Source organism: Mesobacillus stamsii (assembly GCF_030814065.1).
Lineage (GTDB): Bacteria > Bacillota > Bacilli > Bacillales > Cytobacillaceae > Mesobacillus > Mesobacillus stamsii.
On the sequence record NZ_JAUSUN010000018.1, the window covers coordinates 1 to 57,671 of the forward strand.

Below are 57,671 nucleotides of genomic sequence, written 5' to 3' on the forward strand. Positions count from 1 at the left end.
GGGGTGTGCAGGACGATAGAATGGGATTACGAGCAGGAGCGTCCTTACAAAGGGGATGTCTTAAAGGAAAAGAGACGAGCCTACTTGTTGCTGTTCTACAATCCTGAAAAAGCGGCCAAGGATCAAGCAGACATGAATGAATATTTGACAGGGTTGTACAACGATCTTAAGGAAGGAAGGCATCGTGATTACTGCGCGAAGGACTACAGCAAGTATTTCGAGGTCACTGAAACGCCCAAGCGAGGACGCAAGATAGAGCCTAAGGAAGAAGCCATGCTTGCAGCAGCAAAAAATTACGGCTATTTTGCATTGCTTTCCAACGAAGTGAAAGACCCTTACACAGCCTTATCTATTTACCGAAGCAAGGATGTGGTGGAGAAAGCATTTGTCAACTTGAAAGACAGACTGAATTTCAGGAGAATACAAGTTTCATCTGAATTGTCCCTCAACGGGAAGCTTTTTGTAGAATTTGTTGCTCTTATTTATCTATCCTATGTTAAGAAGAAAATGCAAGAAGCGAACCTGTTTGAGAAGTGGACGTTACAGGGATTGTTGGATGAACTCGATACGATTGAGCTGTTTGAAGCGCCAGAGCATGGTCGTATCCTTGGAGAGGTCACAAAGAAACAGGTCGAAATCTATCAATCCCTGGAAGTACAACCTCCATCGTTATAAATTACGGGAATGCAGGATTCAAGGCGACAACTTTTTTTGCAAGAGTCAAGTTAACTCATGGAAAAGCGGTCCTCAGCGGAGTTCTTATATACCATTATTTAACTGAATTACCTGATTTTTAAGTAGGTTGGAAGTGTTTTTGGCTGTTTCATCCGGGTATATGTATAGTGCAAGGCCAATACAAAAACTAGAAGGGACTGGTTAAAGTGAAAGACTTTACGGCGACTTCGGAATACGTCATTGGCTATGCAAGCGGAGGAAGATTTGCGTTTCTGTCACAAGGCACGCTTGTCTTAAATCGATACATTTAAGATCGATTGGCCCAAGCCTTGTCAAAATGACTAGCAAAAGCGAAAGACTCCTCCCATTGTCCGGATATCGGGCGTAAAAAAGGTGCTGGCCAAATGGCCCGCACCTTTTTTACCGCTTGCAAATGTTTACTCGATTCGAACATCAGGGTAAACAATAACTATCTTAATGAGGAGGTTTTAGACATGGAAAAAGAGCATATCATTCATAAAGATGGCGAAGTGGATACGAGCAAGGTAGGCGAAACGCTAGAGCGGATAGATACGCAGCAGGCCGATGAAATCCTTGGTGATTTTAATGAGTTCAGGACTTATTTAAGCAAGCGGATCAATCTTGGAAAAACGGCTGGCTTAAATGAAGAACAATTGGCAAAAACGGCGGAAAAGATCGCCGGTTACCTCGCCGAAAACCTCGCTCCCCGCAATAAAGAAGAACAGCTATTGCAGGAACTGTGGAAGGTTGGCAATAAAGAACAGCAACATGCCCTTGCCCATATGCTTGTCAAACTAGCTGAATAACAAAAGTTCAGCCGACTCGATGAGATAGGCGCTACTTGAACAAAAAAAAATCGCCCGCGGGCGATTTTTTTTTCTAAAACTTACCCAAAGAAACGATTCTTCTTTTTTACATTCAGAATATCTCCCATCCAGCCTTTTATCTTCAAATAATAGTAGAGGGCTGTTGTCGAAGCGATGATCAATGTTACTGCGAATGCATACCCTAATTTCCACTCCAGTTCAGGCATGACTTTAAAGTTCATTCCCCACAAGGCTCCCCATGCTGTCACTGGAGTGAATAGGATTGTCATAACGGTCAGCGTCTTCATGATCTCATTCCCACGGTGAGTGGAGACGACTTCTTCGAGATTGATCATCGTATCGATTGCCTGCTGGTATTCGCTCAGCAGCATCCTTATCCGGCTGACCCGTGTCTCTACCCGCTTAAATTCCCTGTTTTCTTGAAGGTCTGTTCCATAGGCTTCCTCAGCAATGAGTTTTATCTCGACAATCGGAACAATTAGATTTTTCCAAATCAAGAGCTCATGCCTGTTTTCGTAGATTTTCTCGAGGATTTTGAGATTGTTTTGCTCCTTCATTTCCCATAATAAATTATTAAGACGTTCTTCATAGCCATCTATCTTTTGTAAATAGGTCGACAGTATTTCTCCAAGTAGAATAAAAAAGCCTTCTATTGCATTTTCTGCCTGATCCATTCTTTTTTGTACGCCAAATGAATTTGCGTCAAGAAACGAGAAATCAAAATTAATCGTTATGAAAAAGTCCCTTGAGATATAAAACTGAAAAATATTCTTTTCCCCCTTCTCCTCGATATTCTGCTGATAAATTAGTGAGCCCCAAAAGTATTCTTTCCCTCTTGTCTCAATATTAAGATTGAGGAGATTCTCATTCTGCTCTAGTAAATTTCCAAACCACTCGCCACTGTGCGAACTGCTTGCTACCAACTTTTTTACTTTTTCCTCGTCATCCTTATTGTAATCAAACCATTTCCATTTTTCTTGGTTAAATGTGTATTCCAATGGTCTCAGACCCTTTCCTATGGCATCAACTATTACTTTTCCCCTTATTAATCGGCTTGAAACGGATAAGCTAATAGTTGACAGACCTTCTATGTAAAAATGTTTTTCGAATCACTCAATCGGGTAACTAGTAATACAGAAGAAAAAGTCTGTACAGGAGGGATAAAACGATGCAAACCAAAAATGCTGTCATGTTAGGTGTTGGAGCTGCAGCCCTGTGGATGGCACTGAAACCGGAAAATAAAGCAAAGCTTTCCGAGGTGGCTACACAATTAAAAGACAAAGTGCTGCCAGCGAAGTCAGCTGTTTTACCGGTAGAAAAAGCCGGCAATCCGGATCCTCTTGATCTAGAAGATAATAAAATGGTTAGCGAAGGCGCGATGTATGGTGTGAATTACTACAACGAGAATCTTCAGCAGCAACGATAAAAATTTGTCCGGGGAATATTCCCCGGTCTATTTTTGTTTAGATTATACCTTTGCATTCCATACTAGATAATGCGAGGGGGATCGAGGGAATGGGCATTTTATTCATTTTCATATACCTATTCATCGTGTTTACCGTGATTGAAATTAACACTTCCATTTTTGTTGCTACTGGTTTGGAGCGAAAAGTAGCCAGGTTCCAGGTTATCTCCATGTTAACAGGAACTGGATTTACAACCGGGGAATCTGAGCTAATTATTGATCATCCTGTCAGAAGACGTCTTGGCGCATTTTTGATTTTGTTCGGGGCTTTCTCACTGGCTGTCATAATTTCAGCTATCAGCAAACTGTTAGAGAATGAATTTTTCACAATGGAAATCACCTATGTTGCCGGAGGGCTATTTATCTTGTTGTTACTATTGAGAATGTCACTCGTGCAGCGTTTCCTGTCAAGAAAATTGAAAAGCGAGTTAAAAGAGAACTATAAGCTGGCTGATTTGCCGATCAGTGATGTCCTTGTAATGGACAAGGAGGATGAGGTACGGGAAGTTACTATACATGAAGATTCTCGGTTTACTGATAGAAAATTTGATGAAATTGTTGATGTAGAAGATGATATAATTCTTTTATTCATAAAAAGAGGCGAAATCAATATCCGTAACAAAGCACATGAGACGAAATTAAAACCAGGTGACAAACTGATTCTATACGGCAATAACCCGAAAATGGAGGAAAAATTTAAAGATGCCTGAATTTCAGGCATCTTTTTCCTATTCCATTGAGTTACTTGCTCTGATTTTCTCTAAGCAGCTGCGCTATCCCTTCCTTGCAGACCCCAAATTGGAGCCAGGAGCAGTTTTTACAAAGTTCATCAAGGTCATCAGGCTTAACTTTTTCGGCGGTCCAGTTTACAAGTTCTGACTTTAAATAGCGCTGACCCGCCACCAGTCCTAAATGATTGATTACCTTTCCATCCATTGATAACACATGTTCATTGGAACCTTCACTTGCTTCGCAAATCTCAAGTCCTCGGTGCGGACAGGACATACAGGCGTCATCGAATGCAGCAACCACCTTTATGTAAAAGTCCTGTCCGGGATCACGGATATCCTTCACAATCGCTTCCATTTTGTTAATAAATTCCGCACTGTAGCCCATCCCTCTGAAACCATGCACACAGAGGAGATGATGTCCTCGCATTATTTTTTCCAAACCATCACTCCCCGTAAAAACTTCGGTTTAGTTATTAATTCTATAAAATCTTTTGAATTCCTTTTACAGATTTTCCGAACGGGAAAGCCCACTACGGTGCGATAGCACCCCCTTTAGGGGTGGAAGTCTCAAAACCGTGAATCTCTAACGATGTTCCTGGTTGGCCAAGTGATGCCAATCTTCTTGCAAATCGTCAAATAATGGAGCAGCAAGATGACCATACTTCCTGTATTCATGCCAATGATGACTCCCTCCATTCCCAGGCCTGGCCTAGTGCCGAGCAAATAAATCAGCGTGAAAGTAAGGATCGTTGCATAGACGGAATGAAGAAAGGCATCCTTCACTAGCCCAAGCCCGATTAGATAGGCCTGCATTGGGATCGTAAAATAATGGAACAGGAAGTAAGGTGCGAGCAGCTGCAAAAAGACTGCCGCTTGTTCTGAATGAAAAAAAGTCATCGTTAATGGTTCAGCCAAAAAGTAAAAGGCTGTTACTGCTGGCAATCCATAAAATAAGGTTAGCAGCATTACCTGCTGGAGCAATTTCTGCAGCTTTACGAATTCTTTTTCCCCATAAGCCTTGGAAACGGTCGGAATCAGGATGATCAGAAAGGACTGGGCAATGAATGCAGGAAAAAAACCAATCGTCATCGCAATTCCCGCCATCATCCCGAATTGTTCCGTTGCCCTTTCAGGTGTTAGTCCCGCGCTAACAATCGCAAATTTAATTAAGAAAGGCTGGACTGCATGGGTCAGGGAGTGAAAAATTCTCAGTCCTGTCGTCGGAACAGACACTTCCACTAAATTTTTTCTGACTTCTCGTCCACTTACAGTCTTACCAGGCACTCTTCTGATTTTTTGATAGGACATAATGAAGTGATGCAATAAATACAGGAATACGACGAATTCACTCCCGGCAAGCGTGCAAAAAGCCACGAGCAGTGCGGTTTCGCTGTTAAACTCGAAATACTGGAATAAAGCCGTTAACAATACAAGCTGAACAGCCCGACGCAGGAAATGAGAGACTGCGATCCTCGCCATCTCTTGTTTTCCCATGAAAAACCCTCTGGCAACCGCGGTAATCGTCATAACGGGGATGAGCGACAGAACAACCCATTTCAGCAAGGGATGATAGTCATGGAATACCGGAATGATCGGGAGTACGATAGCAGCCAAAACCAGCAGCACCGATGTAAACACCACAGCCAGCCTGAGGGCATGCTGCATCATGCTTCGATGGTATGATTCATCATGCTCGGCAATCATCTTGGATATTGACACTGGCAATTCAAAATTTGCCAGCAGCATAAACAAGAAAATGGTCGGCAAGATCGTCATATAGTGCCCCATCCCACTCTCCCCAAGCTCGCGAGCAAGAATCATATTGACGAGGAATTCCACTACTTCACCTAGAAAAGTAGCAATCACGAGGATCGACATCCCTTTTAAAAAAGTACTCATAGCCTCTCTCCCAATCCTGACTCATTTACTTCTATAAATATATGAGACAAGTTCGGACAATATTAATGAAAATGCAAATTGGCCAGCGATTGGAAGAAGCAAATCCCTTCGTTTGGCAGTTTGATAACGAATTGGAAGATAGAAAAGCGCAAGCGCCTTTCTGATTGTGGCAACTTCCTAGTGGCAAGCACCTTTCTACTCGCCGTTTCCTTCTCCTGCTTGAGACGGAACTTAATCAGAACGGAGATCGTATGCTAGGTGTATTTATGTGAAAAGGTATTTTTTATAGCGCTCATCGGTGTATGCCAGTTCAGAGGTATTTTTAGCACCAATACCGCTTATTGGTGTCCTCTTTCTCCAGTTTCTGGTTTTTTAGGACATCAATACAGCTCATTGGTGACCTCTTTCTCCAGTTTCTGGTTTTTTATGGCACCAATACAGCTCATTGGTGACCTCTTTCTCCAGTTTCTGGTTTTTCCGGGCACCAATACTGCTTATTGGTGTCCTCTTTCTCCAGTTTCTGGTTTTTTCGGGCACCAATACCGCTTATTGGTGACCTCTTTCTCCAGTTTCTGGTTTTTTCGGGCACCAATACAGCTCATTGGTGACCTTTTTCTCCAGTTTCTGGTTTTTTCGGACACCAATACCGCTTATTGGCAACCTCTTTCTCCAGTTTCTGGTTTTTTAGGGCACCAATACCGCTCATTGGTGTACTCTTTCTCCAGTTTCTGGTTTTTTAGGACACCAATACTGCTTATTGGTGACCTCTTTCTCCAGTTTCTGGTTTTTTAGGGCACCAATACCGCTTATTGGTGCCCTCTTTCTCCAGTTTCACAATTTTTAGGGCACCAATACGCTCATTGGGTTCGAAAGAGATTTCACATGAAGAAAATGCTGTATCAGACTGCCAGCAAATTGGATTAGACTATTTTTACAGCCGTCAAAAGGCAGTGGAGGCAACCTCTTTGTCCAAACTTGTATCCTTCTTGTTAACTATAAAACCAATTACGACTTTAAAAATAAAATATAAATTCTGATATTATAAAAAAGGACTGCTGACACTCAGCAGTTCTTTATCGGTCCTATGAAAGTTCCTCTAGCTTGTGATACAGCTGGCTACATTTGCTTTGCAGTTCTTCTTTTTGCGTGTGTAGCTCTTGTAAGACGGCTAAATCTGTAATCACAGTCATCTGATTTTCGATTGAGGCAAGGGCTGCTTCCTGTGCTTCGATAAGCTCGAGCAGTTCCTCTTCGTTGAGAGTAGCAGATGTTTTCTCAACAGACTTTTCCCTGATTACAGAATCTTTCATTTCTGAGTCTACAGCCGCCCTCTGCTTCCGCTTTTCTGCCATCTTGGTTCTCGCTCGGTCGTAGTTGCCGGTTATTTCATTTAAGTCTCCGCTTTCCAGCCAATATACCTTATCAAAAAGTTTATTCAGGAAATAGCGGTCATGGGAAACGGCCAAAAGAGTTCCTTCAAAACCTTCGAGCGCTTCCTCAAGCACCTCCCTGGAGTCAATATCCAGATGGTTGGTTGGTTCATCGAGTATTAGGAAATTGAGATCCTGATGCATCAGTTGGGCAAGCCGTAGCCTCATCCGTTCTCCACCGCTAAGCTGGGACACTTTTTTAAAAACAGCTGGTCCATAGAACAGAAATCCTGCCAGCACATTTCTCGCTTCCCCCTCATTCATGATGACTTCACTCCTGAACGCATCCAGTACGGATCCACCCTTGTTCGGCAGCTCCATATGCTGTGACAGGTAACCGATCTTGACATTGCTACCGAGGCGGATTTCTCCCTGATCAGGTGAAATTTCATTCTTAATTAATTTCAGTAGCGTTGTTTTTCCTGATCCATTCTCGCCGATAATCGCCGCCCGGTCCTGATATTTCAACTGCAGATGGATACCGTTAAAAAGCTCTCTGCTCCCAAAAGACTTTTTCACTTCCTTGAAAAACAGCACATCTTTTCCGCTGCGGACTCCGGAGTCCAGTTCAAAATTCATTTTCTTTCTGTTCAAGACCGGCCGCTCTACCTTTTCGATCCTGGCAAGTGCCCTCTCCATATTTGTTGCTCGCTTATGAAGCGCAGAGCTTGGAGGATTCGAACGGTTTGCCCAGTCCCTCAATCTTTTAATCGCTTCCTTCATTTTTTTGATTTTTCGCTGTTGCTCTTCGTATGCCTGGAACTCCCTCAGTAATTTTGCTTCCTTTTCCTGCACAAAACCCGAGTAATCTGTGTAATAAAGTTCTATTTTTCCATCCTCCATATCGAGGATTTTCGTTGCCGTTTCATCCAGAAAATAACGGTCATGAGAAATGATGACGACAGTTCCAGCATAGTTATTCAGAAATTCTGCCAGCCATTCGGAAGCGAAAATATCAAGGTGGTTGGTCGGTTCATCGAGAAGCAACAGTTCTGGATTCCGCAGCAGGCTCAGTCCCAGTCCAACTTTCGTTTTCTCACCGCCGCTCAAGCTGTTGAAATTAGCATTTAGCAAGCTTCCAATTCTCAAGCCGGTGGCTACCCTATCAATATTTGATTCCATTTCATAACCGCCACCAAGTGCAAATCTCTCCTGAAGAACGCCGTATTTTGCCAACAGCATTTCAAGCTGTTCCGAATCCTCGCCAGCATCCGTCATCTCCACTTCCATCTGCTTCATCTCATCCTGAACATCCAGCAAGTCATCGAAGGCTGTCATCAACACCTCTCTCGTCGTCATCCTTGCTTCATATTCTGGTATCTGGGCCAGATAGCCAATCTTCAAGCCTTTCTTCCAGTGAATCTCTCCGTTGTCAGGCTGTTCCATGCCGGAAACTAGACGCAGCAATGTCGTTTTGCCGCAGCCATTTGGTCCAACAAGGCCAACTCGATCCTTATCCTTTATTTCAAACGACATATCTTCAAAAATCTGATTGGCGCCGTACGTTTTGCTTATCTGGTTAACACTGCATGTGATCATTAAGATTTCCTCCTAAAAATCGATCCTCCTCTTTTCCTGAATCAGGTTTATCGGAAACAAAAAAAGCCAGGGGCAGACGGACTCTGCTCCTGGCTTTTGGATTGCATGAATGCAAAAGAGGGCCTGTGTGCCCTCCCCATGACCTAAGTGGGAAAAGAGGTGATCGTACCGTTTAGTTTTGAAATTGAGCTGGTAAAAAAGGGCATACGTATCCCGTCGACAGCTGCAACAGCAAATTTTGCACGACAAAAATAAAGGAATTTACTCCAAAATCCGCGTACAAAAACAGTCTTGATCATCTCTTCTCACCTCCGTTCAATATTAGTTAGGTTTATTCTACATTCTCATCATTATTTTAGCAAGTTTTTCCTAGCATTTTATCAATTTTTCCCAGTCTAATAATTCTGTGGATAAAGTGTTTATATAGACTTGGACACCGGGTAAGGATAACTAACGAAGGAGTGGGTGGCAATGCTTAGACAGGTGGAACTTTCAGATTACCAGCTCTGGATGTGCAAAAAAATTAAGGAAAAGTTAGCTGAAAGGCATAACTATATAAATAGTGCTTCCCATTATCCAAATGAATTTGAAGAACGGGAAGTCATATCCATTGCGTTAAGCGAAATGCTTATGAAGTTAGATATAATCGAAGAAAAAGTTAATTAGATTCATCAGGGGGCCACTGGCCTCTTTTTGTTATTCAATGGATGCCACTTGTATTTAAGAAAGCATCAAAACTTCATTATTTTACAAGTGAATGCCGGAACGCATAGATAACTGCCTGGGTACGGTCCTGAACTTGCAGTTTGCTTAAAATATTGCTTACATGTGTCTTGACGGTCTTCAAGGCGATGAATAGTTCATCGGCGATTTCCTGGTTTGTCTTGCCCTCGGCGATCAGCTTCAAAACTTCCATCTCGCGCTCGGTCAGCTCTTCATGCAATTCGACGTTGTTTTTCTGGCGCATCTTCCTCATCATTTTCCCGGTCACTTCTGGCTCAAGCATTGGCTGTCCAGAATAGGTAACCCGCACTGCTTTTGCGATCTCACTTGCCTTTGAAGTCTTCAGCATATAGCTTGTTGCACCAGCCTCAAGTGCGGGATAGACTTTTTCATCATCAAGAAAGCTGGTAACGATGATGATTTTCGCCTCTGGCCACTGTTCCATAATTTGCTTTGTTGCTTCAATTCCATCCATTTCCTTCATGACCAGATCCATGAGAATGATATCTGGCCGCAAATTAAGTGCCATTTCCACACCTGCCCGGCCGTTATCAGCTTCCCCGATCACCTCGATATCCGGCTGTGCCGATAAATAAGATGATACTCCAATCCGCACCATTTCATGGTCGTCCACAAACACTACTTTAATCATTTTTTCTCACCTGCCACCACTACTATTGGAACCTTGACCTCAAGCCTGGTTCCTTTATTTTCAACACTTACGATTTTCAATGTCCCGCCAATTTCGCCGGCACGCTCTTGCATGTTCTGAAGCCCGTATGAACCGGCTTTTGCTTCGTTTACATTAAAGCCCATTCCGTCGTCAACCACTCGCAAAATGACATTATCGTCACGATGGATCAGCAAAACTTCCAGTTGGTCCGCCTTCGCATGGCGCAACGTATTCGAAATCGACTCCTGCAAGATCCGAAATAAATGGTCCTCGATTCCCTTATCAAGCGGTATGGATTCGATCTTCCAGGTAATAGTCATCGTTACTTTTTCTCTTAATTCGAGCAGCAGTTCCTCCATTCCTTCCTGCAGGCTCTTCCCTTTGAGTGCGACCGGCCGGAGGTGCAGAAGCAACGCCCTCATTTCAAGCTGAGATTGATGGATCATTTCCTCTACCATCTTCAACTGTTTTGCTTCTCTCACTTCAGACGTTCCCTTCGTTTCATTGATTGCCGACATCAGCATGGAAGCCGCAAATAACTGTTGGCTCACCGAATCATGCAGTTCTCTTGCAAGTCTGTTTCGCTCCTGAGAAATAATGTCTTGAATCCGCGCTTCTTGTTCCTCCGCTTTTTCGGTTGCAAGCCTTTGTGAAAGCAGTGCCTTTTCTGAAATTTGCTTGTACAACTTGCTAATGCGCTTCGAAATCGATGAAATTTCAGCGTATAATTGGTTTGAGTCATATTTAGGCTGTTGCCCTTCCTCAAGCTGAAAGAGCCAACTATCCACCGCTGCAAACTGATTGCGCCAGTATATACCCGATGCCATACCAATAGCAATGCCAAGCACTACACTGATACTGAAAGTAAAGATGACAAACGGAATGTCCATTAACTCATGGCTCCATAAATCGGAAAAACGTGTTGCCGGAAAAACTAGCCAATACGACAATGTTAACGCGAGAAACAAAATGATGCCAAGGGCCAGACCCCATAAAATTTGACGCATCGTTGTTGTCATATGTGTTTCACCTCGATATTCCCGACGATCATCGAGGTAAATATTTTCACCTTTTGCCCTGCCTCTTCGTAACCGGGGGTCTGCACGAATAAATTTTGATTCAACATCCTGATGTCTTGATGTCCGAAAACTTCAGCACTACCGAATATCGAAGAGTGACGGAGACTTACTTCTACATCATAGGGCACATATACTTTTACATTCCCGATGATATTGCGGATGAATATCACCGTCTCGCTCTTTGGAAGCACCGTCATGCTCAAGTCGATTATGCTGTCGCCAATTCCCGTCTGGATGTTGACATCATCCCACTCATATACATGAGAAGGCGTTTCTTGATCTCCAAACAAGCGATTTTTAAAAAGCGGCGTTTTTTCCATCAACATTTCCTGACTAGATTCCTTTTCAGGCTCTTGCAATACTGGGGTAATCATTTCCGGTTTTTTCTTTGACTGTATATACTGGTATATCAGATAGATCAGCACCGCCAACAGGAAAAACCTGAATGTAAACATGCTGAACACACTGCTCAGGAAAAAGAACAATCCAACCCAAAATAATGCCTTACCCGATTTTTTTGGCATTAACGAGCGTCCGAAGTAGACCATCGCTGCGCTAGCTAGAAGGGAGAAAATCAGCCCTTTATTGAAAAATGTAACTTCCAGCAAAAGCAGGAACAGTCCGGTAATCACAATCCAACTGACAAAATCATTTTTCCAATTTTTTAACATGCCGTTTTCCCCCTCCCGTAAAAATTAGTTGAATTTAATGAAGAGTGAATAAAGTGGAGAATCAATAGAGGCAATACCTAAAAGGCGCAGCTGCCTGCGCCTTATTAGAATACCATGTTTTAGCCTGTTACATAGTATGAGTTTCGTTATTTTTATACTCTTTTTCAAGTTGAGCAATTCTTGCATCAATTGTAGTTCCGTGATAGTTATTGTTCACCTTTTCTTCTAGCTGATCAAGATAGGTTTCCATTTCTGTGAATCTGGCATAGGCTTTATCAGAACCTGTGTTTTGTTCCAGCACCTGATCCATCCGATAATTAGCGCGGGTCACATTTTCACGGCCCATTAATTCGAGACGGCGGATGTGCATATCCTTCAATTTATGCTTCATTTCTTCGTATTTACGTTCCAGTTCGCTCTGCTGTTTCCCCGCATTTTCCATCGCTTCTTTCAGTCTGGCTGAGCGTTCCTCGTATTGAACCTGTTCCCTGCTGGCAAACTCCTGTAGTTCTGCTTCACCCGCTCTTATTGCGATTTCTGTTTGATGTTTTCGTCTGGCTGACATTCCAAGTGCCTGCTGGTATTCCCGGTTGAACTGCTCCTTCAGCTGGCTTTGACGATCAACCAGCTGTTTGACCTTATCCGTCTCCGCCTCACATTCGCGAAGATATTGGTTCAACAATGCAATTGGATTCTTTCTTTCCTTCTTGTCAAGTGCTTCATGAAGATCTGCCATTACCGTGTTTTTCATTCTTGTTAATAGATTAGCCATTTACAAACTCTCCCTTTTTTTGTTTTATCGTTTTTCAATCTTCTAGTTGTTTTTTAATTCTGCCCATTGCTTTTCAAAGTTAACAAATGGATCATTCTTGTCAGTCACCGCTTCTGCTTTTTTCCCCCAGTTCTTGTAAATTAGGTAAAGAACATAAGCTGCAGCAATTCCTAGTATCGCTGGTACATTGGCTGCTGTGGCCAAAAGGACGATAACACCGGCAATTCCCCAGCCGATTTTTCCAGCAGTCGAGTGAGTTTTTAAAAATTGCTTGATGACAAAGTAGAGCACCAGCAAGCTTATGCCGAGACCGACAAGCGGACCAATGCTGGACATCAGCACCATGACAGCGATAAAACCGGCAAGCAGCAAACCGAATTTTTTCATTAACAATTCCTCCTTATCTCTTATGTACTTATCTTACCTTCCTCACGAAAAATCGATAACGTGCCTAAGCTTGATTTTCAGGTAGGTCCTAAGGCTTAGCAGCATACCGGACCTTCTACTTGCCGGATGAGAGTTAAAGTTTTGGAGTGTTTATAAAGCGGTAATAACTCGGTAGGCGAGGCTTAGAAAAGAATCGAACGTTTTTTTGACAGGTTTGGGGGGGCAGAGCGGAAATTTGCAAATTTTTTATGGCTTTATGACGATGGAGTGAACAACCCTGCATCTTCACCAATAAAGCTACCATTTCTCGTTCTGACTTCTGGTCCAAGCCTTTGGTAAGTGTCACTTATAACTGCCCGTCACACAAAAAGCCACTCACTCGAGTGGCTAGAAAAAACACTTAGACCAGTAATACAGATAGCTCTAAGTGCAATAAACGTAACAACCGGCTGTATAATGACTTTTGGATATTTCATATTGGCTTTGATGCCAGCCATCAAAGCCAATATGATCACTGTGCTAAACAGAAAAATTGTCCGTGTCATCACCACGCCATCTATGGGTGAGGTATCCATCTTTGATAAATCATGCGCAATTCTTTTATCCGCCTTCACTTTTTAGGAGTCCGTCCGACGGAGTAAAATCCACGTATTTTTATTCAAAATGAATGTTTTTATACAATAAAACGGATGAATTTGAAGCATTGTCGCGTAATTATACGCTAAAAAATGGACAGACTCTAAGGGGGCGGCGGTGCATGAATTTAACTAAACACTAACAAGTACCCGTAAACAAAAAGATGAAAGAATTTCCGCTATATAAAATCCTAATATTCAAATAATTAAAAAAGATTCTTCGTTGCAATTCACTATGTCGTTCTCTTTGTCGACGGAATCGTTATCGGTCTTGTGATCCATTCCGCCGGTAAAGTACATTAGCATTTCGCTCTTTTTGTGTTTTACTTTGCAATTATTTTTTCAGCTGTCCCACTGTTTTTCGTTTTCTTACTGCTTTTAACTATATGGTAAACACCGATTGTAAGCATTGGAATTGCATATACTGCAATCATAGCGTAAGCCAACCACGTGTATCCAATAGCAATCAAGTCAATAATTCCAACTTGTGCAAAGATAATCGATAAAACGAGCGCACCAATTGCAATGGCTCCATTTTGCTTTTTTGATAGCTGTTTGTTCGACTTCTCTTCCATTTGTGTATTCACACGGTCAATGAACGCATGAATCATGCCTGTCGCTGTTTCAATTAGTGTCCAGCCTACGACAATACCGAAGAGAACTACTACCCATGCTCCATAACCTTGCAGCATTTGGAGCCATGGCACTGAAGCACCCAGTACTTCTTCTGATGGATAAAACCCGAGTAAACTGAAGTATGTGAGAAACCAAGGAACAGTCATGAGAACGCCCGCAATGATTCCAGATATAATCGACTCTTTACGTGATGTTTGCCGTTTTATCGTAAAGAGTGCCGCAGGAAAGACTGCCAGGTTATACCCTACATACAAGATTCCGCTCCATAGTACTGGCCAAACAAGTACTTCTCCTTCAATAAAGCTCGTATCACCTGAAGAAAGAACCTCTTGGGCGTTTTCCCAGGTAGTGCTGAGGACCATTACTGAAAAAACAACATAGCCGACGAGTAAAGCTACTGTGCCGAACGTTTTGAAGCGTTCGATAACATCTGCCCCAAAAAAGTTTAAAAGAGCCACAACTATAGCAATTGCAAGTACCCCTATCCAATAGTTTAAACCTAATGTGCTGTTTAGTATTTCCCCTGTTGCCGCTGCCATAACGGAAATGATGAGGATTGCTAACAGGAGATACACGATGTCATACAGTATCCACGCTCTCCCGATTAAATGTTTCAATAAGGACCGGTAGTCATATGCCTTGAAATGTCTGGCTAGCTCAAAGGATAAGCTTGCCATAACGATAAAACCGATAAAAATACCGATACCGCCGATCCAGCCCATGGCTCCATATTTCGCACCATACTCTACAATCTCCCGGCCTGTAGCAAATCCGCCGCCCACTAGTACTGACTGCAGGATGACACCCGGGAGAACATACCTGCCAAAAGGCCCCTCGAAAAACCCTATCTTCTGTTTTTCCATCTTTCTTCGCCTCCTCCTAAATTTTTTAACTTGCCAAGTTAGTTGTTAAATACTGTTTTTTCGACCGTCAGAGCTTCTAGAACTTGCCGGTTAATATCATAACCAATGCCCGGTTTTTCCGGAACTTGAATGATACCATTTGTTACGGTTACCTCTGGGTCAATAATGTCTTGTTCCCAATAGCGCGAGGAGCTTGCCGTATCACCTGGGAGTGTAAAGTTTTTCAATGTTGTCAAGGCAACGTTATGAGCTCGTCCCACTCCAGCCTCTAGCATGCCACCACACCATACTTCAATACCATTCTTCTGGCAGAGATCATGAATGCGCACCGATTCACTCAGACCGCCTACACGTCCAATTTTAAGGTTGATTATTTTCGCGCTACCGAGTTGAATCGCTCGTCTTGCGTCATCATAGGAATGAATGCTTTCATCAAGACATATTGGAGTTTTCAGCAGACGCTGAAGTTCTGCATGGTCAAAAATATCGTCATGCGCAAGCGGCTGTTCGATCATCATCAGGTTCAGATCATCCAACTGCTTTAAATGATCAGCATCTTCCAGGGTATACGCAGAGTTCGCGTCGACCATTAACGGAATATCCGGGAATACATTGCGTACTTCACGCATCACGTCTACATCCCAGCCTGGCTTTATTTTGACTTTAATCCGCTTGTAGCCTTCCTCGACATGCTTTCCGATCACTTCGATTAATTCCTTAACAGTCGGCTGAATACCGATGCTTATCCCCACATCGATCTCTTTTTTCGTTCCGCCCAGGGCTTCGGCAAGAGTCATGTTGTTCCGTTTCGCATAGAGATCCCATACCGCCCCTTCAAGAGCTGATTTAGCCATATGATTTTTTCGGATGGATGAAAAGCGGGGAAACACTTCATCCGGGTGTTCGATAGGCTTCTTCAGCAAAAGTGGGATAAGAAAATCCTTCATGATATGCTCATTTGTTTGAGTGGTTTCTTCACTATACCAAGGACTTGAAAAGGCAACCGTTTCTCCAAAACCGATATTCCCCTTTTCATCTATTGCTTCCACCACAAAGAAGTCTTTATCCTGGAAGGTGCCGAAACTAGTCGTAAATGCATGCTTTAACCGCATCTGAAGCTTATGTAAAATTACTTTTTCGATTGTAATACTCATCTGTACTCCTCCTCATTTATAGTAAAAGCATGCTTACTCTTTCAAAACGGTAAAGATTAATCTTCTCCTCAGGATATTGAGTAAGGTCAACCGCTGCATAACCATCTGCTATTAACTGCTGGATCCACCTCCGGGTTTTATACCGCCAATCTATTGCAAGCTGTAAATCCTCTTTTTTCATTTTCTGAAATTGTATTGGTACAGGGACAGTAGCGTCTGTTACTGGATTGAAACTATCAGCTATAATTGGAAATCCCTTATCTGTATACTCAATCGCATTAGTTGGGAAATCCGTTTTTTTAGATTTGTCCCGTAAGTCTGCCACATGCTTCGAATCTATCCACCACTCGACCAGGAAACGATCTGTTGGGAGGTCTGAATTCAGTGCATCATCCATCACTCCGTAATGATTTTCAATATAGATTCTTCCTATTCCTCCAAGCTTGTGCAAGTTCAGAAAAGCATTGGCGCTTTCCAGCGGGTCAAAAGTCCACACGATGAGCTTATAACCCATTTGAAGCGCAATGTCCTTTTGTAACTTTTTCATTTTAGTTCCGAGGCCATTTTTACGGTAATCCGGATGAATCCCAAGCATATGGGAACAAAGATAAACGTTTCCTTCCTTGTACCCAGGAAAGCTGTATAAAAACCCAATGATTTCGTCACCATCGTAAGCGCCGATTAAAATTCCCCCGTTATTCACTGCTGTATAGACTTGGTGAAAAGGAATCGGATTCATTTGCCAAACGAGCTGTTCAATGTGTTGGACTTGCTTCACTTCATCCAGTTGGGTGATTTGCTTAATCGTTATCCCTTTTTTCACGCTGTTCCCTCTCCTTCGACTGTTTTAATGATGGTTTTTGCTAAGATTTCAATCCCTGTCAACATCGCCTTATGGTTAAAAGTCATGTTCGGATGGTGCAACCCGGGTGCTAAATCACAGCCAATTCCGAGCATGGTTGCTTTTAAATGCGGGCGCTTAATCGTGTAAAAATGAAAATCATCGCCACCTGTTGTGACTAATGGGGAATAACATTTTTCTTCCCCTAGTACATCAATGATGGAAGCTTTCATTTTCTCTTGTGCCTCGAGACTAACCTCTGCTGCAGCTACACTTGCATCTATTTCAAGAGAAAGATCAACGCCGTAATAATTGGCAAGATGTTGACCAATTCCGTCCACCTTCTTTTGCAGCTCTTCCATCGTATCGTTGTTCTGCGCTCGTAAGTCAAGACTAAATGTTGCGGATCCTGGAATAATGTTGCTGCTTTCACCACCTGCTTGAAATGCCGTCATTTTTGCTGAATATGATTGCATCGGATCAATATGAATACTATTTAAGAAACTAACGAAATTCGCACCAATTTCAATAGCGTTTTGTCCAAGGTGCGGGCGAGCACCGTGGGCATCGTCACTTTTTATCTTCCCACTTACAAAGCGAGCTCCCCCGTGTAGAATAGAGGGGACAGCGGTTCCATCAGGGATTTCTTGGAACGGTCGCAAATGCATACCATACAAATAGCTCACATCGTCAACAACACCTTTTTCTACCATTTTTAAGGCACCAGTCCCTTTTTCTTCTGCAGGCTGGAAAATGAAGCGGATCGTCCCGTTTGGCTTCGGATAGAATTTTTTCAATACGAACAGGACACCGAGCGCCATGGTCATATGAGCATCATGACCGCACGAGTGGTTCGCTTGAAAGGTTCCGTTTACTTCCTGCCACAGTGCATCAATATCTGCTCTAAGGGCCACTACCGGCTTTCCATTCCCCATTTCTCCAATAAGGCCGGTATGATCATCAAACGTTTTCACACGTACTCCTTCCGATTCTAGCAACTGTGTAAGGTATTCTGTCGTCTGGTATTCCTGCCAGCTAATTTCAGCATGAGAATGTAAATGATGAAAGATTTCCATGATTCTAGGTTCTATACTTTTTATAAATTCCTTCATTTTAAAAAAACTCCTTATTCATGTAGTGATGCAAAAAAGTTGCTCGCTTGGAAGTTTTCATATTCTTTTCGTCTTATTTCAAATTGTTTTGGATTAGTCATAGTCACCCCTGCAACAAGAGCATTCATAAGCGAGAAAACAACCGGCGCTGTGTCTAACGTGGATGTAAACGGCAGTTTAACCGCAAGAATTAAATGGGCTTGTGCTCGGATCGGAGCAAAATCCGAATCACTTATTCCAATAATGTAGGCTCCCTTCTTTCTCGCCTCCTGAGCTAAGTAGATCGTGTCCCGTGCATAACGATGGAAAGATAAAGCGATAAACACGCTTTGTTCATCTATCTTAGACAACTCATAAATCACATCGTCTATATTGGGCTTATAGCATGTAGCTCCTCCTCGAACTACATTCAATGAAAAAGCAAGCCATTGAGCTGCCGAAAAAGAAGAACGAGATCCTGAAACTAAAATTTTTTCCGCTGTAGCCAGCTTATTAACCGCTAAATTGAAGTCCTGTTCACTTATTTGATCAGCAACTGTTTGGATATGATGAGAATCAGAGAACATTATCTTTTTGTGAAAACTAGATGTATCGCTTAATAACGCTTTTTGATCCCCGTACTCCTTTAAACTACTTTTATCATCAAACAAGCTTTTATTTATTCTCTTCTGAAATTCACTGTAACCTGAATATCCTAGTGTATGACAAAAACGAAAAATGGTAGTCTCACTCACCCCTATATGCTTTCCTGCTTGTTTTGCGGAAGAGATGGCAAAGATTTTTGGATCAGACTCTAAAAGGCGCGCCACCTTTAACTGTCCTTTTGAAAACTGATTATAATGCTTCTTCAATTCTGAAATAATTTCTTCCACTAAAACTGTCACCTAATTTCTAATTGGCATGCTTGTCAATTTAGCGAAGTATTTCCTTCATTTTTTTGATTTATGAAGGAATTGCTTTTTTATTACTTTAACATTAAGTTTGAATTTTCACAATACTTTGTTTAAAAGTTCAATCAAAAAGCGGACATGGCCGATAGTTTTCCTCATACTAACATTTTCAATCTGAAGGGTGGGTCTGAGATGGACAAACGAAAATTTGCCGGATGAGAGTTGAAGTTTTGGAGAGTTTATGAGTGGCGATAACTCGAGAGGCGAGGCTTGGAAAAGAATCGAACGTTTTTTTGACAGGTTTGGGAGCGCAGAGCAGAAAGTTGTCAAGAAAACACCGTTTTTTTGACAGGTTTGGGGGTCCAGAGCGCAAAGTTGTCAAGAAAACACCTTTATTTTGACAGGTTTGGAGAGCAGAGCGCAAAGTTGTCAAGAAACCTCCTTTATTTTGACAGCTAACAGGATAGAGTGCTCCTTGAGTTCATTTTTTACTTATCTCCAAAAAAAACTGCCAAAAGGCAGTTTTTTTTCATGAATTAAAAATCACGTGTTTTGTCAAAACGAGTATTTGCAGGGTTGTCCGAGGTTAGGGGTGCATCAACCGGGTTGTTGGTTCTTGCGCCGTCCATTCCAACGGTCGTTGTTCCGTCGTTCAGACCAACTCTGTTCTCCTCCCGCTCGACGACTACAAGGATTTTCCCTTCTTTTACATAGCCTTCGTATTGTTCTGCTTCCTCTTCCGGAATGCCCATTCCGATCAATGCTCCGGCCAAGCCTCCAGCTCCGGCCCCTACTGCAGCGCCAGTCAGCGTTGCTGCAATCGGACCTGCCGCGACGATTGGGCCGATGCCAGGGATTGCCAATGCTCCAATGCCTGCTAGCAATCCTGTAAGACCGCCTAATACACCGCCAGTTGCAGCTCCTGCGGCAAGGCCTTCCTCCGTCTTTGTACCGGTTGCTTCGTTGACGTGATCCACCTCATCGTCGTTTTTGCCAATAACGGAGATATCATCAGGATGGTATCCCTGCCTTTTCAGATCCTCAACGGCCTGAATTGCGTCTTGCTCGTTATCATATACTCCAACTAGATGTTTTTCATGTTCAAACATAGTAAAAGCCTCCTTTAGACGAGTAGTCCTTTTAAAGATACCCGCATACAGGAGGCGTAAACATAATGTTGAAGGATTCCTGTTGATATGTTTTTTTAAAAAAATTTTAGTTCACAGCAAGTTCCAATGCTGCAGTGAACTGGGCAACGATATCCTCACCATTTTCAATGCCAACCGAAATCCTCACCAACCGGTAGGTAATTCCCAGCTCCGCCTGCGCTTCAGGGGGAAGTGCGCGATGGGAAGTTTTCAGCGGATGGGAGACCGTTGTTTCTACGCCTGCAAGTGTCGGAACAATTTTTACCCAGCCAAGAGATTTGAAAAATTGGTCTGTGTCCACATGATTGGCGAGCTCGATTGTGACGATGGCACCAAAACCTTGGTCAGCTTCTGTAAAAGGATAATATACTTTTTCGACATTGCTATTCTCCCTTAAACTTTCTGCTAGCATCCGGGCATTTCCCGATTGGGCCTTCATCCTTAATGCCAGCGTCTTCAAGCCTCTGCAAGTCAGCCATGCTTCAAACGGACTCAGATTCGCTCCAAGGTTGATGACTCTCGCCCGCGCCGCTTCTATCAGCTCTTTTCTGCCGACAATGACTCCGGAAGTAACATCACTATGTCCGCCAATGTATTTAGTCGCACTGTGGACAACGAGATCCGCACCGAGCTCATATGGGCGTACATGGAGCGGAGTTGCAAATGTGTTGTCAACTAATACAACAAGGTTTTGGGTTTTTGCCAGAGCGATAACTTCTTCGAGTTTTTCCACCCTAAGCAGCGGATTGGTGATCGACTCTGTGTACAAAAGCTTTGTATTAGGCTTGATGGCATTTGTAACGTTGTCCAAATCAGAAAATGGCACGAATGTTGTTTCAATCCCAAATCGTTCCAGCTCTGCTTTTAACATATGAAAACTTCCGCCATATACGTCATCCGCGGCAACGATGTGGTCACCACTCCTTACCACTGCAAGGACGCCTGCCAAAATCGCCGCCAATCCGGAAGAAGCAGCTACACCATCCTCCGCATGCTCCAAAGCCGCAACCGCCTGTCCAAGCTCATCCGTATTCGGATTGCCGACCCTGGAGTACAAATAATTCCCTTCTCCTTGATAAAAACCCTCCAGTTCGTCAAGATCGTTAAAAGTAAAAGCAGACGTCTGGTAAATTGGTGTTGCTTTGCTTTTAATTCCTTGTTGCTTCGTATGTACGGAATGAATCACTTCCGTTTCAAACTTGTTCGTCATCACATTCACCCGCTTCTAAAAGATAGAACAATCTTTAAAAAGGAGAGGCTTCAACCGCAATCCTCTCCTGTCCTTTAGGAATCAGCCCTTTGATATTCTCATGGTCTGTCCTTCCACACTTTGATACAGATTCATTCATTGATAATAGCAGAAGTATACCAATATCGTCTTGATTTCGTCAATGACCGATTTTTCAGTCTTCTGAATCACTGTCCAGCAAATCCCATGGTGTGATGACTCCGATTGGTTTTCCATGTCGGTCGCCTGTTTCCGTAATGATGACTGCCTGAAGCTTCTTGCCCCTCGTATGATAGCGTTCGAATAGTTCCTCGATATGATAAAGGGAGGCTTTTTCATCTACAAAGGTCACGAAATAATTTTTTCCCTTCGTCAGCAACTCTTTGATTTGAACATTTTCAAAGGGAACGACACTGTCGGAAAAATGCTGCGCCATCCACTGGATAATTTCTGTAGAAGTTAGTAGAGCGACATATTTATCATCCTTGTCATAGATCGGAAATCTGGTAAAATCAAACTTATTGATGACTTTAAGCACATCTTTCAGATAAGCATCTTCATAATAATAGAAAACGGGACTTGTTGCGATCGATAATGCTGTCTGCGGCTTCTCAAACTCTTTGGCGATTTCCTCCATTCGTTCGACGACCTCAATATGCGGCTCGGCAATATAATAATCCGCATTCACCCGCTCATGGACAATCGCATTTCGCAGCTTCGCAAACTGATGCAGCTCACTTTTATACTTGCGGATCAAGGAATGATTTTTATAACCAGAGTATAGCAGTTCGACAAACGCATCGCTGTCCGTCCCCTTTACCATTTCCTTCAGCGCTTTATGGATACGATTGAAAGCGGCCTCGAACTTGCCGGATTGTTCTTTGTGTTTTACCTCTTGATTTGCTGAAGAAAACGAAGCTGTTTTTTCCGTATCGGTGTTTTGATTTTTAGCTTTTTCATTGTTTTGATTTGCATTTTTTTTGCTTTGCTGACTCGTTCGTGTTTGTTGCTTGATTGTTCTATGTTTAGTCTGAGTTTCATTTGTCAAATTAGTCCCTCCGTTATTTCAAATCACTTCCCTAGTTTATTACCCAAAAATACTCTTTTCCTAAGCATGGATAGATATTGTAAAATTTCCAGAAGACTTTTTAGTTTGGTACAATGAGTATAATAGTATATACAATAGAAAAGGGTTTGATATAGTGGCAAAACAGAAGAAAAAAAGATTGATAAAAGAAATCACTCAGCTTGTAACGATTACGATTGGGGCCGTCATCGCTGCTTTTGGGCTTGATATGTTCCTTGTGCCAAATGCAATCCTCGATGGTGGTGTCATCGGTCTTTCTATTATTGCAGCGGAATTGACCAACATCTCCATGAGTATTTTCCTGATCCTATTTAATCTGCCTTTTCTTTATATCGGATATAAGAGGATGGGCATGAAATTTACGCTTCGGACGCTGTACGGCGTCATTATTTTATCCGGTGCAACAGCTTATTTCCATCTTTTCGATCAGGTAACGGATGACCTATTTTTGGCGACGATCATCGGCGCCGTCATCCTTGGTACCGGTGTCGGTCTCGTCATCCGCGCTGGCGGAGCTCTTGATGGCACCGAAATTATCGCCATTCTTGTCAGTAAGCAGCGCACCGTGTCTGTCGGTCAGATCGTCATGGTGATGAACTTTTTCATCTTCCTTTTAGCTGCCCTGCTCGTGTTCAGCTGGGAAACCGCCATGTACTCGATCATCACCTATTTTATCGCTTTTAAGATGATTGACGTTGTCGTCGAGGGTATGGAGGAACTTAAATCAGTTACGATCATTTCCGATGTCCCGGAAGAAATTGCGGAAGCTCTGTTGAAGCAATTAGGGCGTGGCATGACCTATATTCATGGCCAAGGTGTTTTTTCCAGTGAACCGAAGAAAATCATTTACATCATTGTCAGCCGGATTGAATTGTCCACTCTGCGATCGGTGGTCGATGATATCGATTCAAACGCACTCGTCGCGATCGAGAATATCGCCGATGTTTCGGGCAGTAATTTTGATAAGATCAGCGAGCATTAGAATGATGACTTGGTATGATCGATAATTGTCGTAAAAATGAAGGTCCATAAAAATGAAAAGAGCGAAAAAAATCCCCTGGCGAGTGAACCGCCGGAGGATTTTTTTCGTTAATCGATCGGATTATTGAACTTTTTCTCCTTCTGTCCGGTTGTAAACTCGACCAGTTCTTCTGGGGTGTTGTTGCCTTTTTTCTTGTTATTGTTTCGTTGGGCGTTGCCGTTGCCAAGCTTTTGCTTACCCATGCTTCCTCGCTCCTTTAAATGAATTCAAGGTGTAGTATGGATTTTTTTGCTGGCGTTTATTCTAAGGTCGGGTGAGCGGCGGACCTTTGTTGCCTGTTCGTAGGCATAGGCAAGCCGGATCAGCAGCGGTTCGTTGAAAGCGGTGCCTGTGAAAGTAATCCCGACCGGCTCACCTTCTTCTGTGTAATCAGTTGGTACCGTAACCGACGGATATCCCGCCTTGGAGGCGATTGTCGAGCCAGCCATTGGAAAAAGCACGACATCCGCTCCGTATTCCTTCAGGGCATAGTCAATTCCCTGTTCCCTAGCCATATATAGATTGAATTCCAGTTCTTCAAGGTATTCTGTTTCTGTCAATTCTCCGCTTGTCGCTTCTGATTCCAGCAGAACTTCCTGTCCATATTTCAGCGTTTTTTGCTCATGTTCATCATTATAAGCAATCACATCGGCAAGTGTTCTGATTGGAATAGTCGGTGTCAGACTGTTCAGATAAGCATTTAGATCTGCCTTGAATTCATAACTTAACACATTGTATCCCCATTTCGCTTTTGCTGCAGGAATGACCGCTTCCATCATCTCCGCTCCCAGTTCTTTCAGTTTTTCTACGGCTTTTTGGAAAATTCGCTCCTGTTCCTTCGTCCATTTGCCAATGTACTCTTCCTGGACTACAGCAATCTTTATTCCATTTAATGCTTTTTTGTCGAAAAGATCGTTATGGTTGAATTCAGGTAAGCTTACCATTGTTGCCGGGTCTTGCGAATCCTGCCCGAAAATCGCCTCTAAAAGATATACCGCATCCTTGACAGTTCTCGCCATCGGACCTGCTGTGTCCTGGGTATGGGCTATCGGAATGATGCCCTTGCGGCTGACAAGTCCGACAGTCGGCTTGATGCCGACCAGTGAATTTTGCGAAGCTGGACTTAAAATCGAGCCGTCCGTTTCCGTACCAATCGCAGCCGCTGCAAGATTGGCGGCAATTGATGCGCCAGAACCTGAGCTTGAGCCACCAACGTCGAACTTGCCTGGACCATATGGATTTTCAACTTGGCCGCCTCGTGAACTGTAGCCGCTTTTCATGCCATTTGCCATGAAGTTAGCCCACTCGGTCATATTGGTTTTTCCGAGGATAACGGCACCAGCCTCCCGCAGCTTGTAAGCAACAAACGAATCTTTCTCCGCTATAGAAGTCTTCAAAGCTAATGATCCGGCACTTGTATGCATTTTATCACCAGTATCGATATTGTCTTTAACCAGTACTGGGATGCCGTGCAGCGGACTCTTTGGTCCCGTTTGTTCTCGCTCTACATCAAGAGCAGCTGCAATATGCAGCGCATCGGGATTCAGTTCAAGTACAGAGTTGATTGTTTTATCAAATGCAGCGATCCTAGCCTGATACATGAGCACAAGATCATGACTTGTCAGCTCACCTCTCTCCATTTTTTCCTGCATGTCATCGATTGTCGCTTCCAGAAGCCATTCTTCCATCAATGTATGTAAGCGTGGATTTTTCATGTCAACAGTTCCTTCCGATTAATAAACTTTGAAATATATATTCTCGATTTTTAACGAAAATCCCTTTAAATGCAGCAAAAAAGCTATAGGCTCTGATCCTATAGCTTGCACTTTTTTATTTTGCATCGACTATTTTGCCACCGTAAAATTCCTTGAATACTGGATCGATATTCAGCGTAGTACAGAATCGCTTTAAATCCCGCTCTTCTCGTTGATTGACAATCGAGATGACCGTTCCTTTTGCACCTAAACGGCCCGTACGTCCAGAACGGTGGACATACTGGTCCTGTTCCCTTGGAAAATCGAAATGGACGACATGGGTTACGCCCTTAATATCGAGGCCACGAGCTGCAATGTCAGTGACTAGCAACATCTCACTGTTGCCATCACGGAACTTCTGTAAGTATTTCTGGCGATCCTGCTTTGTCAATTCGCTATGGAGCTGCCCAACCGGGATGTTTTTGAAATTCAGCTTCTCGGCAGCGATAATCAAATTTGGAATATCTTTCATGAATACGAGCGACTTTGTTCCATCAAGACGTGCGATTTTTTCAAGAATTTTTATTTTATCACGCTGCTCGCTCCGGAAGTATATATGTTCCACTTTTGCCGCGTCAAATGTATCATCCTTCTTCACTTTAATAATTTCAGGATCATTCGCCAGCCTGCTGATCGCTTTTTCAACAGTCTCAGGCAGTGTCGCTGAAAAAAGGACTAGTTGCCTTTGATCGGCAAGTGTCGATTTTACGATACTCTTTACTGTTTCCGTATGCTCAGGGGTCAACAGTTGATCCCCTTCGTCGAGCACGATGATGCGGACTTTATGCATTTTCAGTTTTTTTTGCTTGATCAATTCATTTGTACGACCAGGGGTTCCGACGATAATGTGTGGGCTCTTTTTCAGCTTGTCCAGCTGCCGGTTTATATTTGCCCCGCCGATCAGGCTTGCCGATTTAATGCCGCTGCCTTCTCCCCACTTTTGGATTTCGCCGAGGATCTGCATGACAAGCTCCTGTGAGGAAGCGAGGATAACTGCCTGTGTATTCTGCATTGTCGTATCGATTTTATTTAAGACAGGAAGTAAATACGCTAACGTTTTACCCGTGCCAGTCGGTGATTCAGCAGCAACGTCTTTTTCGTCTAGCAGTAACGGAATTGTCGCCGACTGAACAGCAGTTAGCGCCCCGAATCCGGCCTTCTCCCAGGCTAGCTGCAGAGAAGGTTTCAATTGAGCAATTATTGGTAGAGTTTCTGACATGTTTTTCTCCTTCACGTAAACATTCTAATATTGATACTAGCTAAAACCTGCGTATAAGTCCAGTATTCCCCCACTGAATCACGTTTTTTCATGAGGTTATACACTCAAGAATTATTTTATTGGCGGAGTTCACAATTTTATTGGCGAAAATAAAAATTTATTGGCGATTTTCACAATTTTTCTAGCAAAAATTTTAATATATTGGCGATTTTCAATTTTTATTGGCGAACTGGAAAATCCATGCGTTTTTTTCCAATTCACAAAAAAACATCGGACGAAAAATCACCCGATGTCTTAAATCCTTATTTATGAATCCACACTGCACCAGCAGAGTTGTCTTTCGCTTCGCCGATCACTTGGAACTTGATCGGGAATGTAGCAGGTACTTTCCGTCCTGCATCTGGGATCAAGTCGTTCATGTAAGATTTAGTAGAATCAAACTCTGTTACTCCTGGAAGTCCCTTGTAGTCAAAGATTCCGCGTAACGGAGAATCGATGTACCAGGCTGGTGTCTGATCCAGTAATCGAATTCCACTTCATAATTTGCTTTGTATGAGAACTCATGATTCTTTGTCAAAATCAGCCTATTTAAACAGAAATCTAATTCTTTCGGCCTTTTTTTATCGTAAAAACTTGCGTCGAGACATGTATTGCGTCGAAAAATTTTTCTTCGTGTCTCGAAATTTGATTCGAAAGACCTATCCTTTTTTCACGAAAAAAAGAGCACAGAATCTGTGCTCTCTTTTAATCTATTGATTTACTTTTATTACACGGCCCTCGATTTTCGGGTTCACTTCTCCGTGCGCCTTGATATAGTTTACCAATGCATCCAAATCGACTACATCGATTTGCTTATCAGCAATGGTTGCTAGGATTGCATAGCCATCCCCGCCACCTGCCATGTAGTTATTGACGGTGATAGAATAGGTTTTCTCGATCTCAACAGGTGTTCCATCATTCTTCGTGATCGAAACAATGCGGTCTCCAGCCGCTCTGGAATCATCATAAGTTACCTTCAAACCAGAGATTGGCATGATTCGGACCTTGCTGCCCCATTGCTGCTCAAGCAAAGTTTTGATGACTTCTCCCGTCACGTTCATTTTCACCAGGTCGTTTCCGAATGGCTGCACAGTGAAAGCTTCTTTCCATGTGATTTCCCCTGCGTCAATGTCAGCACGGACGCCTCCTGAGTTCATAAAGGCAAAATCAGTCCCCGTCTGCCAGCGCATGGCATCCGCAACCAAATTGCCCATCGCAGATTCACCAGCAACACTGGTTTCTCGGCTAATATCGGAAGGGGTGGTTCCAATTACTTCGTTCAAAATCGGCGCGACCTCTGATACATAGCTATCGAGTATTGCTTTTATTTCCGGGTCAGGCTCGATTTTGTCTCGGTATGTTGTGACAATTTCAGATTTTCCAGCGATGACATCTTTTGTAACCGGGTTGATCAGTAAATCGACATCAGAAAAAGCGGTACCGGAAGAATACGACTGGACAACAATCTTGCCATCCACTGTTGTATTTGTATAAGCATGGTTATGTCCGCCCAATAACACATCCACTTCGTCATCCACCTTTTGAGCGATGTCCACAAGTTCTTCCCCTGGATTCGATCCATCTTGATTTGAAGTGGATGGATTATGAGCCAAAACAACAATGGTTTCCACACCTTGCGCCTTTAACTCCTCTGTATAGCGGTTGATGGCTTCCGCTTCGTCTGTGAACTCCACGTTAGTGACTGCACTCGGAATGACGATGCTTGGAGTATCGGATAACGCGACTCCAATTACGCCAACGGAAATGCCATTTACATCGATGACTTTGTATGGATCTAAGACATTCTCACCTGTCTCTTTGTAGACAAGGTTAGCGGCAACATAAGGGAAGTCAGCTCCTTCGAATTCCCCGTACTTTTCCACTGTTTTCGGATGGCTTCCACCATTGATCAAACGCAGCATTTCTTCTACACCTTCATCAAACTCGTGGTTGCCGACCGTACCCGCATCAAAACCAAGCTCGTTCAACATCTTGATCGTAGGCTCGTCCTGAAGCAAAGCGGAAACAGGGGAACTTGCACCTACAGCATCACCAGCATGAAGCAGCAAGGTGTTTGGATTAGTCGCTTCCCGTTCTTTTAAATAGGCAGCAAGATAATCCACACCGCCTGCATTAATTTTCGCATTGTACGTGTCCAGCTGACCATGGAAGTCATTGATTCCTAAAAGCTGAAGGGCGATTGGCAAATGGAGCTTGAATTTCGCAAAGCCATTTGCAGCTTCGCCAGCATAGTCAATTAGGCCACTCTCTGGCAGCTCATTTTGTGCATCTGGAGTAGAGGTAAAGGTAATATTCAGATCTTTGCTCACACCAGCAAAACTCCAGTTATTGTCCGCAGAGGGATCAATCGTTCCCACTTCGCGGATATAATCGATGATTGCCTGACGGTTTTCATCTGGATACATTTCTACTGCTGTTTGATTTTTCACACCCGGGAATGTTCCAGTAGCACGATAATTGTTTGTTACAACTAAGAATTCCTGCTCAAGGTTAATTGGCTGCCCGTTGTATTCCAGATTCTTGATACGATTTGCGTCCGCGTTTACTACCTTTCCATTCTTATCATATTTTGCCGGTTCCGTTACATCGATTTCGTAAGTCACGCCATCGATTACATCATAATTGTAAACCGGGAAATCCGGATTGATCAGCGCTTGTTCCCCCGTGCTGTTCTCATCAATAAGGTTGAACTGTCCGGCAGACATTTCAAGCCATTCCTTTACATCGCTTCCTTTGATTTTGATCGTTGACACGGTATTTGGATACAGATAAAGATCGGCTACATTCTTAATCGCAATCGTACCTGCCGGGATGTAAGTATAGTCACTTGCTCCGCCTCTGCCTGATTTGAATGGAGCTCCAGCGGAAAGGATCGGCAGGTTTTCATCGGGAGTGCCTTTGATTTGCTTTTCTACATACCATTTCTGGGCATTCGTCACGATCTGAATGGATGGATCATCTTGAACGAGCGCAAAATAGCTGTTGATATTGGCAGCAGTTTGGCCAACAGGCTGGCGGACATAATTCACTGTCCCCTCATGGTCTTCTTTTACAGCAGCTAAAATTTCTTCGTCTGCGTCTGCCAATGATGTTTTCGTTGCTTTGTCATAAATGGCCCTTACCTCAGACTTGGAATTTTTCACATTCCATTTGCCTTTTTCCTTGGCAATCGTTAAGTCCATCACGCCAAGCTGATTGCCCCAGTTCCCTGCCATAACAACAGGTACACCATTGATAGTTCCGTTTTCCGAATCCACACCAGGCAAGTCAGTAAAGCTGCCAGGAAATGTTAAGTGGTTATGTCCGGTAATGATTGCGTCAATGCCATCAACTAGGGAAAGGTCATAGGCAGCGTTCTCTTCCATTTCCACCACTTTTTCATCGCCAATTCCAGAGTGGGCTAAAGCGATGATGATGTCAGCACCTTCTTCCTTCATCTTCGGAATTTGCGCTTCAACTGATGTTACAATGTCCTTTGTAACCACCTTGCCATCGAGATTGGCTTTATCCCATTGCAAGATTTGCGGCGTGACAGCACCTACAACGCCTATCTTCATCATTTGTGTTTTGCCGTTACTATCCGTGACCTTCTTGTTAAAAATCGTATAAGGCTTAAAGTAATTTTCATCATTATCAGGATTATCGTCGCCATCATCCTTGAAAACATTGGCATTTACATATGGCATTGGCGCGTCATCCAGCACCTCATCAAGATAATCCAAACCGTAGTTGAATTCATGATTGCCGACGGTAGCTGCATCATAATCCAATAGTTCCATCGCTTCAAAAACCGGATGCATTTCCCCATCTTCCAGCACATCAACCTTGGCTTTATAGTCGCCAAGCGGATTGCCCTGAATTAAATCGCCATTATCAAAAAGGAGATTGTTCTTGCCCGGTTTTTCTTCTCTCGCCTGTTTGATGAGCGTGGCTGTTTTGGCAAGACCAAATTCATTTGTCTCGGCATCCTTATAATAATCATAATTATATAGGTGCGTATGAATATCGGTCGTTCCCATGATCCGAAGCTGTACCTCGTGCTTTCCTGGTTGTGCAGGTTTTCCGGCATGACTAGGTTTTCCAGCAGCAAATGCTGTATAGGAAGCTGGTCCTGCCAAAACTGACAATGCCATTGTCGTAGCAACAACGGTTTTTCCTAACTTGCGCAAAGGCTTCTTCAAGAAATTCATCTCCTTAATAAGTAAATTGGTAGAGTACGAGTTAATTATAGTAGGAATGGACAGGAAGAAAATGAACTAATGGACCTGAATTTTCTTAACTTTTTGTAAAGTTTATCTGTCAATTCAGGACTTACCTCCTGAAAATTACGAACACCGCCAGAAAAAAAGCACTGTTGACGAATTGTATTTTTATGCTTTTTCTGCAAAAAAGACTAACATGGATATATGATTAAAAGTCGATTTACGTGGTAATGTATAAAAGAATCCGTTGGGAGTGTTTTTGAAATGAAGGAGTTAGTAAAAGAACTAATCCTGATAGACAGCTCCACCGTGGAAGGGGCCAATCAGGCGATCGAGTTTTGCAGACAATGGCTAATTGAGCAAAAATTGAAACCGAGTTTGATAGAGAATAATGGCTATAAAATGCTCGTATGCGAGATGGGCGAAGGGGATAAAACGCTTGTATGGAATGGCCATGTAGATGTTGTCAGCGGAAAAAAAGAACAGTTTGTGCCAGTTGAGAAGGATGGCAAACTCTATGGCAGAGGCGCAGCCGATATGAAAGCTGGCGTTGCAGCGATGATGTTCGCGATGAAGGAATTACTGGATCAAAAACTCGGAGTGAAAATCCAGCTGCAAATTGTCTCAGATGAAGAAATCGGTGGTCAAAATTGCACAGGCTACCTTGTCGAAAATGGCTATCGCGGTGATTTTGTGATCGCCTCAGAACCGACCCAGCTCGGGATCGCCTTGCAGGCAAAAGGTGTCTTAAGACTGGAAGTAGACGTAATTGGAAAATCGGCGCACGGAAGCCGCCCATGGGAAGGCGAGAATGCAATTATCAAAGCGTTCCAAGCCTACGAAAAGCTGCTGGAATTGCCATTCACAAAAGAAAGCTCAGCGTTTTACCAATCGCCATCCATTAATCTTGCCATCATCTCTGGCGGTGAAGTTTTTAATAAAGTACCAGACCACTGTGTCATGTCCCTTGATATTCGCTATCTTCCCGGTCAAAAAGCAGAAACCATCATCCAACAAATTGAGAGCATTGTCGACGGTACCATTACTGTTGGGTTAAAAGGGATTCCTGTCGCGACAAAGTCGGACGATCCGTTCATTACGAAACTAAAGACCGTTTTAGAAAAGCATACGGACGGTGACGCCATCTTATTCGGCCAGCACGGAGCAGCAGACACCCAGTATTTCGCAATCCATGGAATCCCGGCTATTGAATTTGGACCAAGCGGTGCAAACTGGCATGGAGACGATGAGTTCGTGCTACTTGAATCGCTGGAAAAGTATAAAAACATATTAATAGAATATAGTAAAACGTGGTAAGAAAAACCGGGCAAAAACCGCCCGGCCTTTTTTTGGTTTGGCTGATAATCGATTTCCACTCCAGACACTTGCTTTCCGCGGGGCGACAGGTGAGCCTCCTCCTTGCTTCGATCAAACCTACTCCGATAGCAACCGAGCCTACACCATCCAAATAAATAATTTTACCCCAAACCCACACAGGCTCGGTTTTTTGATAAGAACGTAGAACCTGTCAAAATAACGAGGCTTTCTTGAAAACTTTTCGCTCTACACACCCAAACCTGCTGTTTTTTTCTTTTTGCCCAACTCGAGCGCCTGGGAGTCTGTCTGTCGGAGCGAAATCCACGGATTTTTTTATTCAAAAAAAACGATTGAATAGGAATAATGACAAATTTTTCATTGGACAGACTCATATGCCTTCGAGTCGCTTGTGCTTTTCTTCCTGCTGAAACGATATTTTTTGCTCCATGAATAAATTAATAATCCCGAAACGAAAAGAATTTGCAGCAAAAAGACAACTGAATCCCAAAAGCGAAGACTAGTCACCGGCTCCAAAAAGCCCGGTATCATAATATGGTTCACTGCGAATACCATTTGCGGAACATAGTAGTAGCCGGTGATGGCGATGGTCAAGACGACTCCGACCAAATAGAAACTTGAATAAGCACGAACAAACCGTTCCTCTCCTGCAAATGTTTCCGTTTGCGGCACCCGCAAAAATGGCAGCCAGCGCGCCAGGAAATTCCGGCCGTTTTCCATCAAATTATAACAGCCCGTCCTATTCTCGATCACATAATAAAGATCCGTTTTCATAAAAACAGCTGCCTGATAAACTAAGCGAATGAAAGTATCCAGCACCACCAGTTTTAATAAACCGACGAGGAGTGCATTTTCACTTGTAAACATTTGCCCCAGCAATCCTATAAACAACACAACAGAATCAAAATACATTCCAGCTAAATAAAGCTTATTCCGCTTTTCAGCCGGAAGCTTCCAAACGTGAGACATATCCGTTTCCAATACCACCAAAAAGAGCCGATGCCCGACTTCTATCTTAGCAGGCAGTCCTTCTGATCTAACTGCCAAAACATGGCCGAATTCATGGAGCAGGACAAGAACAAACGTAATGATCAGCACTACAACAATATTCTGCAGCATAAGGTCAAAAACGAATAAATCCGAGTAACGCGGAAACAATGCAGGATTGTACAAAAGTAAACCAATACTAGCAAACAATAAAGCGAGATAAAGATAAGAGCTGAAAGAAGGAAAGAAAAAACTGCCGAGATTTTTGGGAATCCATGAATAACCCGATTGTTCTTTCTGAACTATACTTTTCAACACTTCTTCTCCGTTGATTTTGCTGACTAAATTTAGTTCTAAAAGCTGAGAGATAAAATCTGATAAGTCTATATCTTCCTCGGGGTATCTATGGAGCAATTCTTTTTCCACATCATTAAGCGGTTTACTTTGATTGAGTAGTTCAATTGCCACAATACACACTTCCGGCATTTCGTAAAACTCGCCATTGATTACATCTTCAACAATATAATGTTTTTGATCTTTTCTAATTGCAAGCTGCTTAAGACTCACTACAGTTCTATAGGTAATCTCCATACCCTCACCTTTGTCCTAAGAAATTAAAAAGGGATGTTTTAATAAAACATCCCTCTCTCTTTGTTTTTATTGATTAATAAAAGGGCACCACCAGCAGGTAGTTTTAATCTTTTTCAATTTACGGATTTTCATGACCAAACCCTCCTCTCTTACTAATCTGTTTTAAACAAAATGATTTTCATTCCAGTCGTAACTTTTGTGGAATGTAACCCATTCTGGAAAAACCCGCTTAAACTTCTCTACAAGTTCCGGATCAAATTGCGTGCCTTTGCCCTCGATAATTCTTTTGTAAGCTACCTCTAAAGTCATCGCAGACCGATATGAACGAGAAGAAGTCATCGCATCAAAAGCATCGGCAATCGCCACCACTCTTGCTGAATAAGGAATTTCCTTTTCCCTTAATTGTTCAGGGTAACCTTTTCCATCCCACCTTTCATGATGGAACTTGATAATATCAAGATTGTCTCCTAGACCATTGACTTTATCGATGGCGTTTGCACCTACTACTGGATGTGCCTTAATAATCTCGTATTCTTCTTTTGTTAATTTTCCAGGTTTCATCAATATTGAGTCAGGAATATTTACTTTCCCTATATCATGTAGCAAACAAGCATAAGTAAAGGATCGAAGTTGGTCTTTTGTGTATTCTCTAGTTGCTTCAGCAAGTGAAGTGGCATAGTATGCTACTCTTTCACTGTGGCCTCTTGTATAGGGATCCTTTAGTTCAAGCGTGGCAATTACTCCCTTAACAATGCCTGAAAGTTGATTGTCATACGATTCCTTAATTGCTTCAACATAGCCTTGATATCTTTTTAAAATAATAAATCCTAATAATGATAAGAATAAAATAACAGCAATGGGAAATAACACTTCAGTTGTATTTAATAATAATCCAATAAAGGAATACTTTATTAGTATACCTAAAGAAACCGTCCAAAAGAAAGCAGTATTGACAAAAATAGGTGCAAATAAAATAAAAAATACTTCAACAATATTACCACTATCATAGCCTGATTCTTTCCCAAGATAAGTCACTGAATCATAGAAGGTTGTAAAAATAATAAATCCCAGAAAAAAAATAAACTTAATGGAATAAAGTTTTCCTTTTATTAATAGAAATAATACCGTTGGAAATAATAAGAAAATTAAAAAGTGATAAAAATACCTAGAATCCGTAAAAAGCAATATATCCTTATGCAATACATATTTTGGGTGAAGATAATAGTAGAAAATCTCAAAAGAAATAAACAATATATAAAATAAAGTGATAAACCATTTTAATCCTCTTTTTTCTTCATGATACAAAGATGGCTCTTCAAAAGAACTTTGCATTATAGTACCTCTTTTTTTCTGTCAAAATACCATTGTATTTCCCTTCATATCGCCATTATTCCTGCAATATTTATAGTTTTAACGAAAATAATAAGAAAATAAGTATTTTGACTCATTTTGAAACGTCAAAATTCGACATTTTTCTCCATTATAAACCCAAAGGACTATTTAGTTAAATAGTCCTTTGGGTTTATTTAATGTTTTATTTTTGTAAAAGTATTCTCGTTATTTAGCGATTGGTAAAGAGATAGTAACATGCGTTCCTTTTTTTAACTGACTTTCAATGGCAAAAGTACCTTCATGTTCTTCAATGATTTTTTTTGTGACCATTAGGCCAAGACCGTTCCCGTTTTGCTTTGTTGTATAAAAAGGTTCCCCTAATTTAACAAGTTTCTCAGGAGGGATCCCGCATCCTTCATCCTTGATCAAAATAACCGCCTGATCATCCTTAATTCTGGAGTCTATCGTAAGGTTTCCTCCATTAGGCATTGCTTCTATCGCATTTTTAATTAAGTTGATAAATACCTGCTTCATCTGATTTTCGTCACATAATAGCATAATAGAGCTGTCTGTCTCATTCTGTATATGTATATCTTTTCTTTGAGCATGGGGATCCACCACTGAAATGACATAGTCGATAATATCCAGCAGTTTCTTAGCCACTTTAACCGCTGTGTTCGGTTTTCCTAAAATTAATAAGTCATTAACGATCGCATTTATCCGATCAATTTCGTTTAGCATAATCGGATAATATTGTTCATCATCCTTATCCTTTTCCTGCTGCAATTGGGTGAAGCCCTTTAAAGATGATAACGGATTTTTAATCTCATGAGCAATCGCCGTTGCCATTTGGCCTATAACCGCCAACTTTTCTTTTTGCCTCATATCCTCATACATTAACGTAATAGCATTGATATAGGATTGAAATCGAGTAAGTAAAATCCAAGCAATGATTCCGATAAATAGGATCAATCCTAACGCAAATAGGACCTTAGCGGATTGATAAATCAAACCAACTGTTAAATACTTTATTGAAAAGCCCAACGTAATGATCCAAAAGAACCTCTTATTGACAAACATAGGAGAAAATAAAATGAAATATACTTCAAGAATATGGCCACTATTGAACTCTCGATTGGTACCCCAATAAATTAACATATTATTGATAGTGTCCAATATGATAAATGCAACGAAATATATATATTTTACTATTTCAGGATGGCCTTTTTTAATTATGTAAATGGCAAAAGGAAGCACAGCAAACAACAGCAAATGAAAATAAAACCCCAGCCCTCCATATGGCAACCCTGTCTTTACATTGTTGAAATATGGATATATATAATAAACGGTGAAATCATAAGGCACTAAGATAATATAAAAAGTCCACAAAAAGAACTTTACTGCTTTTACTTCTTCATATACTAAAGCTGAATTTTTTTTAAACGGGTTCATGCGGGTCTCCTTAAGCCTGATGTCTTGATAGCCTTATTATAGCAGGATGTGTCATCTTTTGTTGCTTTATGTCTGATTGTCAACTTATTTTCCTTTTATGTAGTAACTTTCATATTATACCAAATAAAGAGAAACTTAGAAACGAAAGGGTTTAGAAAGAAATCGGGCCTGAGATTATTCAGGCTCGGTACCTAATTTTTGATGAAACTTCAGATAAGTAATTAACTCTTCCAGTGTTTCAAAATGGCCAGTTGTGCCAAATTCGTGGAATACATTCATCTTTCTTAGAATTCCGCCGAGGTCAAGGTCATTGCCGACAAGATATAGGCTCTGTCCTCGCTCTTTTAATTGATCCTTTAATTGCAGTAGCAGCAAGGCACCAGAAGCGTCGACAATGGTTACTTTTTCGATCGCTATCGCTATGTCTGGACTGTTATCCGAACTGATCGTTTTCGCTATTAATTCTGTGGCTCCAAAGTAAAGCGGGCCTTCGAGATTATATATTTTCAATCCGCTTTCCGATATATGATTTATTTTAAAACCTTCTTCACTCATCCGCTTCATGAAGATGAGTGCACTCATCACGATGCCGACGCCGACTGCAACCATCAGATCAATCGCTACAGTTAGGATCATCGTTACCAGCATGATGGCAGCGTCGGTTTTTGGTTCATCCTTTAAAATCTTCAAGCTGTCGTAATCAAACATCGTAATTCCTGTCATGATCAGGATTCCAGCAAGTACCGCCAGCGGAATCTCCGCCGCTAGCTGCCCGAACACAAGCATGAAAAGCAGCAAGGTAACACTATGCACCATCGCTGACATAGCTGTTTGTCCACCGCTGCGCAAATTAACAACTGAGCGAACAGTAGCACCAGCACCTGGCATTGCCCCAAACATTCCAGCTAGCGTGTTGCCAATCCCCTGCCCAATCAATTCCTTGTTGCTCTTATGCTTTGTTCCCGTCATATTGTCCATGACGACAGACGTTAGCAGCGAGTCTATCGAACCAAGGATTGCAATGCTTAAAGCCGCCGGAATCAGCTGAATCATCGTTGAGAGATCGGCTGCAGGAAAGTGGAATTGCGGCAGTCCTTTAGGGATTTCTCCTATTCTTTCAACACTGTCAAAGAAAATTACATCATGGAGGAATGGAAGTGTGAAATGAATCGCCGGCAACACTTTTTCCAAAAGAACCACAGCAACTGTCCCTAAAATTAGCGCCATCAGGCTGGGTGGAATCGCCTTAATCCATCTCATCGCCACAAGCATGAAAAGAATCGTTAAAATGACGACCAAAAAACTGCCAGTCACATACTGCAGCTGTCCGATAATAATGATAATCGCAATCCCGTTCATAAAGCCGCTGACCACCTGCAACGGAATGAATTTTAAATAATTTCCTGCCTTCAGCAACCCAAAGACAATTTGAAACAGTCCGCCCATGAATGCAGCAATGAAGGCATACTCCAGCCCCTGTGTCGCAACAATTCCTGTAAAAATAATCGTAATCGGCCCAGTCGGACCTGTAACCTGGCTCTTCGTCCCGCCAAATAAAGCCGCAAAGAACCCAGTGATGATTGCGCCATACAATCCAATGATCGCACCATCAGAATTGCCCGTTGCCTGCATCCCAAAAGCCAGTGCCAACGGCAGCGCCACAACCGAAACCGTAATCCCGGCTAACAGTTCACGCTTGAGCGTCTGAAACATCCACAATACGCCTTCTTTCCTATCCATTTATGAGAAAAATTATACGCCTTTTCCCGGATAATGAATATGGAAACTGAGAAAAGAAATGAATTTTTTACGGAGCAATACGAGGAGGGAACGGAAGAGCTGACTGGTCAAGCAAGCTGGACCAGCCATAAGCTATGCAAGCCAATGACGGTTGTATAACTAACTGCTGCAAGCATAGTCAGACCCTTAACGAACTTTGATTGCGGAACTTTTTTATATAGTACAAACAATACTAACGCCACAGAAAGAAGAACTTTTAGCGCAAGGAAGAGCCCGATATCATTGACATAGAGCGTCTCCATTAAAGGATTTGCTTCTGTTATTCGCGAGCTTTCCACTCCGGCAACTGTCAAGGCTGCATCGGCGAGGTTTAGAAGAGCAAGATAATAGAATAACAGGACCACACGGCTCACCCCCTTTTCCCTTTATTATTCCCATCCAACCTTGCTGCTAACACTTTTTCCTGCTTGGAAGAAGGATTGCCATTATTTCCTTCACCGTATCGCTCGGAGTATCATAGCTAAAGAATTGGTAATCGACGTAATCGGTATATTTCTTGTAAAAATTGCTGCCATCCTGTTTCGAGGTAAATTCCAGGTATTTCCGTGAAGATTGATATGGAAAAGGCTTGAGCTGATGGAGAAAAGGAAACTCTTGATACACGGCGGAAAGCGTTCGGACCAGCCGTTTTCTTGTTTTGTGCTTTTCCGACATATTTATCAATTGTTCAAAGTCTAAGTCATCTTGTAAAAAGTGAAGCAGTTGAATGATATCCAAATAATATTTTCGAGAGTCAAGATTGTGGCGCCATCCGTGCAGAACAATCATGTAAAATACATGGAGACTGGATAACTTTTTCACAGAAGAGTACTGTCCTAATGGCTCTGATGCCTGCCAAAATTCTTCGATCGCAAGCTGCGCCGTCGACTCCTTCAGTAAATCCCAATGCAGTTCAACAACGAGAGGGATCTCTGACCAAGGAAGCTTCTTGCTGTAACTGTAATGAAAATGACCGGGAATCTTCGCTTCTTCCCCTGTAAAACCTAGTTGATTTGCTAATTTTACAGCTGCATCAATGTGGCCGTGCTTCACGAGCAAATCTATATCTGATGTTTTCCTTGCACCGAGGCTTCCGAAATAGTCTTCAGCAAAACAAACACCCTTCAAAGGAATAACTTCCATCCCGCGTTCTTCAAATGCATCGAGAAGTTGCATTGTTTCGTGTTTTACAAAGACATTCAGCTGCATGGTTTGAAAATACTGCTCTTTTAGATAGTGGCTAAAAAAGTCTGGTACTTGCTCTAACCTGCCTTTTTCCTTCAAAGAATGATACATTTGAGGAGCAATGGAAGTGATTTGCCGATCAAGTAAGAGCTGTTTGTAATAGGCTTCAGCTTTCGGCAACCCCGTCTCTTTTGTATATAGCGCTGCTACCAATTGATTCGTCATTTTTCACCACTCCCATCACTTTGATACAAGATACAGAGATTTCTTTTGGTTCGGTTCTGTGCCATTCAACTTCCGATAAAGACCATTTTCGGCAATCAGCTGTTCATGGGTGCCTGTCTGGATTACTTCCCCTTCATCGAGCACGATAATTTCGTCTGCGTTTTGGATGGTCGATAATCTGTGGGCAATCACGATCGTTGTTCTTCCCCTCATTAATTGCGCGAGTGCTTGTTTGACGATTGATTCCGTATTGCTATCCAAGGCAGATGTCGCTTCATCGAGGAGCAGGATCGGGGCATCCTTTAAGATCGCTCTTGCAATTGCGATTCGCTGCTTTTGACCGCCGGACAGTTTCATGCCACGTTCCCCAATTTCCGAATCATATCCTTGAGGGAGGCTCATGATATAGTCATGAATGCAGGCCTGTTTTGCAGCCTCGATCATTTCTGCCTCCGAAATTCCCTCTCTCGCTAACGTTAGATTTTCACGGATGGATCCCGCAAATAAAAATGTCTCCTGCGGCACATGAGCAATCGTACTTCTTAATTCTGACAGGGTCATTTCTTCTGTTGGAATTCCATCGATCAAAATTTTTCCTGATTGCGGCTGATAAACACCTTGAAGCAGATGGAACAACGTCGTTTTCCCCGCTCCGCTCGGACCTACTAGTGCGATCATTTTTCCTGGTGGAATTTGCAGGCTTAAGTTTGAAAAAATCTGTTTATTTTCGTCATAACTAAAAGTTAGCCTTTGAAATTCGATCGATTTCGGCTTGCGTTTCACCGGTATATGGGTTGGCAAGTCCAATGATGCTACTGGTTTTTCAACCAACTCAATGACCCTATCGATCGCTGTAATCGACCTTTGGAAGCCGGCCCATTGTCCTGCTAATCCAGTCAGCGGATAAACAAGATAGCCAACAAGATTGGTAAACGTCAGTAATGAGCCAATCGACATTTCTTTTTGGTAGACAAAATAAGCACCGAGCGACAGACAGGTCAGAAAAACGCCAGAACTGATTAAGTACCCTCCGGAATAATACCAGCCCTGCAGCTTTGCATTTTCAAGTTCCAATTTAAAATAAGCATCGTTTTCGCGAGTAAACTTTTCAAAGACCTTTTTTTCAAGCGTGAACGAACGGATGACTTGGAAGCCCTGGAATGTTTCACTTAACGTATTATTAATTTGAGCAATCAAACTATGAAGCTTGCGCCCATTCCGTTTCAGCAGCAAGCCAAATCCCGCTCCCGCGACCATCGCAATTGGACCGATCACGATGCTGATCATCGATAAAACCCAGTTTAATTGGAAGAGATAAATAAGGACGGCAAGATAGGTGAGCGGCAGGCGAATTAGATTCAACAAACTGCTGCCAGTAACCCCATCAATGCTGTGGATATCATTGGTAAAATAAGAAAGAAGATCGCCGGAACGAAGATTGGAGGCAACACCTGCAGGCAGGCTGAGAATATGCTTAAATAAATATTCTTTCAAATCCTTTTTCAAGCCGTTAGAAGCAATTGTTTCAAAATAAATATCACAGAAATTCGCAATGATATTCAAAACAGTAAGGCCAATTCCGATCGGGATCAGTCTCTTCAACTCCTCGAAATCACCGCGAATTGCTGCGTCCGTGATCCTTCCGAAAAACCAGGCAAACGCAATCGTGAACAAAATATCGAAACATAATAAAAAAAGGAGTGCCGAATAAGCCTTCCAATGCCTTTGAAAAAACGGCTTCAACATCGAAAAGGTTTTACGAATATCCTTGAGTGAAAAATACTGGTTCATAAGCTGTTTACTTTTCGCCATAGCGTACTCCACATTTCTGCAAAATAAGATTTCCCGTTTAGGTATTTCCTTAACAGTCCTGACAAAGCAGGCAAGGCCAAAATCAAATTTCCCCATCGTTTCACCGAGGAATGATCCATGGAGACTTCGCATCTTTGTTTTTTAATACACGTCAGTTTTCCGATCATTTGTTCAGATTGGACGGCCTTGTCATATTCCAGATTCGTGTCCCCTTTGAAAAGGCAATCGTTTGCTACCTGGCGAATGAACCGATGGGCTATTAATTGCCCTTGACCAGTGTGATACAAAATAATGTCTCCTCTCTGAAAAGAAGCACGGCTGCAAGGTACAAATCTGCATACATCCCCTCTCTCGATTAACGGAAACATGCTGTTGCCATCAGCAGGCAATTCGAGAAAGCCATCTTTGTCAATCGCCATCTTTAAAAAAAGAATCGTTTCTTGATCAAACAGCATGGCAAATCAGCCCGCATTTGGTTAAATCCACTAAAAAGTGATCAATCTCATCTTTTTCGCATTCCACCCCGTATTCGAGGTCAATTGCCTTGTGCAGACTATCCACCGTCTGGGCTTCCCTAAGCTTCTGCCAACAGAATCCCCCAAGATCATTCAGCCTCGTGACCGTATATTGCTCAGTATCCAGAATGATCCACTCATTCTCCACTTCGGTTTGAGCAACATTCTTTTTTTGAACAAATTGAACCATTAGGAAATCAGCTCCCAAAATGTAGGATCTTTGCGAAAATACAGTTCATAAACAGGAACCTTCTCTACTAAATTCCGCAGTAAGCCCATAATTCGCTGCGTCTCAGTCGGATCATCGTTCCAGTAAAACACCTTATCCATTAGTGCAACAAGCGCATCAGGCCCTCCCATCCTTTCCAGCCTGTTTCTTTCAGACTGGTGCAGAAGCTGAATGCCTGCCAACGGGGCTGGCTGTTGATACCCCGTGGATTGTAGCTCACTGCGGAAAGGGGAATCGAAAACAACCATCCCATCCGCGGCGATCTTCACAATAGTGGCTTCATCCGATAATAGCGCCCGTGGTTCTGATAGCCTAGCAGCAGTCGACTTCCCTGCTCCGGAATGACCGGCAAAGATGTGGGCCCTGCCATTCTGAATTGCGCAGGAAGAATGAATTAATAGACCCCAGTTATGGTAGACGATAAAAGAGCTATAGAAATTCATTAACGCATGCTTTAAAGCTAGTTGGTCATGAACTTGGATGGTAGCTGATGTGTAGTCTGGGCTGGATTCTATTAGGTAGTCCGCTCGTTTGAAGGTGATTTTGTTCGGCTCTTTTCCAACCTGAACATCGAAATTTTGAAACACCGTTCCATATCCAGGCAAAATGGTTAACTGGATATCTACATCTTCCTCTTTTCTTTTCAAGACAGGAAGAAATTGCGCGGCAAGACCTTCCAATGTATTCCAATCAGCGGATATACGTAAACTATGAGCTGCCATTTTCACGAAAATAGTATTCATCAGATAATCCCTCAATGTCGTACTAATTTAATAGAGCAAAAACGATGATCATTTATTTTTCCATGGCTTGTCAGGGAATGGTCCTGGTCCTGGCTTGCCAGGTCGAGGTTCATTTGGATAGTGATTTCCATGATCGCCATCACCTTTTGGGTTCTTATTACCACGCCCTTTATTCCAGCTATGGGCAGTTTCAAACTTAATTGGTTGATGACTCAAAACCAATGGACTTATGCTCGCTTTTTCCTTTTTCATTGAATACCCTCCTTTGTTCATTATAAAGAACGATAAAGTCAAAATAATAGCGCGTATTTTACGCACCTTGGCTGTTACCTAACTCTCTATTAAGTGTAACCTTTCTTTTGTTCTTTTTAAAGAATATATTTTCGACAAATTTCAGCATTTACGTCACCCTTTTTAACCAGTGCCCTAATTTTGAACACTTCGTAGAAAAATAACTTCGATGCACCATCCACCAAAAAAAGACAATCCCAATGGTATCCTTTACTAGATCTGCTATCGAAAAAGACCGGAACGGAACATACAACTGGTGTATTTCATCTATCACTCCATACGCCAATGCGATTGCCGCAGCAGTAAGCTCTTGCCAGGTTCTCAACGGGCCGAAACTGAGGAAGACGATCACGATAAATAAGTACAACAATCCAAATTGAAAGAGATGGGCTAGCTCTAAGCTCGTGCCGATTATCAAATAAACGGATCGGTTTAAAGTGCTAGTAATGGCAGCAAGGCTTTCAGGATCAAAGTAACTGGATTGAATCCAGATGAAAGTCATATAAGCAATGGTCCATCCAATAAAAAATATTCTTCTTAAGCTCAAAAGATACGTCCCTCCCCAATTATCCGACAAATAGTCTTTTTTCCTACAGCAAGTCCAAGCAATCGAGCAACAATAGTCATATTTTATAAAGAATTCAACAAGATTACTAGGAAAAAGGAGATGAGTAAATTGTACATTATTGAATTACAGCGTTGGAATATTACGCAAGGGATCCCTGCAAAGCCTTATACAGATGCAGATTATCAAATGGCAGATTCTAATATTATCGGAATCAATCATGCACTTGAGCACGCTCGCACGGCTGGATATTCTAAAGCAATTTTGCCTAAAGGGGAGTATGCTTTATGTTTTCCGCGGGTCATAAAGATGGTAAGCAACCTGACATTCGACTTAAACGGCTCTATTTTAAAGGTTATCTATGACTCTGACAGAAAATCACCATTTGATACTAGAACGACAACTGACTATTACAATTTTAAAGGAAATAGTATTGAATTTGACAATGTTCACAATAGTCACTTGATTGGCGGAACAATTATTGGAGACCGCGATGATCGAAGCTTTTCTAATGTAGCCGCTGAACGAAAGATGGAACACACATATGGAGTTGTTTTCAACAGGAGCACCAAATACAGTTCGATCAAAAATTGCGTTGTCAGAGATTATATGGGGGATAATATCACTTTTTCCAGCTCAGCTGTTAGAGAACTTGCCGAGTTTAATCTAAACCTAAGTCAGAACAATTTAGATTATGCAGCTGGACAAGTAATATCAGCTGCCAACACATTGACGACCGGATTCATTGCCATCCCTCAAGATACGAATATTTCCACTTTTCTTATTACCGGGGCAGGATATTCGAGACTAACCGCATTAATGACAAAAGAAGTCGACGTGTTCTTCTTCCGGGCTGACAATACCTTTATAGGGGTACTGAAGAAACGGAGAATATATACTGATATCTCTATTCCTGTTGGCGCCGCAAAAATGCGGATGGTTTTCTTTAATGAGGCAAATCCGTCAAAAAATATGCAAATCACCTTGAAATTCGGATCCATTCCTCATCATAATTTGGTTGAATACAATGAAGTTTTCAATGGGCATAGGGGTGGGATTTCTCTAGGAGGCAGCTATAATATTATTCAGCACAATGTCATTCGCGATAATGGCAAAGGCAGCAATAGTTTTTTGGATGGAAAGCCGATTTTTAGTGATCCGACAAGATATGGCATCAATCAGGAGGATTCCTTTGGAGACAATTGTGTCATCAGAAATAATCTCATCTATGGAAGCAACCATGGAATTTTGGCAGGCTGTTACTCGATTCAGATTGAAAACAATCATATTTACAATATAGATTCCATCGGGATTAATCTATATAGCTTGCTATTTGCAAATATTCGAGGAAATGTCCTATCCAATTGCACAACCAATATTGGATTGATGACCTCCCACTTCGCCAATGCATATGTGAATATTTCAGAAAATAGTTTTACTGGCGGCAATATGTCCTTTTTCGCGAATAATACTTATCAGGTGACGGTGACTAATAATAATTTTGTCGATGTTCCGAGTATGAACTTAGGAATTGATCCGATAAAATGCGTATTTAAACAGAATCGAATCAAATACTCTTCTCTTACAAATACTCCATTTATTACAGCATATAGTATAGAGGATTGTATCATTGAATCTTCCTCTCCAAAAGAATTAGTCTTGCGCATATACCATCAAAATGGCTGTACATTTAAGAATCTTACTATTTCCCTCCAGACCCAAAATGGAACAACGCAAGGGGAAAGTGTTTTTATTGACAACTGTGAATACCTGAATAGTACTGTATTTAATCTCATCCTTGCCACAAAAGAAAGGTATGTTAAAATTACTCGATCGATATTTACAGATACTATTATAAAAGCAGGAAACATTAATACAGCTGGCAAAATAGCAAAGATCCTTCTCGAAGATTGTCAATTAAAAGTTATCGCTAACAAGTATCTATTTGCAACTGATTTGAATCAGCCAAAAGCTCTTATTGAAGTAAGAAATTGTTCGATTGAGATAGACAATGCTGATTTCTCCTATTTAATTCATCATGATAAGCCGGTTGTAATCAAAGTTTTTGCCATTTCACTTTATAAGAACAACTTCGTTTATAAAGGGGAGTCCCCACTTAAACTAAATTACTATAATCATATAAAACCAATGGAAATTTTCATTTCTGCAGATAATGACTTTCAAAACATCTTGCTCCCACAGCCAGATCCAGCAATCTTCCTGGATTATAATCCGCAAACTACCTTTAAAACAGAAGTTACCTTACAGGAAGAAACGCTTGTCGTTCACAATTTAAATACAGAATATCCCTTTATATTAATTTTTTCAGACACAAAGACTATGATTCAGCCGTTAATAAAAGTTGTCGATTCTAATTCGATTTTATTACAAGATAGCCAACCGCAAAAGGCACAGGTTGTCGTAACGAAAATCTGACTTTTTCCACTCACCCTTATTCTTATTCGGGTGAGATTTTTTATGTTGCTTTCTATACTTTATAATTCCATTTGAGCCTTCTTACGAATATTTTTGCTAATACATTCTTGGCTACTCCCATTAAATAGGCAAATTCAGCGGTTCTGTGAAAGAGGAGGACATAAATAATATTAGGAATGACCAGACAGAAAAATATGGTAACAACGAAGGAGGGATACCCATTTATCGGCACTAAATCCGCTGCTTTAGCGGTAATAAAATACGTACCGATTAAAATAAAAACATCGGCAATATAGACTTTATAATACATCCACAACGGTTTTTTAAATACCTTTTGGAACACTAGGTATGGAGTCGTCCAAAACGGAACAGCTATCGCACTTATTAATGTACCTGCAAAGACACCCATAATCCCTATGTTCTGAACCAAAATAATAGAAAAGCCTATATTAATGACAGCCTGCAAGAGTGGCGCGAACCGATCTTCGTGAAATATTCCAGCAGTTGTTTTCATCGTTGTAATGGAATTCCTCATCCCTCTCTCAAAAAAAATGACCAATAATACCGCCAGCAATGATCCATTTAATAAATATTCCGCACCTAACCAGATAGAGATAAACGGTTCTAGTATGATCGCTAGAAAAATGGTGAAGAAAGAATACAGCCAGAAGTTTACCAGCCGATAAATTTTATAAATGGTATATACCTTATCGGCATTTTCACTCGCCACGAGATTTCCGATACTATGATAAATATTAGTAAATACTTGATTTACAAATGTACGACAGATTTCAATTAACATCTGATAGTTTGAGTAAAGGCCAACGGCAGCAACACTGACAAAAGAAGAAATAATAATATTATCTGTCCCAAAAATGAAATAGTTTCCAATGTTTTGAAGCACTATCGCTTTTACATTGGTGGTAATTTGCTTCCTGGTCTCCGGATCTAGTTTATCTTTTACCTTAGCTTTTAAATATGGATACATCCGGTTTACGATTACCGCTAATAGGAGGGAATTCCCTATCGTGATGATGCTATCAATGATCAAATATAAAAGATAATTTTGTGTATAGTGAAGGATTCCAATTTTTATACAAACTGAGATAATCGAAGAAACCGAGTAGATTCCCGTTACAATATAGCCTTTTTGCGAAACGTTTAAGAAAGAATTTTTATGAACATAGAAATATGGGGCAACAGTATTTAACAGGAAGATCAAATAGATGAGATGAATATCTTCCACGTTTGTGTCTTTTATAATGAGATCCAAGAATGGCATGATCAAAAGACCTAATGCTAAAATGACCGCAGCTATGACCATATAGGTATTGCGATAGAATTTCATTAACACGTTGATTCGATGATGGTCATTTTCGGCAACTGGTTTATACAGACTATACATGATGCTTACCCCAAGGCCTGCCTCAGCAAGAGTCAGCATAGCAAGTATATTCGTGAACAAGCCATTTACACCCAAATATTCAATCCCGAGAGTCGAAATAAATACAGTTCTTGAGATAAAACTGAGTGCTGTAATAATGAATTGGTTAGCCAAGCCTGCGGCGATATTTAGCATGGAATTTTTTACTCTCATTGTCTTCTCCACTTTTCTATCTGATCTTTAACTGTAAACTTACGATTGTAAAAATCGGATTAGCTTTTTGAATTGAACCATTGAAACTGCCGATAACAGAGTAAATCTTTGTATTTCCAAATAACGAGCGATTTGACTGACCTGTAGTTCATCCTTCACGAACTCAAAATATAAGTTATGAAACATTTTTGATCTTGCTATTTTGTGATATTGCTTTTTGCCTATACAAATTCATACTTCTAATAGCAAATCCTTGGGTAAAAGGCATAATAGTAAACATCGATGCATAAACGCCAATATCCTTCGTATCTCCTTGGGAAAAATCGATCGCGCCGTCCCTTCTCGTTACTGTCATCAGATAATGAATTGCTCTCTCAGCAGCTAACCAGTTCTCTTGATGATTTAGAATACCTTCCGTAGCATTCAGTAAAAACCAGGCAAGTGTGGCTGTTGCAGAAGAATCCGCTCTGCTTTCAGTCCTTGTCACCGTTGAGTTCCAGCTGCCATTTTCATTTTGAAATTGTCGTATGGTTCTGGAAAAATCCACCACAAGATGTTCCAGCTCTTCTTTAGCTGGATGATTGCTTGGGAGCTCCTTCCATGTATCAATTAAGCCAAGCCCAAACCATCCCAGACCTCTTCCCCAGCCATAAACTCCTAGAGGAAGTTTATTGTTTACTTCGTAAGCATGGCAAGGGATAAAGCTTTTCTCCATAAGTCCATACTTTTTGTACTCCATGATCTGCTTAAAGGCTAAAGAAATACATTCTTCCTTTTGATACCGCAAGCCGTACGCAACTAAAAATGGGCAAATAAAACCGATCGTATCCACGTATCTATAAGTTTTATTGGCCTTGCGATATTGGACGGTTCCGTCGTCGCCAATATGGTCCAAGATTAATTTCCAAGTAGCATCGAGTGCTGGTCTATATTTATCTACTTCTATGAAGTCCAGCTTAAATAACGCATAAGCAAGAATAGCTCCGTCAATATGCTGAGGCGTTTTTCTCCAGTTTCCCGCTTTAGTAAAGCTCCGGTCCATATATCTGATTATTTCTTCTTGTAGCTCTTCATCCTGTTTTGCAGCCTCTGCCAACCCTAATAACAACGCCGCCTCCTGCCAATGCTGAATGGTTGTATTAGCGTAATTCCCTCTTACCATATCGATCACGATTAATCTGGTATTATCAGTAACTCTGATTCTCGGCGTATGATTCAGCCACCGCTTCCCTTTATTGACAATCGATTGATTCCAAGTTGAATCGATTTTGAACCTTCCTATCTTTATTCTGAACAGCCAATCTGTTCCTATCAATAGAAAGTCTATTAACCAAACCAATATCGCGAGACAGGTAATGATGTAAACAAATGTTTGGAATACCATTTTTGATTCCTTTCCGGGTACGGTTTTACTTTACATAACCTATAGTAGTTTCAAGTTCCTTAGACATTGTTTCTCTCCTATCGACCGTTATCTTCCCACTAACTGTCCAACTTTGATCGTATACCTTCGATTGAGCGATCATTTTTGGTGTTTATCTAGGTATTCCTCCGTTTTCGCAAAATAAATAAAACCACCATATAATGGCGGCAGCGTTTACGATAGTAATTCATATAATTTGTGAATTTCTCCTTCCGTCCCTAACATTTCTTCCCTTAGATTTTCTTCAAGCCGTTTTCTTAGTTCTGAATCGTTTATTAATCTTTCTAAATCATTAGCAACTGACTGTGCATCCATTTTCGAGATAATTCCCGTTTTATTATGGACAATATGGCTTGCGGCTGTAGCAAAATTGGTCAATAAAATTGGTTTCGCTAGTATTTTTGCTTCATCGATGGAAATAGATTTCCCTTCGTATCTGGAGGTTTGCAGATAGATATCGGCTTTCTGGATATAAGGATAGGGATTTGCCTTCTGCCCCAAAAACATTACACGGCCTAGCAGTTTTCTCGCTTTCACTTCCTGCTCCAGGCCCTTCCTCCTATTTCCTTCCCCAATTAGGAACCAGCGGATGTTATATCCTTTTTTCACAAGAAGGTCGACCGCATCCAAGGTAATTTCCAGCCCTTTCTCTTTCGCTAGCCGCCCTACCGAAATCAAATCTATTGAATCGCTTTCCTCGTGAATGATCCGTTCTTGAGCCAGTTTTCGAATGATAGCAGGGGAGACAATATTAGAAATAGCTGTAAACCGTTCTTTCAGATTCGGGAAATTGCTTTGTAAAATAGACACCAAATCCTCTGAAACCGTTACGACATAATCTAGCTTGGCAAAATAGGCTTTCTCATGGCGTAAATTTATTCCTAGCTGATTATAATCCGTATGGATCCAACCAATTTTCCTTTTTGCTTTCACATTATCTACACAAAAGTAAATTGGATTCTTTTCCTGGAATCCAATTGCAATATCGTATTCTTTTTCGATCCTTCCGATGGAGGCTGATAAGTATTTCCAAAACCTTTGTTCAATTACTGCACCATTTCGTTCCGTTTTCGCAAAATACCCGAGAAAAACACGATGAAATGCAGTTCTTGCATCTCCATTTCCAATCAGACTTTTTAAGGAAGAAGTTAACGGCATATCAAAGTATTTATAATTCTCCGGGGGCGGAAGGATCCTTACTTCTTTCGGAACTTTCGTCATGAATAAACCTTCATGAGAAAAGAGAAATAGATCCACATTGAACTTTGAATAATCTATTGTTTCTAAGAGGGAGATTAAAGCTTTTTCCGCTCCACCACACACCAGTTTATTCATGACAAACAATACGTCTTTTTTCATGCCTTTTCACCTCGCAATAAAAGAATATAATTTATTTACCTCTTCCTCCGTTCCTAAATAAACCTTTTTAAGATTATTTATTAACGTACCCTGTAGTTCTTTTTTGGTAATTACCTTCTCAATACCAGCTACAACGCCTTTGCCATTCATCGTGACAATTAAACCATCATGTCCATCTGTGATTTGATCCCTGGCGGTGCTAAAATTCGTTACAATGATCGGTTTGTGTAAAATCTTTGCTTCGTCGATTGCAATGGATTTTCCTTCAAAGCGAGAGGTCTGTACATAGAGATCCGCTTGTTTTAAATATGGATATGGATTTGCCTTTAACCCGAGTAATATAAAACTTTGCTCCAATTTATTTTTGTTGATTAATTTCGTGAGTTTCTCGCGTTCATCTCCCTCGCCTATCACAAACCATCTTATTTTATAACCTTTGTTTATCAGCTCTTTGCAAGATTCGACTGCTAGTTCAAGACCCTTTTGCGGATGCAGCCTGGCAATGGTTAAAATGATTACTTCCTCTTTTCTCCTTTGAAAAACATCAGTTTGTTCCTGCGCCATCTGATGAATCATCTTTGGCGAAACGACATTATACATTAAATCAACCTTATCCTTTTGATCCGGGAACCTTTTTTTAAATACGTTTGCACATTCTTCAGAAACCGTTACGATCTTATTTAACTGGTTGAAATAAGGCAAATCAAATTCTGGATTCATTCCTAATTTATCGTAGTCATTATGAATCCAGCCGATTTTTCGGTTGGCATTTACCTTTTCGACGCAGTAATAGATCGAGGTTTTTTCTAAAAAGCCGATCGCTGCATCATAATATTTATCAAGATTGTTAAATGATGTTGATAAATGCTTCCAAGAATACTGTTCCCTTTTGGAAACATTTTGAATGATCCGATTTTTTATCGCAAACCATACTCTATTCCATGCTATTTGCAGCTTTCCTTTCATGAGTAAGGCAGTCACCGACTTAAAAAGCGGCTTTGAAAAAAGCTGGTATTCTTCTGGAAGGGGAAGTATGTTTACCTGTTTTGGCAAGTATTCCATAAAAAGCCCGTCATGATGGAACAAGAAAAGATCTACATTATACCGATCATAGTCCATTTGATTGAGCAGGCTTACGAGACTTTTTTCTCCTCCCCCTGCCGCTAAGCTCGGAATGACAAATAATATATTTTTCTTCATAGCTACCCTCGAGCAAGCATTAATTCATTTATGTAATCGACAGCTCTGTAAGACATTTGTTTCATACTTGGAATAGCTGCTTCTAATCTATGCTTTATTTCCTTTTCTTCACTGACCATTTCTTCAAATTTCCTTTTCATTATGTCAATATTGGAAATCTCATTTATCGATAACACCAGCTTTTCCTCACCAAAAAGATCTTTCGCAATACCACGAGATTTTACGCTATAGCCTAGTACCATTGTTGGAACAAAAGTCGAGTAGGCAGCAATCGTTGCATGGGTTCTGGCACCAATAAAAAATCTCATCCTCGAGATATAGCCTTTATATTGCATGGCATTAAGATGATCTGGTAGGATGATTACCCTGCCGGTATGTTTGTATTTCTCATAAAAATCGGACAAAATTTCATAATCGTTATTTCCTTCTAAAATTACATGAGGCGTAAATGCAATCGTCATATCCGTCGTACTCAAAATATGATTTATTAATTCGGACAAAGCTGAGTAAGATTGTTTATTCCGCTTCCAAACGAGCGGGCTAAAATTTAAGCCAATTGTGTTCTGCTCCTGCCACCCCTCCGGCAAAACTAATTCTTCCTTCGCCAATGTGAAAGCAGGATCTGCAACTAATTTACTCTTTCTCAAGCCTTTTTCCAGTAGCATTTTATATGTTAAAGTCTCACGTGCAAGAATTAAATCGAAGTTTTGCAAATCTCTTAGCTTTTGTTCTGACATATCCTCTTCTCCAATCGAACAGCCCCATAAAACCAGTTTCTTTCCTTTCCTTTTCACCATTTTGTCAATTTCATAAAGGGCTGGCTGTTCTCCGTAGCAGTAATTATCTCCGCCAATGGATAAACAAACATCTACATCATTTATTCTTTCGATTGTTTTTCCTTCCATCGCCCTCAGTCCATATGATTCATCTTTAAATACCTTCACTTGTATCGAAGACATAAACCATTCCTTTGTATATTTTTTTAAGCTTTCAGGTGAAGCGTCAAATACTTCATCTAAGTTTTGGATTTCTTTATCTGTTTCGGGTTTCCAGGAGGCAAGATACACTTTTGCACCTTGAGATCGTTTTTTAATTATATTAGTAGAGGAACGAACAATCGCTTCACATCCCCTATTTAAGCTGCCGCCATGGGCAAACATCATCACTTTCATCTCTATCATCCTTTGTTTTCATTTCTTTTGTGACTGTATACTACCGCTAACAGGATTCCCATGGTGAAGCGAACCTTCAACATCTTGAGGATTGTCTGCTCATACCTTCCGCTAGGAGAATAGTACTTGATTGATTCTCGAACGAATTCATTGTTGATCACCGTTTGTATATTTTTTATTCTTTGAAGGAGACTATTCTCTGTTGCTGCTACCATTTGATAGAAGTAAGCAAAAATACTTCGAACCAATTTGCGACTTTTCAGTTCGATCATTTTTTCAGAGCCTATTATCCTTTCTATCTCGTCTAATTCTTTTCGTCTGTAAATTTCCATTAGCTTACTAGCATCATCCGCACAAACCAAACTCCTTGTGGCACTCCCGAAAACCGTTCTGTAAAAGTATCCCGAATAATTCATATAATAGAAGGAACTTGCTTTAGAAAAAAACAGTAAATTGAATATTCCATCCTCCCCAATGGCCATTTGATCTGGAAATCGAATGGAATAATCCGTGATTCGTTTTCGGTTATATACCTTATTGCATGCTGTGTTCATATCCTCGTATTCCATAAGATAGGGCAAAACAGTCTCGTTAATATAATCTTTGTTATGAGGGACATCCATCGCAAATGGATATCGATGTCTGCTAAATTGATTTCCCATTCCGCTTTGAAAATCAGATACAACCGCATCATACCCACCCTGTTTGGCTGTTTTGTATAATATTTCGTACATATCTTCTTTCACGAAGTCGTCTGCATCAACGAAGCCAATGTATTCCCCGCTTGCTGCTTCCAATCCTTTATTCCTGGCATTGCTAACGCCTTGGTTTTCTTGGTTAAAAAAGACGATTCTGCTGTCTTTTTCTAAGTACTGACGGATAATTTGTTCACTTCCATCGTTTGATCCGTCATTAATAAAAATAAATTCACATTCTTTTAGCGTCTGATTTAACAGGGATTCCATGCATTCCGGTATGTATTTTTCCGCATTGTATACCGGGATGATGATGCTCACCTTGACATCCAACTCTCCCACCTCCTAGCTAATCAGACTATATAGCTTTTCTAATTCTTCCTTATTGCTGAACTCTTTTTGTTCAATATTTTTTACGACTTGCGCTCTTAGACTGCTATTGTTGTATAGTTGCTCAATTGCTTCCGCAAGACCGTGGCTACTCAGGTCGCAAATGTATCCATCGATGCCATGTTTAACCTGGCTGTTAGCTGTCGGATAATTGGTAATAAGCACTGGTTTTCCTAAAATCATCGCCTCGGTTACTGTCACAGCTTTCCCCTCATACCTAGATGGCTGTACGTAAAGATCACATTCCTTTATATAAAAATAAGGATTTGTTTTTTTGCCTAGCAATAAAAAACTAGCTTCGAGTTTATTTTTCGTAATCCATTTCCTTAGTTCACTTTCGTAACCGCCATATCCGACAACATGCCATTTAATATTTTTATAGCCTTTCTCATGCAGAATTTTTAACGCTTCCACCGCAAGGTCAAACCCCTTGACATACGATAATCTCCCGACAGAGATTAGATTAAAATTCTTTTCACTTACAAATTTCGGTTCATTGCTTTTTAGACACATTTCTTTAATAAAAACGGGAGAAGTTATGTTTTCCATTACTAGCGCTTTTTCTTCTAACTCTGGATACTGGACGATGAAGGACTTTAAACAATCGTCAGAAACGGAAGCAATATGATCAAACTTGCGCCAAATCGATAAATCCATTTTGTTGTCAATTTCTAATTTGCTGTAATCCGTATGAACCCACGCAATTTTTTTCCTTGCATTCACTTTGTTCGCTACCATATCATGCGGCCATGCATAACTGATTGCTATGTCATACGCCTTTTGAAGTTCAGGCAGAAATGGCATGGAATATTTCTGGGCAAGCTGCATTTGGATATAGCCTGTTCCTTCCTCAAGCTTTGGGTGGAACACGGAAATCAACTTAGCTAAAACTCTCATTGTACCAATCGAATAATGTCCTTCCTTAAAACATTGTTTAATTGATTTTCGAAAGGTAGAATACTTGTCGATTTCAGGAAGCACCCTTACCTGGTCGGGAATGAATTCCAGTAGTTCCCCTGTATGGTGATAAATGAATAAATCTACATCTATTTTCTGGTAATCGATATTTTCTAACATGTTGATCAGCGATCTTTCAATCCCGCCAATTTCCAAATTATAAACGGCAATTAATAGTTTTTTCTTCCCAATCATTTTTTTATTTTCCCCTATCCATGTGCCACTTTTGGTTTATTATATGGAATAATCTTTTCTTCACGTTCGTTCACATAAAGACAATTGGCGGGTATATTTCCCTTTACGACACTTCCGGCTCCAATGACCGAATTGTCTCCGATATGTGTATTGCGAAGAATGACTGCATTTGCTCCAATCCATACATTCCTGCCAATCGTCACTTCACCAGTTACCAAATGCTGATCCTGTATATTCTTATAATTGTGATCATGATCATTTATACAGACATTTGGCGCTATTTTCGTGTTTTTTCCAATCGAAATTTTTTCTGCACAGTTAATCACGCAATTATCATTGATAAAAACATAATCGCCGATCGTAAGTTTGCCGCCATGATCCAACCTAAAACTAGCGTTTTTTCGAATGAAAACAAACTTGCCAATCGTAATGGTGGAATGCTTGTTGAAAATTTCTATTTTGCTGCTTGATTGCATGGCAAAAATGGTGGACTGAATATTTTTAAAATAAACCACTTTAAAAAGGAAGCCTCTCATAATTCCAATAAAATGGGATAAATTCATCACAACGGTCAAGTATATTCCTCTGTTCGCTGATTGAGTTACAAACTCCTTCATGATTCTCCTAAGTATAATCATCCTTTCATTCTCCTTAGAAAATCAAAATGATTTCTGGGCCTTTCTAAGCCTGGCAAGATTATTGCCCCCGATGGTCTTCGCTAAACCATATTTCATTTTGCTTTTAAACCTAGCCCTAGGCGGTAGCCAACTTTTATAAAAATAATGCATGGAATAGGTGTTTTCCGTTATAAACTTTCTACAGTTAATGTAGTCGTAAGGCGAGAAATACGTTTGCGGGTAAAAGACTGCTAAACCAGCAAACTCTTGATACTCTCCATTCATCACCAATCCTAGCTTTCGTAAAATATCTGTCACGATTGCTACATTCGTAAGATCATCGAAGCTTCCGTCTTCTTTCCTGAATTTTTTCCCTTGATAGGAATCTAAGAAAATCTCTACGATTGGATTTCCCTTTGCTGTTCCAATCGTGCTTGTAGCGATATAATTTTCTTGTTCGAAGCCCCAAAAGGACTCATGATGAAGGAGATCATCAAAACTTTTAAAAACTTCCACGTCAGTATCCAGATAAATTCCGCCATAACGGTATAAACCATACACTCTCGCATAATCGCTTACAAACGCATATTTTTTCGCTTCGTACGCTTCTTTTACATAAGCGTTTGCATTCATATCAAAACTGCTCTCATTCCATTCCATAAATTGGTAATCGTGTAAATGCTGTTTCCAGCTTCGCATACATTTTTGAACGAGCTCTGGCTTTTCCCCGTTTCCAAACCAGCAGTAATGGATTATTTTAGGGATTTTTTGATTTTGGGTCATTTTTGGCTCCTATATTTTCTATTTGCCAGTTAATAAATTCGATCAGCTGCTTATAGTCGTGAATTTGTTCCTTTTTAATTCCCGTTTTTTTCAATTCTTCGACAAATTCATATAGTTCTTTGTCGTGGAGTACCTTTTCTGTTCTATGACCGTTTATTAATAATGCTCTAATGTCAACATCTAATGCATCCGATATCTTTTCCATGATCTGTATAGAGGGATTTTTATGAACATCCCGTTCTATATTGCTTAAATAGGACTTGGAGATACCGGATCGCTCTGATAGTTCAGAAAGGCTCAACCCCTTTCTTCTTCTAAGTTCTGATATATTTTTTCCGATCATCTAGGTTCCCTCATTATTCTTGGTATTATATGATTTTTCTTTCGACCTCTTTTGCGGTAATAGAATTTTTAATACAATGAATGACTCGTGATTGGTCTAATTCCTCCATATTGGATCCTGAAGGCAGGCAAATACCGTTCGCAAATAATTGTTCGGAGATACTTTCTTTTTCGCCATGGGGAAAATACTTGGCATCTTTGAACAATGGCTGCAAATGAAGCGGCTTCCACACGGGCCTTGCTTCAATCTTTTCGAAAGCCAATCCCTCGATTAGTTCCCTTACTGAAACACCTGCTTCTTGCTCATCCACCGTCATTGCAGTCAGCCAGCGATTGGAATAGGTGTCCTCTAACTCCGGCATAAACTGAATGCCTGGAAGAGTCGATAATGCTTGTTCATACCTTTCAAAAATAGCTCTTCTTGCTTCGACTCTTTCTTCGAGGACCTTCAGCTGCGCTCTGCCAATTCCCGCTAAAACATTGCTCATTCGATAATTATAGCCAATCTTGCTGTGCTGATAATGCGGCGCTGGGTCTCGTGCCTGTGTCGCCAGGAATCTAGCTTTATGAATTGCCGCTGCATCGTTTGACACAAGCATTCCACCACCTGAAGTAGTAATGATCTTATTTCCGTTAAAAGAAAAAATTCCGAATCTGCCGAACGAGCCGCTTTGTTTCCTTTTATAGGAAGAACCGAGGGACTCTGCAGCATCCTCAATCAT

The 57,671-nt window shown here is 41.2% G+C and carries 55 protein-coding genes and 1 pseudogene (1 of these 56 running past the window's edge); 9 read left to right on the forward strand and 47 right to left on the reverse strand.

Annotated features, from left to right (window positions below; genetic code table 11):
• Both J2S25_RS13605 and J2S25_RS13610 read left to right on the forward strand, forming a co-directional pair.
• Window positions 1-675: IS1634 family transposase (locus tag J2S25_RS13605; RefSeq protein WP_439117501.1), on the forward strand; the 675-nt coding region annotated here is incomplete at its 5' end.
• Window positions 676-1,169: 494 nt separating this feature from the next.
• On the forward strand, window positions 1,170-1,502 hold the full coding sequence (locus J2S25_RS13610; protein ID WP_307192146.1) for a DUF3243 domain-containing protein: 333 nt from the start codon (window positions 1,170-1,172) through the stop codon (window positions 1,500-1,502).
• Window positions 1,503-1,582: 80 nt separating this feature from the next.
• Here the strand turns inward: J2S25_RS13610 and J2S25_RS13615 are convergent, their stop codons facing one another.
• Window positions 1,583-2,521 carry a magnesium transporter CorA family protein gene (locus tag J2S25_RS13615; RefSeq protein ID WP_044394502.1) on the reverse strand — a complete coding sequence of 313 codons (939 nt, stop codon included), beginning with the start codon at window positions 2,519-2,521 and terminating at the stop codon, window positions 1,583-1,585.
• Window positions 2,522-2,691: 170 nt separating this feature from the next.
• Here J2S25_RS13615 and J2S25_RS13620 point away from each other — a divergent pair, with 170 nt between their 5' ends.
• Both J2S25_RS13620 and J2S25_RS13625 read left to right on the forward strand, forming a co-directional pair.
• Window positions 2,692-2,949, forward strand: coding sequence for a YbyB family protein (locus J2S25_RS13620; protein ID WP_044394503.1), 258 nt, complete (start codon window positions 2,692-2,694; stop codon window positions 2,947-2,949).
• Between the two features lie 89 nt (window positions 2,950-3,038).
• A complete protein-coding gene (locus tag J2S25_RS13625) occupies window positions 3,039-3,698 on the forward strand; it encodes a TrkA C-terminal domain-containing protein (protein WP_044394504.1) in 660 nt (219 codons plus the stop codon).
• Between the two features lie 31 nt (window positions 3,699-3,729).
• Here the strand turns inward: J2S25_RS13625 and J2S25_RS13630 are convergent, their stop codons facing one another.
• Window positions 3,730-4,146, reverse strand: a complete 417-nt coding sequence (locus J2S25_RS13630; RefSeq protein ID WP_431305972.1) for a DUF1284 domain-containing protein — start codon at window positions 4,144-4,146, stop codon at window positions 3,730-3,732.
• A gap of 140 nt (window positions 4,147-4,286) precedes the next feature.
• Window positions 4,287-5,618 carry a polysaccharide biosynthesis protein gene (locus J2S25_RS13635; protein ID WP_307192147.1) on the reverse strand — a complete coding sequence of 444 codons (1,332 nt, stop codon included), beginning with the start codon at window positions 5,616-5,618 and terminating at the stop codon, window positions 4,287-4,289.
• A gap of 258 nt (window positions 5,619-5,876) precedes the next feature.
• Here J2S25_RS13635 and J2S25_RS13640 point away from each other — a divergent pair, with 258 nt between their 5' ends.
• Complete coding sequence (locus tag J2S25_RS13640; RefSeq protein WP_307192148.1) at window positions 5,877-6,410, forward strand: hypothetical protein; 534 nt, start codon at window positions 5,877-5,879, stop codon at window positions 6,408-6,410.
• Between the two features lie 290 nt (window positions 6,411-6,700).
• Here the strand turns inward: J2S25_RS13640 and abc-f are convergent, their stop codons facing one another.
• Both abc-f and J2S25_RS13650 read right to left on the reverse strand, forming a co-directional pair.
• Complete coding sequence (gene abc-f / locus J2S25_RS13645) at window positions 6,701-8,587, reverse strand: ribosomal protection-like ABC-F family protein (protein WP_307192149.1); 1,887 nt, start codon at window positions 8,585-8,587, stop codon at window positions 6,701-6,703.
• A gap of 143 nt (window positions 8,588-8,730) precedes the next feature.
• Complete coding sequence (locus tag J2S25_RS13650) at window positions 8,731-8,886, reverse strand: RAxF-45 family protein (RefSeq protein WP_307192150.1); 156 nt, start codon at window positions 8,884-8,886, stop codon at window positions 8,731-8,733.
• 172 nt (window positions 8,887-9,058) lie between these two features.
• Here J2S25_RS13650 and J2S25_RS13655 point away from each other — a divergent pair, with 172 nt between their 5' ends.
• Window positions 9,059-9,253, forward strand: coding sequence for a hypothetical protein (locus tag J2S25_RS13655; protein ID WP_044392094.1), 195 nt, complete (start codon window positions 9,059-9,061; stop codon window positions 9,251-9,253).
• Between the two features lie 76 nt (window positions 9,254-9,329).
• On the opposite strand, the gene J2S25_RS13660 is transcribed toward J2S25_RS13655, so the two are convergent.
• From J2S25_RS13660 to J2S25_RS13725, 14 genes are all read right to left on the reverse strand, one after another.
• Entirely contained in the window at window positions 9,330-9,962 is a 633-nt protein-coding gene (locus tag J2S25_RS13660) for a response regulator transcription factor (RefSeq protein WP_044392095.1), read from the reverse strand.
• A complete protein-coding gene (locus J2S25_RS13665) occupies window positions 9,959-11,002 on the reverse strand; it encodes a sensor histidine kinase (RefSeq protein ID WP_307192151.1) in 1,044 nt (347 codons plus the stop codon). Before J2S25_RS13665 ends, J2S25_RS13660 begins: the two co-directional genes overlap by 4 nt.
• Window positions 10,999-11,733: a cell wall-active antibiotics response protein LiaF gene (gene liaF / locus J2S25_RS13670; protein WP_307192152.1), complete on the reverse strand. Its 735-nt coding sequence runs from the start codon at window positions 11,731-11,733 to the stop codon at window positions 10,999-11,001. The genes J2S25_RS13665 and liaF overlap by 4 nt, the downstream gene beginning before the upstream one ends.
• A gap of 127 nt (window positions 11,734-11,860) precedes the next feature.
• Window positions 11,861-12,505: a PspA/IM30 family protein gene (locus J2S25_RS13675; protein WP_307192153.1), complete on the reverse strand. Its 645-nt coding sequence runs from the start codon at window positions 12,503-12,505 to the stop codon at window positions 11,861-11,863.
• A gap of 42 nt (window positions 12,506-12,547) precedes the next feature.
• Complete coding sequence (locus J2S25_RS13680) at window positions 12,548-12,892, reverse strand: lmo0954 family membrane protein (protein ID WP_307192154.1); 345 nt, start codon at window positions 12,890-12,892, stop codon at window positions 12,548-12,550.
• A 359-nt stretch (window positions 12,893-13,251) separates the two neighbouring features.
• Window positions 13,252-13,437 (reverse strand): hypothetical protein, encoded by a 186-nt coding sequence (locus J2S25_RS13685; protein ID WP_307192155.1) that lies wholly within the window; start codon window positions 13,435-13,437, stop codon window positions 13,252-13,254.
• 413 nt (window positions 13,438-13,850) lie between these two features.
• Window positions 13,851-15,026 (reverse strand): YkvI family membrane protein, encoded by a 1,176-nt coding sequence (locus tag J2S25_RS13690; RefSeq protein WP_307192156.1) that lies wholly within the window; start codon window positions 15,024-15,026, stop codon window positions 13,851-13,853.
• Between the two features lie 38 nt (window positions 15,027-15,064).
• Window positions 15,065-16,180, reverse strand: coding sequence for an o-succinylbenzoate synthase (menC, locus tag J2S25_RS13695; RefSeq protein WP_044392102.1), 1,116 nt, complete (start codon window positions 16,178-16,180; stop codon window positions 15,065-15,067).
• 16 nt (window positions 16,181-16,196) lie between these two features.
• The gene (locus J2S25_RS13700) at window positions 16,197-17,003 is read right to left on the reverse strand and encodes a GNAT family N-acetyltransferase (RefSeq protein ID WP_307192157.1); all 807 of its coding nucleotides are present in this window, start codon (window positions 17,001-17,003) and stop codon (window positions 16,197-16,199) included.
• Window positions 17,000-18,133, reverse strand: coding sequence for a M20 peptidase aminoacylase family protein (locus J2S25_RS13705; protein WP_044392104.1), 1,134 nt, complete (start codon window positions 18,131-18,133; stop codon window positions 17,000-17,002). The genes J2S25_RS13700 and J2S25_RS13705 overlap by 4 nt, the downstream gene beginning before the upstream one ends.
• A gap of 14 nt (window positions 18,134-18,147) precedes the next feature.
• A complete protein-coding gene (locus tag J2S25_RS13710) occupies window positions 18,148-19,005 on the reverse strand; it encodes a MurR/RpiR family transcriptional regulator (protein WP_044392105.1) in 858 nt (285 codons plus the stop codon).
• A 554-nt stretch (window positions 19,006-19,559) separates the two neighbouring features.
• On the reverse strand, window positions 19,560-20,132 hold the full coding sequence (locus J2S25_RS13715; RefSeq protein WP_084221738.1) for a YflT domain-containing protein: 573 nt from the start codon (window positions 20,130-20,132) through the stop codon (window positions 19,560-19,562).
• A 106-nt stretch (window positions 20,133-20,238) separates the two neighbouring features.
• The gene (locus J2S25_RS13720) at window positions 20,239-21,381 is read right to left on the reverse strand and encodes a trans-sulfuration enzyme family protein (protein WP_044392107.1); all 1,143 of its coding nucleotides are present in this window, start codon (window positions 21,379-21,381) and stop codon (window positions 20,239-20,241) included.
• A 193-nt stretch (window positions 21,382-21,574) separates the two neighbouring features.
• Window positions 21,575-22,447 carry a CBS domain-containing protein gene (locus J2S25_RS13725; protein WP_241768432.1) on the reverse strand — a complete coding sequence of 291 codons (873 nt, stop codon included), beginning with the start codon at window positions 22,445-22,447 and terminating at the stop codon, window positions 21,575-21,577.
• Between the two features lie 154 nt (window positions 22,448-22,601).
• Between J2S25_RS13725 and J2S25_RS13730 the strand changes: the two genes are divergently transcribed.
• Entirely contained in the window at window positions 22,602-23,468 is an 867-nt protein-coding gene (locus tag J2S25_RS13730) for a YitT family protein (protein WP_307192158.1), read from the forward strand.
• 107 nt (window positions 23,469-23,575) lie between these two features.
• On the opposite strand, the gene J2S25_RS13735 is transcribed toward J2S25_RS13730, so the two are convergent.
• From J2S25_RS13735 to J2S25_RS13755, 5 genes and pseudogenes are all read right to left on the reverse strand, one after another.
• On the reverse strand, window positions 23,576-23,710 hold the full coding sequence (locus J2S25_RS13735; RefSeq protein ID WP_260983522.1) for a hypothetical protein: 135 nt from the start codon (window positions 23,708-23,710) through the stop codon (window positions 23,576-23,578).
• Window positions 23,711-23,734: 24 nt separating this feature from the next.
• Entirely contained in the window at window positions 23,735-25,222 is a 1,488-nt protein-coding gene (locus tag J2S25_RS13740) for an amidase family protein (protein WP_307192159.1), read from the reverse strand.
• A 115-nt stretch (window positions 25,223-25,337) separates the two neighbouring features.
• Entirely contained in the window at window positions 25,338-26,480 is a 1,143-nt protein-coding gene (locus J2S25_RS13745; protein WP_307192160.1) for a DEAD/DEAH box helicase, read from the reverse strand.
• Window positions 26,481-26,782: 302 nt separating this feature from the next.
• A pseudogene (locus J2S25_RS13750) lies at window positions 26,783-26,998 on the reverse strand (hypothetical protein); the annotation flags it as partial.
• Window positions 26,999-27,229: 231 nt separating this feature from the next.
• Complete coding sequence (locus tag J2S25_RS13755) at window positions 27,230-30,721, reverse strand: bifunctional 2',3'-cyclic-nucleotide 2'-phosphodiesterase/3'-nucleotidase (protein ID WP_307192161.1); 3,492 nt, start codon at window positions 30,719-30,721, stop codon at window positions 27,230-27,232.
• Between the two features lie 285 nt (window positions 30,722-31,006).
• On the opposite strand from J2S25_RS13755, the gene J2S25_RS13760 reads away from it, so the two are divergent.
• Window positions 31,007-32,059 (forward strand): M20 family metallopeptidase, encoded by a 1,053-nt coding sequence (locus J2S25_RS13760; RefSeq protein ID WP_044392119.1) that lies wholly within the window; start codon window positions 31,007-31,009, stop codon window positions 32,057-32,059.
• A gap of 375 nt (window positions 32,060-32,434) precedes the next feature.
• Here the strand turns inward: J2S25_RS13760 and J2S25_RS13765 are convergent, their stop codons facing one another.
• From J2S25_RS13765 to J2S25_RS13820, 12 genes are all read right to left on the reverse strand, one after another.
• A complete protein-coding gene (locus J2S25_RS13765) occupies window positions 32,435-33,655 on the reverse strand; it encodes a hypothetical protein (protein ID WP_307192162.1) in 1,221 nt (406 codons plus the stop codon).
• A 162-nt stretch (window positions 33,656-33,817) separates the two neighbouring features.
• Window positions 33,818-34,987 carry an HD-GYP domain-containing protein gene (locus J2S25_RS13770; RefSeq protein ID WP_307192163.1) on the reverse strand — a complete coding sequence of 390 codons (1,170 nt, stop codon included), beginning with the start codon at window positions 34,985-34,987 and terminating at the stop codon, window positions 33,818-33,820.
• 225 nt (window positions 34,988-35,212) lie between these two features.
• Window positions 35,213-36,439 (reverse strand): ATP-binding protein, encoded by a 1,227-nt coding sequence (locus J2S25_RS13775; protein ID WP_307192164.1) that lies wholly within the window; start codon window positions 36,437-36,439, stop codon window positions 35,213-35,215.
• Between the two features lie 174 nt (window positions 36,440-36,613).
• The gene (locus tag J2S25_RS13780) at window positions 36,614-38,152 is read right to left on the reverse strand and encodes a SulP family inorganic anion transporter (RefSeq protein WP_307192165.1); all 1,539 of its coding nucleotides are present in this window, start codon (window positions 38,150-38,152) and stop codon (window positions 36,614-36,616) included.
• A 134-nt stretch (window positions 38,153-38,286) separates the two neighbouring features.
• Window positions 38,287-38,583: a DUF5658 family protein gene (locus J2S25_RS13785; RefSeq protein WP_044392125.1), complete on the reverse strand. Its 297-nt coding sequence runs from the start codon at window positions 38,581-38,583 to the stop codon at window positions 38,287-38,289.
• Between the two features lie 46 nt (window positions 38,584-38,629).
• On the reverse strand, window positions 38,630-39,628 hold the full coding sequence (locus J2S25_RS13790) for a nucleotidyltransferase family protein (protein ID WP_307192166.1): 999 nt from the start codon (window positions 39,626-39,628) through the stop codon (window positions 38,630-38,632).
• Between the two features lie 15 nt (window positions 39,629-39,643).
• The gene (locus tag J2S25_RS13795) at window positions 39,644-41,440 is read right to left on the reverse strand and encodes an ABC transporter ATP-binding protein (RefSeq protein ID WP_307192167.1); all 1,797 of its coding nucleotides are present in this window, start codon (window positions 41,438-41,440) and stop codon (window positions 39,644-39,646) included.
• Entirely contained in the window at window positions 41,416-41,895 is a 480-nt protein-coding gene (locus tag J2S25_RS13800; protein WP_307192168.1) for a S24/S26 family peptidase, read from the reverse strand. The genes J2S25_RS13795 and J2S25_RS13800 overlap by 25 nt, the downstream gene beginning before the upstream one ends.
• The gene (locus tag J2S25_RS13805) at window positions 41,885-42,145 is read right to left on the reverse strand and encodes a PqqD family protein (RefSeq protein WP_307192169.1); all 261 of its coding nucleotides are present in this window, start codon (window positions 42,143-42,145) and stop codon (window positions 41,885-41,887) included. The genes J2S25_RS13800 and J2S25_RS13805 overlap by 11 nt, the downstream gene beginning before the upstream one ends.
• Window positions 42,145-42,927, reverse strand: a complete 783-nt coding sequence (locus J2S25_RS13810) for a hypothetical protein (RefSeq protein ID WP_307192170.1) — start codon at window positions 42,925-42,927, stop codon at window positions 42,145-42,147. The genes J2S25_RS13805 and J2S25_RS13810 overlap by 1 nt, the downstream gene beginning before the upstream one ends.
• 48 nt (window positions 42,928-42,975) lie before the next feature.
• Complete coding sequence (locus J2S25_RS13815) at window positions 42,976-43,179, reverse strand: hypothetical protein (RefSeq protein WP_044392130.1); 204 nt, start codon at window positions 43,177-43,179, stop codon at window positions 42,976-42,978.
• A gap of 148 nt (window positions 43,180-43,327) precedes the next feature.
• Window positions 43,328-43,765: a VanZ family protein gene (locus J2S25_RS13820; RefSeq protein WP_307192171.1), complete on the reverse strand. Its 438-nt coding sequence runs from the start codon at window positions 43,763-43,765 to the stop codon at window positions 43,328-43,330.
• Between the two features lie 129 nt (window positions 43,766-43,894).
• Between J2S25_RS13820 and J2S25_RS13825 the strand changes: the two genes are divergently transcribed.
• Window positions 43,895-46,219 carry a right-handed parallel beta-helix repeat-containing protein gene (locus J2S25_RS13825; RefSeq protein WP_307192172.1) on the forward strand — a complete coding sequence of 775 codons (2,325 nt, stop codon included), beginning with the start codon at window positions 43,895-43,897 and terminating at the stop codon, window positions 46,217-46,219.
• Between the two features lie 52 nt (window positions 46,220-46,271).
• On the opposite strand, the gene J2S25_RS13830 is transcribed toward J2S25_RS13825, so the two are convergent.
• The 11 genes from J2S25_RS13830 to J2S25_RS13880 form a co-directional block, all read right to left on the reverse strand.
• Complete coding sequence (locus J2S25_RS13830; RefSeq protein ID WP_307192173.1) at window positions 46,272-47,816, reverse strand: lipopolysaccharide biosynthesis protein; 1,545 nt, start codon at window positions 47,814-47,816, stop codon at window positions 46,272-46,274.
• Between the two features lie 175 nt (window positions 47,817-47,991).
• Entirely contained in the window at window positions 47,992-49,200 is a 1,209-nt protein-coding gene (locus J2S25_RS13835) for a glycoside hydrolase family 88 protein (protein ID WP_307192174.1), read from the reverse strand.
• A gap of 213 nt (window positions 49,201-49,413) precedes the next feature.
• A complete protein-coding gene (locus tag J2S25_RS13840; protein ID WP_307192175.1) occupies window positions 49,414-50,598 on the reverse strand; it encodes a glycosyltransferase in 1,185 nt (394 codons plus the stop codon).
• A 6-nt stretch (window positions 50,599-50,604) separates the two neighbouring features.
• Entirely contained in the window at window positions 50,605-51,798 is a 1,194-nt protein-coding gene (locus J2S25_RS13845; RefSeq protein ID WP_307192176.1) for a glycosyltransferase, read from the reverse strand.
• 2 nt (window positions 51,799-51,800) lie between these two features.
• Window positions 51,801-52,970, reverse strand: coding sequence for a polysaccharide pyruvyl transferase family protein (locus tag J2S25_RS13850; protein WP_307192177.1), 1,170 nt, complete (start codon window positions 52,968-52,970; stop codon window positions 51,801-51,803).
• A 5-nt stretch (window positions 52,971-52,975) separates the two neighbouring features.
• Window positions 52,976-53,998, reverse strand: a complete 1,023-nt coding sequence (locus J2S25_RS13855) for a glycosyltransferase family 2 protein (RefSeq protein WP_307192178.1) — start codon at window positions 53,996-53,998, stop codon at window positions 52,976-52,978.
• Between the two features lie 12 nt (window positions 53,999-54,010).
• On the reverse strand, window positions 54,011-55,207 hold the full coding sequence (locus J2S25_RS13860) for a glycosyltransferase (RefSeq protein ID WP_044394268.1): 1,197 nt from the start codon (window positions 55,205-55,207) through the stop codon (window positions 54,011-54,013).
• Window positions 55,208-55,221: 14 nt separating this feature from the next.
• Window positions 55,222-55,845, reverse strand: a complete 624-nt coding sequence (locus J2S25_RS13865) for an acyltransferase (RefSeq protein ID WP_307192179.1) — start codon at window positions 55,843-55,845, stop codon at window positions 55,222-55,224.
• 21 nt (window positions 55,846-55,866) lie between these two features.
• Entirely contained in the window at window positions 55,867-56,607 is a 741-nt protein-coding gene (locus tag J2S25_RS13870; RefSeq protein ID WP_307192180.1) for a glycosyltransferase family 32 protein, read from the reverse strand.
• Entirely contained in the window at window positions 56,582-56,950 is a 369-nt protein-coding gene (locus J2S25_RS13875; RefSeq protein ID WP_044394270.1) for a helix-turn-helix domain-containing protein, read from the reverse strand. The genes J2S25_RS13870 and J2S25_RS13875 overlap by 26 nt, the downstream gene beginning before the upstream one ends.
• Before the next feature lie 25 nt (window positions 56,951-56,975).
• A protein-coding gene (locus tag J2S25_RS13880; protein ID WP_307192181.1) for a DegT/DnrJ/EryC1/StrS family aminotransferase crosses the window boundary here: on the reverse strand, window positions 56,976-57,671 show its 3' portion. The gene runs 486 nt beyond the window's last position; the window shows 696 of its 1,182 coding nt (coding positions 487-1,182); its start codon lies off the right edge, out of view; its stop codon occupies window positions 56,976-56,978.

What these genes read in the sequence shown, in the direction of transcription:
- J2S25_RS13610 (WP_307192146.1), top strand. Translation starts at nt 1,170, where the DNA reads ATGGAAAAAGAGCATATCATTCATAAAGATGGCGAAGTGGATACGAGC.
- J2S25_RS13620 (WP_044394503.1), top strand. Translation starts at nt 2,692, where the DNA reads ATGCAAACCAAAAATGCTGTCATGTTAGGTGTTGGAGCTGCAGCCCTG.
- J2S25_RS13625 (WP_044394504.1), top strand. Translation starts at nt 3,039, where the DNA reads ATGGGCATTTTATTCATTTTCATATACCTATTCATCGTGTTTACCGTG.
- J2S25_RS13630 (WP_431305972.1), bottom strand. Translation starts at nt 4,146, where the DNA reads ATGCGAGGACATCATCTCCTCTGTGTGCATGGTTTCAGAGGGATGGGC.
- J2S25_RS13635 (WP_307192147.1), bottom strand. Translation starts at nt 5,618, where the DNA reads ATGAGTACTTTTTTAAAAGGGATGTCGATCCTCGTGATTGCTACTTTT.
- abc-f (WP_307192149.1), bottom strand. Translation starts at nt 8,587, where the DNA reads ATGATCACATGCAGTGTTAACCAGATAAGCAAAACGTACGGCGCCAAT.
- J2S25_RS13650 (WP_307192150.1), bottom strand. Translation starts at nt 8,886, where the DNA reads ATGATCAAGACTGTTTTTGTACGCGGATTTTGGAGTAAATTCCTTTAT.
- J2S25_RS13655 (WP_044392094.1), top strand. Translation starts at nt 9,059, where the DNA reads ATGCTTAGACAGGTGGAACTTTCAGATTACCAGCTCTGGATGTGCAAA.
- J2S25_RS13660 (WP_044392095.1), bottom strand. Translation starts at nt 9,962, where the DNA reads ATGATTAAAGTAGTGTTTGTGGACGACCATGAAATGGTGCGGATTGGA.
- J2S25_RS13665 (WP_307192151.1), bottom strand. Translation starts at nt 11,002, where the DNA reads ATGACAACAACGATGCGTCAAATTTTATGGGGTCTGGCCCTTGGCATC.
- liaF (WP_307192152.1), bottom strand. Translation starts at nt 11,733, where the DNA reads ATGTTAAAAAATTGGAAAAATGATTTTGTCAGTTGGATTGTGATTACC.
- J2S25_RS13675 (WP_307192153.1), bottom strand. Translation starts at nt 12,505, where the DNA reads ATGGCTAATCTATTAACAAGAATGAAAAACACGGTAATGGCAGATCTT.
- J2S25_RS13680 (WP_307192154.1), bottom strand. Translation starts at nt 12,892, where the DNA reads ATGAAAAAATTCGGTTTGCTGCTTGCCGGTTTTATCGCTGTCATGGTG.
- J2S25_RS13685 (WP_307192155.1), bottom strand. Translation starts at nt 13,437, where the DNA reads ATGACACGGACAATTTTTCTGTTTAGCACAGTGATCATATTGGCTTTG.
- J2S25_RS13690 (WP_307192156.1), bottom strand. Translation starts at nt 15,026, where the DNA reads ATGGAAAAACAGAAGATAGGGTTTTTCGAGGGGCCTTTTGGCAGGTAT.
- menC (WP_044392102.1), bottom strand. Translation starts at nt 16,180, where the DNA reads ATGAGTATTACAATCGAAAAAGTAATTTTACATAAGCTTCAGATGCGG.
- J2S25_RS13705 (WP_044392104.1), bottom strand. Translation starts at nt 18,133, where the DNA reads ATGAAGGAATTTATAAAAAGTATAGAACCTAGAATCATGGAAATCTTT.
- J2S25_RS13715 (WP_084221738.1), bottom strand. Translation starts at nt 20,132, where the DNA reads ATGTTTGAACATGAAAAACATCTAGTTGGAGTATATGATAACGAGCAA.
- J2S25_RS13720 (WP_044392107.1), bottom strand. Translation starts at nt 21,381, where the DNA reads ATGACGAACAAGTTTGAAACGGAAGTGATTCATTCCGTACATACGAAG.
- J2S25_RS13735 (WP_260983522.1), bottom strand. Translation starts at nt 23,710, where the DNA reads ATGGGTAAGCAAAAGCTTGGCAACGGCAACGCCCAACGAAACAATAAC.
- J2S25_RS13740 (WP_307192159.1), bottom strand. Translation starts at nt 25,222, where the DNA reads ATGAAAAATCCACGCTTACATACATTGATGGAAGAATGGCTTCTGGAA.
- J2S25_RS13745 (WP_307192160.1), bottom strand. Translation starts at nt 26,480, where the DNA reads ATGTCAGAAACTCTACCAATAATTGCTCAATTGAAACCTTCTCTGCAG.
- J2S25_RS13760 (WP_044392119.1), top strand. Translation starts at nt 31,007, where the DNA reads ATGAAGGAGTTAGTAAAAGAACTAATCCTGATAGACAGCTCCACCGTG.
- J2S25_RS13765 (WP_307192162.1), bottom strand. Translation starts at nt 33,655, where the DNA reads ATGGAGATTACCTATAGAACTGTAGTGAGTCTTAAGCAGCTTGCAATT.
- J2S25_RS13770 (WP_307192163.1), bottom strand. Translation starts at nt 34,987, where the DNA reads ATGCAAAGTTCTTTTGAAGAGCCATCTTTGTATCATGAAGAAAAAAGA.
- J2S25_RS13775 (WP_307192164.1), bottom strand. Translation starts at nt 36,439, where the DNA reads ATGAACCCGTTTAAAAAAAATTCAGCTTTAGTATATGAAGAAGTAAAA.
- J2S25_RS13780 (WP_307192165.1), bottom strand. Translation starts at nt 38,152, where the DNA reads ATGTTTCAGACGCTCAAGCGTGAACTGTTAGCCGGGATTACGGTTTCG.
- J2S25_RS13790 (WP_307192166.1), bottom strand. Translation starts at nt 39,628, where the DNA reads ATGACGAATCAATTGGTAGCAGCGCTATATACAAAAGAGACGGGGTTG.
- J2S25_RS13795 (WP_307192167.1), bottom strand. Translation starts at nt 41,440, where the DNA reads ATGGCGAAAAGTAAACAGCTTATGAACCAGTATTTTTCACTCAAGGAT.
- J2S25_RS13800 (WP_307192168.1), bottom strand. Translation starts at nt 41,895, where the DNA reads ATGCTGTTTGATCAAGAAACGATTCTTTTTTTAAAGATGGCGATTGAC.
- J2S25_RS13805 (WP_307192169.1), bottom strand. Translation starts at nt 42,145, where the DNA reads ATGGTTCAATTTGTTCAAAAAAAGAATGTTGCTCAAACCGAAGTGGAG.
- J2S25_RS13810 (WP_307192170.1), bottom strand. Translation starts at nt 42,927, where the DNA reads ATGAATACTATTTTCGTGAAAATGGCAGCTCATAGTTTACGTATATCC.
- J2S25_RS13815 (WP_044392130.1), bottom strand. Translation starts at nt 43,179, where the DNA reads ATGAAAAAGGAAAAAGCGAGCATAAGTCCATTGGTTTTGAGTCATCAA.
- J2S25_RS13830 (WP_307192173.1), bottom strand. Translation starts at nt 47,816, where the DNA reads ATGAGAGTAAAAAATTCCATGCTAAATATCGCCGCAGGCTTGGCTAAC.
- J2S25_RS13835 (WP_307192174.1), bottom strand. Translation starts at nt 49,200, where the DNA reads ATGGTATTCCAAACATTTGTTTACATCATTACCTGTCTCGCGATATTG.
- J2S25_RS13840 (WP_307192175.1), bottom strand. Translation starts at nt 50,598, where the DNA reads ATGAAAAAAGACGTATTGTTTGTCATGAATAAACTGGTGTGTGGTGGA.
- J2S25_RS13845 (WP_307192176.1), bottom strand. Translation starts at nt 51,798, where the DNA reads ATGAAGAAAAATATATTATTTGTCATTCCGAGCTTAGCGGCAGGGGGA.
- J2S25_RS13850 (WP_307192177.1), bottom strand. Translation starts at nt 52,970, where the DNA reads ATGAAAGTGATGATGTTTGCCCATGGCGGCAGCTTAAATAGGGGATGT.
- J2S25_RS13860 (WP_044394268.1), bottom strand. Translation starts at nt 55,207, where the DNA reads ATGATTGGGAAGAAAAAACTATTAATTGCCGTTTATAATTTGGAAATT.
- J2S25_RS13865 (WP_307192179.1), bottom strand. Translation starts at nt 55,845, where the DNA reads ATGATTATACTTAGGAGAATCATGAAGGAGTTTGTAACTCAATCAGCG.
- J2S25_RS13870 (WP_307192180.1), bottom strand. Translation starts at nt 56,607, where the DNA reads ATGACCCAAAATCAAAAAATCCCTAAAATAATCCATTACTGCTGGTTT.
- J2S25_RS13875 (WP_044394270.1), bottom strand. Translation starts at nt 56,950, where the DNA reads ATGATCGGAAAAAATATATCAGAACTTAGAAGAAGAAAGGGGTTGAGC.